This is a genomic window from Alkalibaculum sporogenes (genome assembly GCF_009362815.1).
Lineage (GTDB): Bacteria > Bacillota > Clostridia > Eubacteriales > Alkalibacteraceae > Alkalibaculum_A > Alkalibaculum_A sporogenes.
Genome location: NZ_WHNX01000021.1, coordinates 1 through 51,374, shown reverse-complemented (window position 1 = coordinate 51,374; position 51,374 = coordinate 1). Strand labels below are relative to the sequence as shown.

The window sequence follows — 51,374 nt, the reverse complement described above, 5'->3', positions numbered from 1 at the left end:
TTAGTTAATCTTCGAGTTCTTTCATACAGTATGCGACAGCGTGTTTGAGTTTGTTTTAAACATACTCTTGCTCTCATCATGTATATGAGACAAAATCCTATTCAATTTTTTCTTTGTTTTATCATTAGATAGCCCTGGTAATTACTTTACTAACGTGTTAGTTCTTAGTTCCTTCATTAGTAGGTAATAAAAGCATAGAAAAGACCTATAATAATAAGGTCTTTTCTATGCTTCAGTACTATTTAAATAAATTATTAATTCATCGTGGGTTTTAAAACTACTTTTAGCGCATTTCCAGCTTTTACTTCAGCTATTCCTTCTTCAACTTTAGATAAAGGTAACTTATGTGTAATAAAGCCATCTGTATTTATCATCTTATTACAAACAATATCAAAAGCTTTTTGGAAATTATTTGGACCGTATGCAAATGAACCAAGGACTGCAATTTCATTGTAGTGTATAGTATTACTATTAAGGGTTGTATATGGATTTTCGGAGGATACTCCACCAAATATTACAAGTCTTCCTCTTTTCCTTAATATATCAAGACCTTGTGCTTGAGATTCTATGGCAGGAGTAGCAATAATAGCAGCATCAACACCAAAACCATTTGTATAATCCATTATCTCTTTTACAATGTCTACCTTTGCAGAATTTATAAATTTAGTACCACTAAATTTTTTTGATAACTCTAATCTATTGTCGTTAATATCGATCATAATAATATCTTTTGCGCCTCTTAGCTTCGCTATTTCAGCGTGCAAACAACCTATTGGACCCGTTCCAAATATGGCAATAGTCTCTCCTAGTGTGACATTTGCATACTCTTGGGAATTTATTACCGACGATAATAATTCAACAATAACCATATCATCTGTTGACACATCATCTGGTATTTTAATCACTTGTCCACGCTCTAAACCAACACCTGGTACAACCATATATTCAGCAAAACCGCCTTGTATAGTATGTCCATAAGTTAATCTATCCGAACACATGTGTTGCCAACCTTTTTGACAATACCAGCATTTACCACAAGGGAGTACTGGATTAACGATAATCTTTTCTCCTAAATTAAAACCGCTTACTAGATTGCCAATCTCTACGATAGTACCTGCATTTTCATGACCTAAAATACAGGGATATTTAACATCATGATGACCATGAGAATAAGTCCTTACATCTGAACCACATAACCCAACTGAATCTATCTTAATTAATAATCCATCATTTGGACAAACAGGTGTATCAACTTCAATATATTTTATTTTCTCTTTCCCCTCTAAAACTAATGCTTTCACAATTTCACCCCATTGTATTTTATAAGCTTTTAAAAACCAGCTAACACTCTACTATTGCTATGATTCATTATTTTTTACTTTAATCAAATATCTACAATTAATGGTTGACTATTGTAATAATGTCCTAGGCTTTTCCCACTTTATCTAATTCTGATTGTGGTATTGGTTCTGGCAATTTTCCTCCACCTATTACAGTAGCAATAAATGTAATCTCTGCAACGTCTTCTAAGTAATTAGCACTTAGAAATGCTGCTTGAATATCTGCCCCACCACAAATTACTCCATGCTTCTCAAGTAATATAGCAGTGTGTTCTTTTATATAAGGTATTATTGATTGAGCCAACAAATCACCACATGGAGTTGCATAAGGTGCCACTGGCACTCTTCCTCCATACGCAACAGCTTCAAATACAATAGATTCTATTGGTTTATTCTGTACAGCAAAAGCAGTAGCATATTTTGAGTGAGTATGAACTACTCCATTTAGGTCAGGTCTTTCTTTATAGACTGTTAAATGCATAGGTGTTTCACTTGTAGGCTTAACATCTGCATTCTTCTCAATAATATTACCATCTATATCTATTACTAATATGTGTTTTGGAGTTAAAAATTTTCTACCTACTCCTGATGGTGTAACTACTATATATCCTGATTCCACATCTCTTATACTAAAATTTCCTGAACCTGGTTGACACAAACCCGTACTCTCTGCCTCTTTTGCAATTTGGACTAATAATTCTTTTTTTTCTTCTAACATTACCTTCACTCCTTTATATAATTTTTTCTACATTAACAGGTATTAAGATTCCCACCACGATTGGTTCTACTGAATAAAGTTTCACTTTATTTTTATCTTTTATCATTTAAGGGGTCAACGAACCCTTTTTAAAAACATATCAAAGTAGATAACTATATAGAGTATTTTTAAAACATTAGCAAACGATAGCTTCGCTAAATTCAAAAGAAGGAGAAGATTAACGTCAAGAATTTTTGACTGTTTGAGCGTAGCGAGTTTCAAAAATTTAGTTTATCTTCAAGTTCTTTTCGTACAGTTTGCGACAGCGTGTTTGCGTTTGTATTAAAAATACTCTTGCTCTATCATGTATACGAGACAAAACTCTGTTCCATCTTTTCTATGTTTTTTTCATGCGATAGATTAAGTGCAAAGCTGCGACATTCTGTAGGGGAATGAAGAAAACATCTACTGAATAAAGTTTCACTTTATTTAAGCAAATGTTCTTCCTCCGTCAATAGTTATTACTTCTCCAGAAATATAACTACCTAAACTTGAAGATAAAAAAGCTACCATATAAGCTATCTCTTCTGGTTCACATAATCTTTTTAATGGAACATTAGCTATTTTTTCTTTTAAATCTCCTGTGGTTCTATTCCTTAATAGTTCTGTATTTACTAGAGTAACTGCTAATGAATTCGTTCTAATATTATACTTTCCATAATCTTTAGCCAGATTTCTAGTTAGACCCAGTAATGCCGCTTTTGAAGAAGCATAATGGGCACCACCACCTGCACCTGAGTACATACTAGTCGATGAAATATTGATAATGCTTCCGTTATTGTTTTGTTTCATATACGGAATAGCATATTTACAACAATATAAACTACCAAAATAATTAACTCTAATAACTTTTTCTATATCATCTATAGAAAGATCTTCAATATTATTTTCTGTTGTCGTACCTGCGTTATTAACTAATATATCAATATTTCCAAATTTATCATTTGTATACTTCATTAGCTTTTCTACTTCTTCGGGTATAGATACATCTCCTTTAAAAGTTGTAGCTGCACTTCCAATTTTATGTGCTAATTCTTCTGATAATAATGCGTTATTCCTGTAGTTAATCACTACTCTAGCACCACATTTAGCAAGAATCTCTGCACATGAGTAACCAATACCTCTCGATGAGCCTGTTATTACTGCTACTTTTCCACTTAAATCAATATTAATCATATTTACCTCCTCGAGATTGCACCTTATATAAACTGTAACATAAGTTCAATATCGTGACAAGTGTAACTTTGAATTGAAAGTAATTACTGCCCCTGATGCTAATAAATTGCTCATAGGTTAGATGCTTCGCAAGATACAATAAACGCTATGAACAATTGTTCGTAGCGTTGTAGATTTGTTTAAATATCCATAGGTGTTTTATTTTCACTTACTATCATATCTATTCTGTGTATTTTTGCAAATGGAATTGCTTTAATCCCTTTATTCTGAGAAGTTATATAGTCTATTAGCATTTGGGGATTAAGATTTTCATTGCTTCCTATGCTTAAGACCATATCTAATTTTAATATATTTTGTTTTATTTCAGCCACATGTAGTTTCTTTATATGTGGTCTAATATCTTTTAATACAATTTTACCTTTTTTATTTTTCCTTGGTAATTCAATATGTTCTTGGTCTAGTATACCTTGTATAATATCATCTATTTGATTTATTGTTACATTACCATCTAAGGCTATCTCAACATTAAAAATTCCTTGGCTTATTTGTGCCGATATTGATTTAACAGGTTGTTCATAAACCTTTACATCGATAATATCGAGCCCTGGGGGCGAGTGTTTTACAAGTTCTCTCTTTATTACTTGAGCAGGTAATGAATTGTTAAATTCTACATCTAGATAATCTCCTTCACTAGTCATACCAACTGGCATTGCCATAGCAAATGATACTTTTGGATGTGGATTGAATCCTTGAGAATGTGCAACTTCCATCCCTGCTCTATTTAACATCCTATGAATGGCTCTCATAAAATCCAAGTGAGAAATGTATTTCAATTCATTACCTTTGCCGTACTTAATCCTGGCTACAGTCATTACATACCCACCTTTCTGAAAACTCAGTTATACCACAATTAGCACAACCACTTCTACAGTGTTTAGTGATATCTTGTGTGTAAGCTCTATTTTTTTCTTTTATTAGAAATTCTTTGCTAACACCAGGATTTATAATATCCCAAGGTAGAATTTCATTTTCTGATTTACTCTGGCAATAGTCTTTTGTATCTAAGTTACATTCATTAAAAGCATCTATCCATTCAGCATAATTAAACTGCTTATGCCATCCATCGAACTTACAACCTTTCTTCCATGCACTATAGAGAACCTCTGATAATCTTCTATCTCCTCTAGCAAATGCTCCTTCTAACATACTTAGACTAGATTCGCTCCAGTTGTATGTAATTTTTTTGCTTTTTATTCTAGTTTTTAAATACCTTATTTTTTCGTCAGATCGTTCCATACTATCTTGGCTTTCCCATTGAAATGGAGTGAAAGCTTTCGGAACGAAAGTGGATGTACTAATTACAATTTTAATGTTTTTATTTCTTTCTGGACTTTTTGTTTCATAATATTTTTGCAATACTTTTTCTGTAAGCACTGCAATTCCTTCAATATCTTCCATTGTTTCAGTTGGTAGGCCGATCATAAAGTACAACTTTATATGCCCCCATCCAGCTTCAAACGCTTTTGAAACAGCTTCTAACAAGTCTTCTTCACATACACCCTTATTAATGACGTCTCTTAGCCTTTGAGTCCCAGCTTCTGGAGCAAAAGTTAACCCTGTTTTTCTAACTTTTTGTATTTTTTCAGCTAGTCCAATGGAAAAAGTGTCAATTCGAAGTGACGGTAAACTAACTGATACCCGCTTTCCTTCGTATTTATCTATTAAATGATCTACTAAGTTTTGCAACTGAGAATAATCAGTTGTACTTAAAGACGACAAAGATATCTCATCATAACCTGTACTGTCAATAAGTTTTTGTGCATCTTCTTGTAATTTTTCTGGACTTTTTTCTCTTACAGGTCTGTAAATCATCCCAGCTTGACAAAACCTACATCCCCTTGTACATCCTCTGAAAACCTCTAATATCACCCTATCATGGACTGGTTGAACATAAGGAAGAATGACTTTACTAGGAAAATATGACTTGTCCATATCTTGTACATATCTCTTTTTAATATGAGTCGGAACATTTAATTCTTTAGTTAATATTTCTTCAATTTTTCCATTTTCTAAGTATTTCACATCATAAAACGAAGGTATATACACACCTTTTATGGTCATAATTTTTTTTAGAATATCATTTTTCATGAGACTTCTATTTTCTTTGTATACTTTTAAAATCTCTAACAGTACCTCTTCGCCTTCACCTATTACAACAATATCAACAAAATCAGCTAAAGGTTCACTATTAAACGCGCATGGACCTCCAACCATAATTATAGGATGATCTTCATTTCGATCTTTACTATAGATAGGAATTTTTGCTAAGTCTAGCATATTCAAAATATTTGTATAACTCATTTCGTATTGAAGTGTGAATCCAATAAAATCAAAATTATGAATTGTATCTTTTGTTTCTAATGTGTACAAAGGTATATCATTATCTCTCATTTGACTTTCCATATCAACCCACGGTGCAAATACTCTTTCACAATAGATATCATCCTGTTCATTTAATAGATGATATAAAATTTTTGTCCCTAAATGTGACATGCCTACTTCATAAATATCTGGAAACGCAAATGCATATCTTATTGTCTCCTCTGTAATTTCTTTCATTACAGAATTTACTTCATTGCCAATATATCGCCCTGGACTTTCCACTAAAGGCAATATTTCATCAAGTTTATCTATAAAATTACTTTTCATCGGTACCTCCGTATTTTAAACTCATGCTTTTGCTTAACATTTAATTTTAACTTATAACCTTATTATCATACCAAGATATCCAATATGGTGCAATCATAACCTAAATTTATTATACCTTCTATTATATCTTCTTCTGTAATTGTAGTAATATAATTATGTTCAGAATCGATTACTTCAATTATATAATATCTATTTGCATTAAAATAGCTCATTATTTTTTTTAGACTTGCATTCACATTTACACATATTCTCTCACTTTTTAAATATCGATTGGTAGCCAGAATTTTTCTTCTCTTAATAATTTCATTTTGCATGGCTCTCATTAAAATATTACGTCTTTCCTTTATACTATGAATTAATAAAAACACTCCTATAATTCCATAGTTTACATTGTAGACCTTATGTATTAAAGAATATATAGTAATAACAATTAGAAAACTAGCAGTAATTTGAGTCATCATAACAATCACCTTGGAAGCTTTAATAGTTCCTACTACTTTCGATAAAAAGACTCTAAATAAAATACTTCCATCTAGGGGATGTAGTGGTAGTAAATTAAAAAAACCTATACATAGGTTTGCAAATAAAATTTCATTATACAGTGGAGAATAATATATATCGAAATATTTTAAGATTAATAATATCAACGCTATGGAGATATTTGTTAAAGGTCCTGCCATATATATATATAATTTTTGAATATCATCTATATCACCATCATCAATTTTCATCTCACAGCCAAAAGGCATAATTTCTAATGATGCAATGTGAACTTCATAATATCTAGCTACTAAGAAGTGAGAAAAATCATGAATAAAAAGTATCGAAAAAAACAAGAGTATTGTTTGCACTTCACCTAAAACATAAGCCAATAATACGACAATAATAAATATAGGATTAATTTTTATTTTCATTAAGGCTCCGTTTTAATTATTCTTCTCCCACATTAAACATAATTCGTGGATCAACAGCAGCATTATCCCTCCAAACTTCAAAGAAAAACAACTTTGATATTTTTTCATTAGCTTCGACAAATCCAATTTTTTCTCCTTTTTTTACCGACTGCCCTTCTTCAACTTCACACGTTTCTACCCCATCATATACAGTTTTGTATTGATCGTAATGTTGCATCACTACACGTTTCCCTTGATATGTACTAACCATTATATTTATTATTACTCCATCACTAGCAGCTGTAATAGATTGGTCTTCAAATAGTAAGTATTCAATACCTCTAGGTTCTATCTTAGTATTAAATACGGGATGTGTTTTCTCTTGAAACTCACTTACTAAATGTCCACTAACCGGTTCTACAAATGTCTTTACAGAAGAATCACTAAATACTTCAGCATCTTTACCACCTAACAAAGAAACTACTCTAGCTTCGAAGTTCGTTATAATATCACTTTTAAAAATCGTGTTCCACTGAACCTGATAAGAAATAGCCTTATCTATTTCTTCAGTTATTCCCTTTGAAAAATTAGTATTCATGTTATTTATTAAAAATACACCGACAATAATTACGGCACTAATAATTGTTTTAATAATAAACTTGTCACTTTTACTTATCTCCTTATTATCATATTTCTTATTATTAAAGTCTCTAGTGTACTTACTAGTACTGTAACTTCTAGGTTTCGCTTCTAAGTTTACTCGATTACTATTTGGATATTTTCTCTTGTTCATAAATAATCTTCTCCCCCATTTATCACTTTCTATAAATATATTCCTATAACGTAGATTTAGAATTATTTTTTGATGATATGTAACTATTTAATTATTAAAAACTCTTTATTACGTCAAAAAGCTTCTAGTATTTTTTTATACTAGAAGCTTTCTTATTATCACGAAGTAATGAGTCAAGTGGCGGCTTGCAGACATTTGGCGACTACCACGTAACCACGAGAAACTCGCGAAGCGTGTTTCTTGTGGTTGTATTTGTATAAATATAATTATTATTCAAAGCTAATATAATGCCTTCGAATGTACACATTTAATACCAATCCTACAGCCATCAAATTAGTCATCAATGAGCTTCCTCCGTAGCTTAAAAAAGGCAGTGTAATACCTGTGATTGGCATTATTCCCATTGTCATTCCAATATTCTCGAAAATTTGAAACAAGAACATAAAGAATACACCTACAATAATAAGAGTTCCATATTCATCTTTTGCTTCTCTAGCGTCCTTAATCAATCTGAATAAAAATAATCCTAAAATTATTACTACAATAGATGCGCCTACAAAACCCGTTGTCTCAGCAATAACTGAAAATATAAAATCCGTCCACTGTGCTGGGAGATAATTTAGATTAGTCATAGTATTCTCAGCACTAAAACCTTTTCCAAGAACGCCACCAGAACCTATAGTCGTAATAGATTGAATAGTATGGTATCCTTCTCCTAGTGGATCAAGTGTTGGATTTAAATATGTTATAATCCTATGTTTTTGGTAATCAAGCATATAAAAATTCCAAAGTAACGGAACTCCCACTGCGACCCCCACTATTGCTCCGTATATATACTTCATGCTAAGCCCTGCTGTAAAGATCATACCAGCAGATATAACTATAAATATTAGCGATTGCCCTAAGTCTGGTTGAGCTGCAATTAGTATAAGAAAAGGTACGATAAAAGCTATTAATATCAATATATCTGTTATCTTATTTAATTTTTCTTTTCTCTTATCTAAAAGTTTAGCAAAAACTACTATAAATCCTATCTTTACTATTTCTGAGGGTTGCAACTCCACAAAGCCTAGATTAATCCATCTTAGTGCATTTTTATTAGCTACTCCAAGTCCTGGTATCCATACTGTCATGAGTAATAGTAAACAAAGTACATATATATGAATCCAGTATTGTCCCAGCATTTGATAGTCAATACTCATCAATATTATCATCCCTACAGTTCCTATAGCAAAAGCAAGCATCTGCTTAATCATATAGTCAGAAGAATCTCCAGCAACAAAATTATCTATATTAGTAGCTGTTCGAATAGCTACTAATCCTATAGTAAACAAAGTTAATACTACAAATAATAGAGTAAAATCTATCTTTTTTATATATTTAAACGCATCCATTATAAACCTCCAAATGTTCGAAAACTCAGTCCTAAATTTTGTCTATATAGACGCATGAAAATTACTCTGTGATTTACGCAATACTACAAAATTAAGAATAAGAGCCATCAATTACTCTCGACATTATATCACAATAAAAAACGTTTTTCTATACGTTATCTTTGGCAATTGGGAGGATTATTACAATTGCTGCTTCTTTATTTTCTTCTGCTATATACACTTCACTAGATTGACGGTCAACTGTAAAGTAATCTTCAACAGAATGTAAAATTTCAGATTTGATTATATCTAGTTTTTCAGTAGTCATATTGTTTTTTTCATTTGCTATAATATTCTTAAGCCTTTGTTTGGCTACGTCTTTACTATTTTGCTTACTTTTAAAGAAAACCATATTATCATCTCCTTAACTTGTACTAAAAAGCCTTTGAATGAAATTTTTTCTAATATCTAACTCTAAAAATGGTATATCTTCGCCCATTATACGCTTAGCAATATTCTTATATGCTTGCCCTGTTATAGATTTTTCATTAGTTACTATAGGTTCTCCTCTATTAGTAGTGATTACAATATCCTTATTATCAGGTATAATCCCTAGTAAATTGATAGCAAGTATATCTAACATGTCATCTACACTAAGCATTTCTCCTTTTTTAACTAAATCTAATCGAACTCTATTTATAATTAGATGAATCTCATTTAACCCAGCATCTCTTAACAGACCTATAATTCTATCTGCATCTCTCACTGCTGATACTTCTGGAACTGTAACAACAATAGATTTTTCTGCTCCTGCAATAGCATTTTCGAATCCTCTTTCAATACCAGCTGGACAATCAATAAGTATGTAATCAAATTCTTCCTTTAACTCATTACAAAGTAATACCATATCATCAGGTTTAACATCCATCTTAGTATTTGTTTGCGCTGCAGGTAATAAATACAATTCTTCAAAGCGTTTATCTTTGATTAACGCCTGGTTTATTCGACATCTTTTCTCAACTATATCAACTATATTGTATACTATTTTATTTTCTAACCCCATAACAACATCAAGATTTCTTAATCCAATATCTGCATCGATAACTACAACACGTTTTTCCATCATAGCTAATGCTGATCCTAAATTAGCAGTTGTTGTGGTTTTTCCGACCCCACCTTTACCTGAAGTAATTACGTAAACTTCACCCATTTAGGAATCCCCCCGTTTCATAAGTTACATACCATTTTATCAATTAGAGTGTGCATATTTTGTCTTCTAATGTAACTTACTGATTTCTTTTACCATAGAGTGTAACGGCTCGTTATATATTCTGTCATAGTCTTTCAATATATCTCCTCTATTTACTAAAATTTTATTAATATTCATCAGATTAAAAGTTTTAGGTGTTATTCCTTCTTCTAACTCATTCCAATATAAAGGCATAGAAATAGGAGCTTCTTCTCTAGCTCTTGGTGAATATGGAGCTATAATAGATTTACCGGTCCACATCTGTAGATAATCAAAATATATTTTTTTGCCTCTATTTTTAACCGTTCTTTCAATAGTAAAGATTTTTGGATATTTCTTAGAAAAATATTCAGCAAAAAATCTATTAATTTTCCTTCCTTGTAAGTAATCTAATTTGTTGCCATGAGGTATTAATATTTGTATTCCTGTGGCTCCTGAAGTTTTAACTACTGCCTCTATCGATAGCTTTTTTAATTCTTCATATATTCTAAGCCCACCTTCCCTTACAATTTCAAAACTTACACCTTCTGATGGATCAAGGTCTAATACAATATAATCGGGCTTTTGTGGAGTCTTAATTGAATTAAACGAAATATGAAATTCTATTGTCGCTAAATTACATAACCACATCAAGGTTCTTTCATCTTTTAAATTAATATAATTGATATCTGACATTATTTTAGAATCTATCCAAGGAGGAGCATAACTTGGAATATTCTTTTGATAAAAAAATTTACCTAATACTCCATCTGGATACCTTATGCAAGTCAGGTACTTGTTTTTACAATGCCTTATTAAAAAAGGTGATAATTCATGTATCTCTCTTACATAATCTAATTTTGAAATACTTGGTTTATTCCATAGTTTTTTCTGTGGATTAGACAGAGAAATTTTATCATTTAATATACTCTGTACCATCTGCTTTATCCATCCTCTCATTAGAAAAACCTAATATTTTTGGGTGCCTCATGACTCCTTCGTCAGTCCACTCCATAAATGAAATCCAACATGTAAGTGATGGATTAAACCAAATGATATCTGGACTTTTTATAGACCGCACTTTACTAAATGGATTGAAATCTATACTAAGCTTTTCTTTATACTCATTTAATAATTCAATATCTCTTTGAGTTAATCCAGAAGAGGCAGCTCCGACTTGAATCAGTCTTCCATCATTGTAAATACCTAAAATAATTGATTTAGGTTTTTTATCACTATTTATGTTAATACCACAGATTACACACAACATCTTTCTCTCTAGTTTATATTTATACCATTTTTTATGTGTTTTCCCTGATATATAAGTACTATTTAAATCTTTACTGATAATGCCTTCTAATTCGTTTTCTTTGACAATACTATATATTTCTTGAGGGTTATCATTATTTTCAGCTGTTTTAATTCTACTTGATGATGTAATAATTTTATTTAATATTAAATGTCTTTCATGGAATGGATTTTTTGTTAAATCCATTCCATTTAAATGCAGGATATCAAAAACTATATAATATACAGGATATCTTTCCATTAATTCATTAATAACGAGTTCTTTAGATGATCTATTTCTAATTAGTATTTCTCTAAAAGAAGGCTTACCATCTTTTAAACAAATTACCTCTCCGTCAAAAATAGCATTGCTAACATGGTCAATATCTAAAAGTTGTTTTATTTCTGGATATTGATTTGTTTGATTATTGCCTCTTTTAGTATATAGTTGTAGTTGTCCGTTGTCTAAGCAAGACATAATTCTTATACCATCCCATTTTATCTGATGTATAAAATCTCTTTCTTTTATAATATCTTCTACTAATATGGGTTCCATCGGCTTTATTAATTCCATTATATCTCCTAACTTGTTTTTGATTTGTTTTCCACTTTTTTTGTCCTTTTTGTAGTTTTTTTGTTAGATTGTTTTAAGCTAGCTTGCAACGCTTCCATTAGATCTATAATATTATTATCTTTTTCTTTAGCAGTAACAGTAATCTCTTTGCCCTGTATTTTTTTCTGTATTAATTCCTTAATCTCTTCTCGGTAATTATCTTTGTACTTTTCCGCATCGAATTTAGCTGAGAGACTTTCAATTAATTGAGTTGCTATTTTTAATTCCTTTTCCTCAACTTTTATATCCTCACTGATATTTGGTACTTCCTTTACATTTCTAACCTCATCTGGATAAAAAATAGTTTCGACTAGCAAAACATCATTTAAGACTCTTAGAGCTGCTAAAGATTCTTTGTTACGTAGTTTCATTTTTGCTATTGCAATTTTTTCTGTGTCTTTCATCGCTTGTCTTAACAGTGAATAAGCCTTTTCACCAGTTTCTTGAGGTGATAAGTAATAGGATTTATCAAAATAAATAGGATCTATCTCTTTTAAATCTACAAAATCTAGTATCTCTACAGATTTATGAGATTCTCCCTTTTCTAAAGACTTAAAATCATCGTCAGATAATATTACAAAATGACCTGCTTCGTATTCATATCCTTTTATAATGTCATCCTGAGCTATCTCTTTATTACATGCTGGGCAGATTTTTTTATAGTTCACCGGAGTATTGCACTCTTTATGCAAATATCTAAACTTTATATCCTTATCTTCTGTAGCAGCGTACATTTTTATAGGTATATTAACTAAACCAAAACTAATCGAACCTTTCCACATAGTATGCATTTGAAAACCTCCTTTATTTAAAGTAAGTATCCCACTGTTTTTATGTTGATATTCACGCACAAATTTTAATTCTTATATTATCCTGTAAGTTAAAATGATGACTTTTTTATGTTTTTGAGCCCAAATATATGCTTTGGATAATAATCAGTCTAAATATTACCTTGACAAATTTTAATTTGGACATTAAAATTGAACTTATACTATAAATACGGATAATACAATGATGAGGAATAGTAGAGTTTTAGAGCATTCAGAGAACTGTTGGTTGGTGTGAAACAGGTGCAATAAAATTTGAACTCGCCTCTAAGTATCTACGCTGAATTAACAGTAAGCGTGACGGGTTCTAACCGATATATTAGGAAGATATTATAAGGTGATAAAACCTATATATCTATTAAAGTGCATACTCAAGATGAGTATGAATCAGAGTGGTACCACGTAAGCTATGTCTTTCGTCTCTTTATAATAAAGAGACGAAAGACTTTTTTAGTTGAAAGCGTATTTCTTAGTGTTTAAAGATATAATCTAGAAAATATAATCTATGGAGATATTCTACAAACTCATATGAACTATATTCACAGGTTTCAGTGGTCTTAGTGATCCCTACATCAAATTGAAAGGAGAAATAATATGAAAAATTATGAGAAATATAAAAAGGGGTATTTCATGCCTCCTGTAACTAGTATGAATTGGGCAAGTAAAGATAGTATTGACGAATCTCCTATATGGTGCAGCGTGGATCTTCGTGATGGTAACCAATCTTTAATTATCCCAATGGACTTAGAAAAAAAAATCGAGTTCTTTACATTTTTAGTATCTTTAGGTTTCAAAGAAATTGAAGTTGGTTTTCCCGCTGCCTCAGAAACTGAATTTAATCTTCTAAGAAGATTAATAGAAGAAGATTTAATCCCTGATGACGTAACTATACAAGTTTTAACACAGTCTAGGGAGCATATAATCAAGAGAACATTTGAAGCTTTAAAAGGAGCAAAAAATGCAGTCGTACATTTATATAATTCCACTTCTGTAGCTCAAAGAGAACAAGTATTTAAAAAATCTAAAAGTGAAATTATTGCACTTGGAGTAACAGGTGCTAAATTATTAAATGAATATGCAAATAATACAGAAGGTAATTTTAGATTTGAATATTCGCCAGAAAGTTTTACAGGTACAGAGATGGAATTTGCTCTTGAAATATGCAATGAAGTACTCGAGGTATGGAAACCTACAAGTGAAAAGAAGGTAATCATCAACCTTCCTTCAACTGTTCAAGTTTCAATGCCACATGTTTATGCTAGCCAAATTGAATATATCTCTAGTAATTTAAAGTTTCGAGATAATGTGATCATTTCAATACACCCTCATAATGACAGAGGAACTGCAGTAGCAGAAGCTGAATTAGGACTTTTAGCTGGTGCTCAGAGAGTTGAAGGCACTTTGTTTGGTAATGGCGAGAGAACAGGAAACGTCGATATAATAACACTAGCTTTAAATATGTTTTCACAAGGTATTAATCCAAATCTCAACTTAGAAAACATACCTCATATAGTAAGTTTTTACGAGAAAATGACATGTATGGAAGTATCACAAAGACATCCATATAGCGGCGAGTTAGTATTTGCAGCTTTCTCAGGATCTCATCAAGATGCAATTGCTAAAGGTATGGAATATCATGATAATAATAACTTAAATGATTGGAGAGTGCCTTATTTACCTTTAGATCCCAAAGATATTGGTAGAGAGTATGCAAGTGATGTAATACGCATCAATAGCCAATCTGGAAAAGGTGGTATTGGGTTTTTACTTAAAGAAAACTATGGGTATGATCTACCTCCAAAAATGCGCGAAGACCTTGGATATACTATTAAGAATATATCAGATAAGTTAAACAAAGAACTAAAATCTGATGAAATTTACGAATTATTCAAAAAAGATTATATAAATAATGAAACTACTATTAAATTAATAGATTATCATTTTGTACGTAATGGTAATTTTCATGTAACTATGGAATGTGAAATTGATGGTATTGTAAAAACCTACACAGGTATTGGTAATGGAAGATTAGATGCAGTTGCTAATGCATTAAAATCCAACCTCAATGTAGATTATTCAATACAAACCTATTCAGAGCATTCACTAGAGATAGGATCTGATTCACTAGCAGCCGCATATGTGGGAATTACAGTAGATAATAAGATCGTTTGGGGTGTAGGTGTAAACCACGATATTATTAATGCATCTATAAAAGCATTAATTAGCGCTATAAATAGAAAATAATTAACAGAGGTCTCTTCAAAAGACCTCTGTTTTTTTATATAAGACTTTATTCTTTCCAGAATAATTTTAGTTCGTTATTTAATTTATCTTTTGAATCTAGGTATTTTGCATTTTTCCAGTGTCCTGGAAAAAGTTTTTTATAATTACTTTGTGCATATCTGTTGTCTATAAGTAGTACTACCCCCCTATCCTCTTCACTTCGAATAACTCGTCCTACTCCTTGCATTACTTTATTAAATCCTGGATACATATAAGCATATTGGAATCCTCTTCCATTAATATCGTTATAGTAGTCTTTTAAAATATCTCTTTCTACTCCTATTTTAGGAAGGCCTACGCTTACAATAATAGTTCCTATTAGCTTATCTCCAAAAAGATCTATACTTTCTGAAAAAATTCCGCCTAGTACTGCAAATGCAATTATATTTTTCTCTTGATCAAAGACATTTAAAAATTCTGATCTTTGAACTTCATCCATTGATCTTAATTGTTCTATGATTTTGATATCTGGATAAATTACGCTAAACATGTTATAAACAGTCTCCATATACTCATAAGAAGGAAAAAAAACCATATAATTTCCTTTTTTTCCTCCATACAACTCATATATTAATTCACAGATTTGCTCATAGCTACTTTCTCTACTTTTATAGGTAGTGTTAATATGATTACAGATCATTAAACACATATTTTCTTCTGTAAACGGCGAATCTAAAACCATATGATAATCATCGTTGATCTTACCCCCGAAAAGTTCAATGAAGTATGGTAGAGGAAGTAATGTTGCAGAAAAAAATACTGAAGCAACGCCTTGTTCAACACTTCCTCTTATATATTTTGAGCTATCAAGACAGACTAACTTTATAATAACTTCATCGCTATACTTCGTAATTATAACCCTATAATTATCTCCAAAATACTCTGCTATACGAATAAAGTTATTAACTTCAAAGTAAAATTGTAGAATATCATCGTAATAATTAACATCACTATTGTGTTCAGAAAGCCACTTATCTGCTTTATAAATATAGTCTTGCAAAGCATAGATAAACTCCTCCGGCTTTTCCTTAATATCAATATCACCTTGCTTCTTTATCTTAAGAAACTCGCTATTTATTTTTCCTAGTATTTTAAACATAGGATGATCTTTGCCAATATTTTTCCTTATATTCAACACTTTTTTTTTGCCTATTTCACAAGAGTACATATCTCTAGACCTATCCACTAAATTATGTGCCTCATCGATTAAAAAAACGTATTTCCCCTTTTCTTCAGTAAATCTCTTCAACGATACTCTAGGATCAAATATGTAATTATAGTCACATATTACGATATCACTCCATAGTGATAAATCTAAAGAATATTCAAAAGGGCATACACGATGTTTTTCAGCATATTGAGTTATAACATCTTTAGTAAATGCATATTCGCTACAAAAAATATCTTCTACAGCATCATTTATTCGATCAAAATGACCTTTTGCAAGCTCACAATAATCTGGATTACAGTTAGGTTGATCTTTGATACATATCTTTTCCTTTGCAGTTAATGATAGATACTTTATTTTTAAGTTGTTATTACAGAGATTTTCAATTGTAGCCTCTACAATATCTTTTTGGGTATTCTTTGAAGTAAGATAAAATATTTTTTCCACATATCCTTCACTAAAAGAAATGATCGCAGGATATATAGTAGATATTGTCTTCCCAATACCTGTAGGTGCATTAAAAAATATTTTTTTATTATCCTTAATCGTCTTATATATAGATATAACTAATTTTCTCTGACCACTTCTATAATTTTTATGAGGAAAGTCTTGTTTTTTAATGCTATTATCTCGTTCTTCCTTCCATTTATTAATTACAAAAGCCCATTTTATAAAATTCTGTAGCAATTCATTTTCTACATACTCCTTAAGACCGTAGTATGAAAAAGTCTTTTTAATCTTTTTAATCTCCTTAGTGTCTAGATTATAATAAGTTAATTGTACTTCTATATTTTCAACATGATTTTGGTTGCAATATAAAAATGCATAGACTTTCCCCTGAGCCCAATGCATTTCATTAAATTCTTCTTCTATTTCATCAAGTGAAACCCGTGTACTCTTAATTTCATCAATGATTATTCCATGTTCTTCTTCTAATACCCCGTCTATTCTTCCCTGTAATGTTATCTGAAAATCATTATAATCTATAGTGTCACAAATAGTAACCTCTGCTTTATAGTTTTTATTTTTTTTATAGCTATTCTGAATCTTTTGATGAGCCTTTGTTCCTTGTTTTCCCCTCTGTCGACCAGTATACTTGAAGTCAATGTCACCTTTTCTCAGAGCAAATTCCACCAAATCTCCAACTGAGATTGTTATTTTATACATAGTCTCACCCTTGTTCTAAGTGTTCTTTTTTCTTTTTCTAGGTAATTATAAAATTCAGTATTAATATATAATTTTCTCTATTTCATGAAAAATTTTATTTATAACCACATCATCTATTTTTATATCATTCCAAATTTCTTCGGATTTTATGGCTTGTGCCACTAGCATATATAAACCATTAATACTTTGTAATCCAAGTTCTCTCGCGTGTTTTAGAAATATAGTCTCTCTTGGATTGTATATTAAATCTATAGCACTATGAAAATTGGACAATGTGTCTTTGCAAAGAGGCGATTGATCCGATAGATTATCCATACCTAAAGGTGTGGCGTTAATTACCAAATCACCACTTTCGTTTTTACATTCTTCATAAGTTATTATTCTACAATCTTTAGCCCAGTGGGTTTCTGGTTTTCGATTTACAAAGACGATATCACCAATATTATTATTTTTCAAATAATAGTATACTGCTTTAGATGCTCCACCAGTTCCAAGAATGTATGCTTTTTTATTTATAATCGAAACATTGTATTTATCTAGTGTAGCTCCAAATCCAAAGTAATCTGTATTGTATCCTTCTAATTTACCATTAACAACTTTTATAGTGTTTACAGCACCTATTTCACTAGATATATTATCTAGTACATCAAGTAATTCTATTACATCTTTTTTATATGGAATTGTAACATTAAGTCCATGGTATTTATGTATTATTTCAGGAAATTTAGCATTTAAAGACCCTAAAGAAATCTCTACAAGATCATATAAATATTCTTCCCCTATAAAATTAAATATTATCTCATGTATCTGAGGAGAAAAACTATAGGACAGCTTCTCTCCCAAAAGTCCAAATTGTTTCATAATTCCTCCCTATAAAATCTACATTCTTTCACTCTGATTAATCCATGATAGCTAATTGTAACCTTAACTTTTTTTATCGACTATTTTATCTAGTACCATTTTATAACCTCTGCCGTGTTTTAAGCATCTGCTAACTCTACTTATTGTGGTAGAACTTGCTCCAGTTTGAGCTTGAACATCATAAAATGTTTTTCCTTGATTTAATAAATACGCTATCTCCATTCTATGAGACATATCTTCGATTTCATTTATCGTACATAAATCCTCCAGTAAACCTAAACATTCTTCTTCACTTTCAAGAGAAAGAATGCTTTTTAAGAGTAACTTTAGTTTTGATTGTTCCATTTTTACCTCCACTATATCATAAATGAGAAGTTAGAAACTTCTAGATTTTCACAAACTAAAATCTTTTTTTAGCTTTATCTCTAATCTCTCTTCTCCATCTCATATCTCGCTTCTCCATTTATTATATCATATATTGAAGTAGCAATATTTATTGACTACTTTATCCTTCGCAGATTATCCTCAACCCCTTTGGGGTGACCGTCGTTGCACTTGCTCATAGAAATCCTCTCATATTTTCATGCAAGCATGAAATATATTATGATTTCTGCGAGACAATCTGCTGGTGCGTATATTATATCATATATTGAAGTAGCAATATTTATTGACTACTTTATCCTTCGCAGATTATCCTCAACCCCTCTGGGGTGACCGTCGTTGGCACTTACTCATAGAAATCCTCTCATGTTTTCATGCAAGCATGAAATATGTTATGATTTCTGCGAGTCAATCTGCTGGTGCGTATATTATATCATATATTGAAGTAGCAATATTTATTGACTACTTTATCCTTTGCAGATTATCCTCAACCCCTCTGGGGTGACCGTCGTTGGCACTTGCTCATAGAAATCCTCTCATATTTTCATGCAAGCATGAAATATGTTATGATTTCTGCGAGACAATCTGCTGGTGCGTATATTTGACTATAATTCTATTGTATCCAGTTCTTTTAACCATAATGCATTTGATGCATCACTAGGCATTCTCCAATCTCCTCTTGGTGATAAACTAATAGAACCTACTTTAGGTCCATCTGGCATACATGATCTTTTGAATTGTTGACTAAAGAATCTTTTATAGAAATTTTTTAACCATTTTAAAATAGTATTTTTGTCGTATATCATTTCAAATGCAATAGTAGCTAAATAAAATACCTTTATAGGCGAGTATCCATATCTTATTACATTAAACAAGAAAAAATCATGTAATTCATATGGCCCTACAACTTCTTCTGTCTTTTGTGCAATATTCCCTTCCTTATCAGGAGGCAACAATTCTGGAGAAACTGGAGTATTTAGAATATCGTATAATACTTCTTGCACACCACTTTCAATGTCATTATCAGCTATCCATTGAACTAAGTATCTCACTAAGGTCTTAGGTACTCCTGAATTCACTGCATACATAGACATATGATCGCCGTTATAGGTAGCCCATCCTAAAGCTAATTCCGATAAATCGCCTGTACCAATGACTATACCATTTAGTTGATTTCCTATATCCATTAATATCTGAGTTCTTTCACGAGCTTGTGTGTTTTCATAAGTCGTATTGTGATTAGTTATATCGTGTTCAATATCTTTAAAGTGTTGTATAGATGCCTCTTTAATAGAGATTTCTCTAATATTTACGTGCAATTTTTTCATTAATGATATGGCATTGTTATACGTCCTATCGGTTGTTCCAAACCCCGGCATCGTTACAGCTGTAATATTTGACCTGTCAATATTTAATACATCACATGTCTTAGCACAGACGAGTAATGCTAAAGTAGAGTCTAAGCCTCCTGAAATTCCTATTATCATAGAGTATGAACCTATATGAGTTATTCTTTTTGCTAGTGCCATAGTTTGGATATTGAAAATTTCTTTGCAAGACTTATTCCTACCTCTTATATCATCTGGTATGAAAGGATGAGATTTTACTTCTCTAATAAGTTGATGTTCTTTATCAATTGTTGTAAATTCTAAAAACTCATATTTATATTCCTTATTTTGCAAGTGCTCTCTAAGGGGTGTAGATTTTATTCTATCATGGGTTATTCTTTGTATATCTATATCACTAATAGTTACTGTATTCGTATATTTAAACCTTTCACTCTCTTTCAAGAGATAACCATTTTCATAGATTAATCCATGCCCACCATATACTAAGTCAGTACTAGACTCTCCGAAACCACTTGATACATATGCATACGCTACAATACATCTAGCAGATTGTTGTTCTACAAGTGTTTTTCTATATTCACTTTTTCCGACCAAATCATCACTAGCAGAAGGATTTAATATAAGTGTTGCACCTCCTTGACAAAAAAAACTACTAGGTGGAATAGGTGCCCATAAATCTTCACATATTTCAATTCCTACTATTAGTTCATGATAAGTTTCGTGTTTAAATAATATTTCAAAGCCAAACAACACTTCTTGTCCACAATATGAAATAATTTGATTTCCATTTAAATTAAATCCACTAGCAAACCATCTCTTCTCATAGAATTCATTAGCATTTGGCAGATACCTTTTAGGCACTATTCCGATTATTTTTCCTTTGTTAATAGATATAGCACAGTTGTAAACCTGTCCTCTTAACCGAATAGGTGCACCTATAACCACTAACATATCATATGGTACAAGATACTCGCAGATTTCTTTAACAGACTTTTCAACTTCTATCAATAAAGCATCTTGAAAGAACAAATCACCACATGTATATCCTGAGATACACAGTTCTGGATATACGACAATTTCAACTTCACTTTCAACAACTTCTTCAATTGTTTTAATTATTTGCATTTTATTGTACTCACAATCTGCAACCTTTATAATTGGGGTTACAGTAGCTACTCTTACGAATCCTTTGCTATGCATTATTAGTTCACCTCATCTTTATCAATAATGATATACTACCATATTGAACAAACCTTTAACAGCTTTTAATGGTAGTTGAAGCAATTCTTAAATGCAACAACTACCACCTAATGCCTAATTTATCCTCTAAGATATACTATTGATATATTTTCTAATCATAAAAGCAGCTATTGCTCCATCAGATGTTGCTGTGGTCAGTTGTTTTAGAGCTTTACTTCTTACGTCTCCTATAGCATAAATACCTCTATGAGATGTTTCCATTAAATCATTTGTAACAATTGCACCTTGATTATCTAATTCTAAAATTTCTTTACATATATGGCTATTGGGGCTAAAACCGATAAATTCAAAACAATATTCACATGTTATTTCATTTAACACATTAGTATTTACATCTTTAACTATCACTTTTGATAAGTGAACATCACCTTGAAAAGAATATATTTCTTTGTTCCACAAAATCTCAATTTTATCTGATTTAATAAACCTAAGTTTTTCCTTATCAGAACAATCGAATTCTCCAATAGGGTTTAAGCTTATAATTAATACTCTGTTACAAAATTGAGATAAATATATGCTCTGATCGATAGCTGTATCACCAGTACCTACAACTATCACATTTTTATTTTTAGTCTCGGTGGCATCACATGTTGTGCAAAATGAAATGCCCTTACCAATGAACATATCTTCATTTATAGCTCCAATTTGTTTAGGTTTTCCACCTAATGCTATAATAATTCCATAGGTTTCATATACAGAGTTATTGGTTTCCACAATTTTAATATCACTTTTATCATAGATTTTGTTGACTGTTTCAAATTTCACCTTTACTTGAGCTTCACAAGCTTGTTGGTAAAATCGTTCCATTAGTTCTATACCACTTACTCCTTGTGGAAACCCAGGATAATTACCAATATGATAACTACTATTTGCTACTCCACCTACAAAATTTTCCTCTAAAATTAGTGTACTTAATCCACTCCTTCCACAGTATATTCCAGCAGATAAGCCAGCGGCACCACCGCCAATAATTATCACTTCGTAAGCTACTGAATCGCTCATTTTTATACTCTAATGGTATATCTCATATCATTTATACCTAATTTTTCTATCTCAACATGGTATCCTCTTTCTTCACAGAGATTACGAACTTTCTTTAAAGCACAATGATTATCTGTGTTTAAGACTAAAACATCGTTTGTGTTCATATAACTCAATTCCTTTATAGTTTTTGTTAATATAGGGGTACATCTTTCATCGTATAAATTTAATGTTTTTATATTCGCCATTTTATACATCCTTTCATGGAATCATTTATACAATTTAATATATTCTAAAATAATGTCTTTGTTTACTATCAATTTTGTTCATTACCGCCACTTAGCTCATTACTTCGCGATAAAAAAAAGAAAAGTGCCTTGACAACCACTTTTCTATATTTCGTATTTAAATTTCTAGACTAAACTAACTACTCGCAAATGTAGCAATTGCATTTGCAATTGCATAATCTTTGCTATGTGAGATTGATAAATATATATGGTTTATTTTATTTTCTATAATAATTTTTTTTGCATTATGGTGTAATACTACCTCTGGTTTATTTAATCTATTTTTTACTATTTCAATATCTATGAGGCGATACTCACGAAAACCAGTCCCTAGCGCCTTTGATACTGCTTCTTTTGCAGCAAAATAACCTGCTATATTTTGATAATTATTTTTTTTGGAAGCAAAATACTCTAATTCTATAGAAGTAAAATACTTATCTAAAAACTTAGGATGTTTAGATACAACCTTTTCTATTCTATATATTTCAATAATATCAATTCCTGTTCCAAAAATATTCATGTAAAGTCTCCTTCTAAAATAATATAATTATAACACTATAATATCTCAATTAAAATAAATCCCTCTTTTTAATTTAAAATTTAATAAGTTTTTAAAAATAAGGGAAAATAATATTATTAATATTTATTTGAAAGGACAGAATTAATATGGGCAAGCTCATTGCAATAGATTTTGGCACATCTAACACTTTGATATATACAAAAGGAAAAGGTATTATTTTTGAAGAACCTTCTGTAGTAGCATTAGATGTAAATACTAAAAAAGTATTGACTGTAGGCAAGGAAGCTGAACAAATGATTGGCAAAACTCCTACAAATATTAAAGTAATTAAACCATTAAAATACGGTAGTATTGACAAATTTGATATAGCAATTAAAATGTTAAAAATGATGATTGACCGAACTAAAGAGGGTAATAAATTTTCTAAAGCCTTTTCGAAAGCCAGTGTTTTAGTTGGCGTTCCAAGTAGTATTACTCAAGTTGAAACTAGAGGAATAGAAGAAGTTATCTACGAATCTGGCGCTAAGAAGGTCGTTCTTGTAAAAGATGTTATAGCTGATGCTGTTAGTTTAGGAGATAATGTTTATAAACCAAGCATCTCATTTATTGTAGATATTGGTGGTGGTACAACCGATGTAGCAGCAATAGCTCTAGGCGGTATACTTTCTGAAGAGTCTATTAAAATTGGAGGATATGATATAGATTTAGATATTATCCAATTTATTAAAAAAAATTACAATGTGGAGATTGGTGAATTAACAGCCCAATCACTGAAGATTGACCTTGCAGATGTAATGTTAAGTGAAGATTATTCTATGGATATAGTAGGCCAAGATCTAGCAAGTGGTCTCCCTGTTCACATAGAAATAACTAATAATGAGATTTTCAACGCTATTCGCGTAACTGTAGAAAAAATGATAAGTACTATTAAAAAGGTAATAGAAAACTGTCCTCCTGAAAGTGCATCAGATATTTTATCTAATGGCATTACTCTAGTAGGTGGAGGTTCTCGTTTAAAAAACATCGATAAATTGCTAGAATCAGAACTAGGTATTTCTGCCAATATAGTAGCTGAACCAGAATACGCAACGATAAACGGATTAGGTATTATGCTTGATCATATCGATTTAGTAAGTAGTATGGTATTAGAATACAGTACTAGAGAAATTATAAATACTAAAACACGTAGTAGCACAAGCGATTAAAAGCTTGTGCTCTACACTAAAAATTAACCGATATTAGTATTTACAATTTGCTAATTATACAACCGTTTTTTAGAACAACTAGGGCTTGTTAATTAGCAAATACAATATTCATTATCTGAGAGAAATCACGTAGTGGATACGTGGTTTTTGGATAACTCATTACCCCACCGATTCCTGCGGTATCAAAGCCACCTGCTGTTCCTGCCTCAATCCCTGATATTGCATCTTCAACCACAAGGCATTGTGAAGGTTGAAGTCCAATCATCTGGGCAGCTTTTAGAAACACTTCCGGATTAGGTTTACTTTTAGTTATACTGTTACCATCTACAACTACATCAAAAAAGTTGCCAAGCCCAAGTCTCTCTAGAATAAGACCTGCATTTTTGCTGGATGACCCAATAGCAAGCTTAATTCCCGCTTTTCTAAGGGTATTCAGAGCTACTCTTACCTCATCAGATAAATCAAATGAGTTGATATTATTAAGAAGTTCTTTGTATCTTTGGTTTTTCTTGTCTGCCAGAATAAGTTTTTCCTTATCAGTAAATTTTCTTTCACTTTTTTCAAGAAGGATTTCCAAACTTTCCATTCTAGAAACACCCCTTTGTCTGTTATTATCTTTTGGGGTGAAATTATTTATATCAATTTCTTCGGCAATTGCTTTCCAGGCTTCATAATGATATTCATCAGTACTGCATAATACTCCATCTAGGTCAAATATAATTCCAAGATATTTATTTGCACTCATTTCTATTTTCCTCCAGCCAGAGAAGTGACAGTCTTACCCATTCGCTTAAATGGAATTGGGATAGCATAGATTTATCAACTACAACTGCATCACTTGTTCCCTGTCCATGAGGACCTCTTCCAAAAATATGCATTTCATATGGCACACTGAATTCGCGAAGTTTTGACGCAAATCCCCATATATCAGATGGGTGAATTAAAGTATCCTGATTACTTCCCCAAATGAATGATTTTGGAGTTTTTTCACTAACATAATTAAGAAGATTGAAATAATCTTTTTCATCTTCAGTTACATCCATTTTACCAGCAAGAATCTGAGTTATATCCGCTCCACGCAAATCTGGCATAAGACCTTCATCCATCATTTTTATAATTTCAGGAGAAACTGGATCCCTGTTCCAAGGCTTAAGTGTGATTGCCGGGTATCCAAGTATTAAAGAGTTAGGTTTAATTTCTTCTTCTGTTGCATTTATGTCATCCAGTAGAAATTGATGATTATAAAAAACACCTATGCTAGCTGCAAGATGACCGCCAGCTGAAAAACCCGCAACTGTAATATCATCAGGATCAATATTCCATTCTCTTGCATGTTCTCTAATCAGCTTAATTGCAGTAGCAACTTCTGTAAGAGCTTTTGGAAAAGGATTCTCTATCCTTACAGAATAATTGAGTACAAAAGTACAATATCCTTCCCTTGCAAATGCCAGTGCAACCGGTTCACCTTCATTTTCTGATACAAACTGATATCCTCCTCCCGGGCAAACTAATATCGCTGGTCTTTTAATTCTTCTAAAATCAAACTTATCCTGCTGAAGTACGTATGAAGTCAATGTAGCCTCACTGTTTTCCAAAAGTTTATATGTATTATTTATCATTCTATGTTCTCTCCTATAATTTCAATTACTGTGATTTTTTATAATCTTGTATCCCACTTCCCACAAAATGGATCAATAGGTGATTTTCCTGTAAATTCACTTCTTCCAAAAAGTTTATCGACGAGCAGTTCAAGAGTATAATCATTTCTGCTATAACAGTTAATAAATGTCCTGATTCTAGGGACATCCAGAAGGTGATATGGATTTTCAACTGATACAAATACTGTAGGAATAGAATTTATATAAATCGGGCAGTTAATTCCCATGGGATTCATCCATTCGATACGAACAGTTGTCTGATTTGACTTAGTTGCTATATTTGCTATATATAGCATGAGATCATATTCTTCAACCATTTCCATGTAACTTGTTTGTTTACCTTCCAGTCTCTCACCAGGAACAAATTTAACTGTATTAATTCCTTCTTTCTTAAGAAGTTCAATCAGTCTGTCTGCTATTCTAACTTCTCTGCCATATCCAAGGGCATTTTCACCGCTTTCTAGTTCATAGACGAGAATGTTTTTTATTGTTTTATTATCTAGGGGAAGGATATTATCAAGATTTTTAACAAGTGTTATGCTTCTATCACTTACTTCTCTTGCAATTTTTTTTGCATGATCGGATGACAAAACTTTTTCTGCTTCTTCAATTTTTGGTATATTATCAGAAGCGTGCAGTTTTATTGATGCTTTTAACGCCAGTATTCTCATAACTGCTTCTTCAAGTCTTTCCTGTGAAATCACTCCTGACTTAACACCTTCCATCATAAACTGGTAGTCTTCATCGAGATTTTTTGCAAAGAGAAACATATCACATCCAGCTGCAATTGAATAAGGCACCAGAAGATCTCTTTTCATTGGAATGTTCATTCCTGCCATTGTTGTTGCATCAGTTATTATCAGTCCGTTGAAACCAAGTTTATCTCTAAGAAGTCCTCCTAAAAGTTCTTTTGACAGGGACGCTGGTAGAATATCTTCATCTCTTAACTCAGGATTGAAGAATTTTGAATATTCAGGTTGCATAATATGACCTACCATTACAGTTTTCGCACCTTGATCAATCAGCGTTTTATATATTTCTCCATAACTCCTATCCCACTCTAAACATTTCATATCATTAATTGATGTTAGGAGATGTTGATCTCTTTCATCGACTCCATCACCAGGGAAATGTTTTATGGACACACATACATTTTCGCTCTGGCATCCTTTGATATATTCAGACGCCATGGCTAGAACCGTTTTGAAATTACTTCCATATGTCCTTGTATTTGTTATTGGGTTTCTGAAATTATAATCAATATCAACTACCGGTGCAAAAGCATAATTTGCACCTACACTTTTTGCTTCAACTGCGCAGATATACCCAAGTTCATAGGCATATTTTGTATCATTAGTTGCTGCAACTGCCATCTGCGAACCTATTTTTGTACCCTGAGTAACAATCCCATTTCCACCGGCTTCAAGATTTGCTGCAATAAGCATAGGAATATTGCTGTTCCTCTGTAAATAAGCAACAGATTCAACGACATGGTCCTTATCCATTACCCTACACATTAGTCCACCTACTTTAAGATCATTAGTAGCATGATTTAGATAATTCTTATCTGTCGCAGGACCAGTGAGAAAAAACAGCTGACCAACCTTCTCATCTAAAGTCATATTTTCATATGTTTTTTTTACCCATTGAATGTCACTATCAGATAGATAAAATGGTTTTTCTGACAGAATATTATAATTAGTCATATAGTCTCCTTACTTTTTGGTTTTTGAAAGAATTCAATTATTTTATTCTGGTTAGTTGTATACGCCATAATCAAAACAATAATTACACCTGTGATTATTGTTACAATGGCTCCATCTATTCCAAAACTTACAAGACCGTAAGTCATTACATTCATTCCTAAAGAACCTATGAATATTCCCCACGGCAGGCAAGAATATCCAGCTAAAAACAACCCAATTAAAACTGGTCCCATTGAAGAGAACATAAGCGTAGTTGAACTAAGATTGCTTGCTGCTGTTACTTGGGATATATTTGCATTTAATAATGCAGCCACGCCTAATAGCACACCTACCAGAACGTATGTCTGGACAATATTCTTTTTTTCGTTTACGCCAGCATTTATAGCTAGTCTTGCATTACTTCCTAGAGATTTAATATTGCTTCCGAATCTTGTTTTATATAAGAGAATATATACCATTACCATTATTACTGCTAACAGAATATAACACCATGGTGAACGTGATAACATAAGTAAATTATTCATGTATTCAGGTGATGCATTAAATACATTTGCTCCATTTCCACCATATACAATACCTGTAAGTGCTTCATAAACCATAACAATACCAAGTGAAACAATCATGTTTGGTACTCGTAAGGTTAAATATACTGCAGCCTCAATTAACGCAAGGATGACACACAAAATAATGCAAAGGCCTAATATACCGAACACATTAAGTTGTATACTCATTCCAAGGTTTATTCCTATGATTCCACCAAGAGTTGCTATTGTTCCAGGTGCGAAATCCCATCTTCCTCCAGATAGCGGTATTGCTATAGCCATACCGATTGAGCATGAAAGCACACTGGTTCTAAAAATATTTGAGGTAATATATGTACTAAAGAAATAGTCTTGATTTGTAATTAAAGCCACTATTGCAAATGCTGCCCACATAACAGCAGGAAAAATTAGTGTTTTTAGATACCCTATAATTTTTTTACTATGTTGTTTCATAAACCTGACTCCTTTATATGCTGCGGGAACATAGTTCCCGCAGATGTGGATAAAAACTTATCTTGCTGCTTTTACTTGTTCAACTGTACGTGAACTTAATTCATTAAGATCTTTTAGTGTTGCGCTTGAATTTTCACTGAGTAACACTTTTTTGATTTCATCTGCTGTTACAGCACCCTTGCTCATTCCATCACTACCTCTACCAAATGCATAAGTTACAAAGTCATCAATAGAGTCTTTATCATAAATAGGATAACCTGCAACACCGTTTACTACCGTTACGTCGCCTTCAGTTATATTAAAGCTTCCATCTGCCGAATCTGAATATTCCTTTCCTTCAAATGCATTCATAATTCTTACAAATGATGATGCAAAACTTTGGATATAGCTATTTGTACCACCTGCAATAAGCGTTCCTGCTTCTAGAAGTGCTTTTGCCGAATCATTATAACCTAATGCGATAAGTTTTACGTTTGGATGATTGTTCTTCAGTTCTGGATATACATAGTCAAGACCTGATGACATACCAAATATTACCTGAGTATCAGCTGAAATTGCATTTGCAGTTGCTGTCTGAACATCAGCAGGTGTAAATCCAGTTGAAAATACAATATCTGATACTGTAAAATCTCCAGCTGCTTCTATTTCTGATTTAAATGCCCCATATATTCCAGGAGCTTCAACAAAAGCGAATTCAGGGAATGATACACCACTTACATTTGTATATTCGCTGTTAATGAATTTTTCTGCGTATGCTTTTCCAAGTGCTGCCTCATCTCCTCCAAACTGCATAGTTCCACCTATAAAATAATCGCTGCTTACATTATTTGCATCTGATGGCGAAGCGAAATCAAGAGCAAGTACATAGTAAACTTCTGCTGATTCACATGTCTGAATTGATGATTCAAGACTTGTATCGTATCCACTGATAATTGCTGTGCAACCAGCAGAAATTAGATTTTCAACGCTATTAATGTGGGCGTCATCATTATAATCAGTAGCTTCATAAACAAATTCTACATTAAAATTTTCTTCAAGATATGTACAGTATTCTTTTGTATTCTGTCCCTGGTCATCATTATAGCCATACATAATTACACCAATTTTAACTTTTTCACCACTTTCTGCCCCTTCGCTATTATTGCAGCCAGTAAATGCAAAACTTCCAATTACCAATACTAAAGTAAGTACTACTAAAACAACTCTCTTTTTCATTAAATAAACTCCCCTTTTCTTTTATCTAGGCATTTCTTTTACGTTTTTGCTCTGTCTGAGTGTAGCAAATACAATAACAAGGAAAATAATGCCTCGAATCAACGATACATATCTTGTTGGTACACCCGACATTGTCATTCCATTTGAAAGCAGCCTGAATGTGATTGTTCCTATCACAGCAGCACTAAACTTAGACTTTGATCCTCCAGCTAATGACATTCCTCCAAGAATTATTGCTACCATTATGTCCATTTCTATTCCACTTCCGATGTTCTTTGTAACTGACCCTGCCCTTGCAAGTGAAAAAATCGAAGCAATACCTACGCATGTACCTGCTATTGCTGCACAAATACATTTTGTTTTTTCAATCTTAATACCACTCTGTCTGGCAGATACCGGATTATCACCTATTGCTATTGCACCTTTACCAATTTTAGTAAAAGAAAAGATAATCCAGGTTATTACTACAATACTTACGGTAATCACTATCTGCAGAACAGGGTCAGTTTTAAATTTCTGCAAGATGCTGTAATTATTTAATGATATTACTGTACTTGGCATCAAAGAACATACATATGTAATAACGCCTCTGGCCATAAACATTATTGCAAGTGAAGCAATTGTTGATACAAGGCCAAATTTTATAGAAACAAATGTACTGAACAAATACAGCACAATTGAAACAATAACTGAAACTATAAGTGCTAGAGGTAGCGAATCTGTACTGTTTAATATTAGCGCAGACAACATTGCACATAATCCTATAACTGCTCCTGAAGCAATATCTATTGAGCCATTTGCAAACATGAAAACAACTCCAGAGCTTACTATCATAAGAGGTGATATCTGACCTATTAATGTTTTCACATTATATGATGAAAAAATATTTCCTCCAGTAATAATTCCAAATAGCAGAATTACGAATAAAAGGCTTGCATACTGAATTATTGTTCCACGATTTTCCTTAATAAATTGAAACATACTTTCCTCCTTATATCATGAACTCAATAATTTTGCTATCCGAGATATTATCTTTATGTTCAAACGTCTTTGTAATTTCGCCATTTTTCATGATGCATATCCTGTCACTCATTCCAATGAGTTCGCTTAACTCCTCTGAAATAATCATAATGGCATAGCCCTGCTGTCTCAAGTCATATAGTAGTTGGTACATTGTTGTTTTTACACCAATATCAACACCACGTGTCGGACTATCAAATATCAATATTTTTGAGTCATTTCCAATCCATTTACCGAAAGAAATCTTTTGTTTGTTCCCCCCGGAAAGCTCTTTTACAAGCTGCTTTTTTGAAGAACACTTTATATTTAGCGTTCCAATCTGTCCCTCAGCGAATTTTCTTTCTGCAATGGGCGATATAAATCCAAACACTTGTAATTGGTCCAAAGCTGAAAGTGTAAGGTTATCCGCCACACTGCTCTCAAGAATTAATGTTTCTCTGTCTCTATCTTTTGATATGTATCCAATTCTCGACTCAAGTGCATCATTTACTGACTTAATTTCATATATTTTGGTTTCATTTGGAGTTTCAAAAGTTTTTTTCTTTACTTTAGATATGTTTTTTCTCAACTTCTCACCAATTGTCAGTTTTCTTGTAGCCCTGGCTGTAACCAGCCCTTTTGTTAGTGCATCCATTCCAAAACATATTCTTCCCAATTCATGAATACCACTTCCTGAGAGTCCGCCAATTCCAAGTATTTCACCTGCGTGAAGATTAAGATTGATGTTCTTAAGTCTATCTGTTGAAGCATCATCTATTTTCAGTAATACCTCTTCTTTACAAGGTGTAGAAAAGTCGTTTCTGTAAAAATTTCCTTTAATCTCACGTCCAACCATTGTCTGCTTGATTCTGTCTTCATCAAATTCTTCTTTTTTCATGGTTGCAATCAAATTCCCATCCCGTAGTACTGTAAGCGTATCACATACCATCATTAATTCAGGAAGATCATGAGAAATAAAGAGCACTGCTTTTCCATTGTTCTTAAGGGTATTCATTATTTCGTAAATCTTTATTCTTCCATCCTGTGATAATGCTGTTGTTGTTTCATCGACGATAAATAGCTGTGGATCATAATAGAGTGCTTTTGCAATTTCTATTATTTTTCTCTGCTCGAAATTATACATATCGATGTTATCAGCTGCACAGATATCCGAAACACCTATCTTGTCCAATGCTTTTTGTGCTTCATTTACCATTTTCTCATTGTCAATAAAACCCATCTTACTGAAACCCTTTTCACTTCCTAGAAAAATGTTTTCTGCAACAGTCAGATGATCTATTGTACCTGCTTCCTGTACAATCATCGATATACGCATATCATGTGCATCTGCCGGTGATGAGGGCTTATATCTTGTCCCACCAATATAGATCTCTCCCGATGTAATAGTATATATGCCACTTATCATAGATGATATTGTTGATTTTCCCGAACCATTCTCACCAATTAAGCCTCTTATTTCTCCCAGGTAAATATCCATATTAACTTCGTTGACAGCCGTTACATCCCCAAATTTTTTTGTAATCTTACTTGTTTGTATAAATAGTTTTTTGTCCATAATTAACCTTTCAACAAACTGTTTTTTTTGATAATATAATTATATACACATCAGTTTATTTAAACAACGGCATTACTTGTCAACGTATATTAAAATTTTAATATAGTTTTTTATTTCTGTGTGTTTTTTTTAAATTTGATTGCAAAATATATAATAATAGTATATAAAAATGTATATATATATTAAATTTTTGATCCTTGGAGGAAATATGGCTACTTCACATGAAATAATTAATTACCCTGAAAATATTCCAATGACACTTTTTATTAATTCAATTGGAAGCGTGGGAAAACATTGGCATAAGTCAATAGAGCTATTAATAGTAATAGAAGGGATTGTGTCACTAGTTGTAGGCGGAGAACAAATTAAACTTGGTGTAGATGATATTTTTCTTGTTAATTCAAATGAAATACACGATCTTAATTCAGAAAACGCAACACTTATTGCTATTCAAATCAAACTAGAAATGTCAAGAAATGTACCTGCAGAATTTGAGAATACACATTATCGTTGCGACAGTTCACAGGATACCAACACTGCACGTTATAAAAATATTAAACAAATCGTTGCAAGGTTTCTTAAGCTTAACCTTGACGGTGGCAAGTATATAGAATTAATGAACGAATCGCTTTTTTATAATCTTATATACGAGCTATATGCTAATTTTTCTGATGGAAAACTTATTCACCAGGATGGTGCCTTTAAACAGCTTAACCGACTCAATGAAATACTTGCAATAATCAATAGTGAATATCATACAAAACTCTCACTACAGAGTATTGCAGCTAGAGTGCATGTTACGCCCCCATACCTTTCTAAATTTTTTAAGGAAAGCATGGGTATTTCCTTATCAGAACATATCAAGGCAATAAGACTTCGTTATGCACTTAATGATCTTTTGTACCTTGACTATTCTATTGATACCATAGGGCAAAATAACGGTTTCCCAAATTCACGTGCTTTTGTTAGTGCATTTAAAGAAAAATATAATATGCTTCCAAGCACCTGGAGAACGCAGAATTCCAAAAGAGGAATAGTTTTTACTCCTACCAACAAAGATAAATCAATCAACTATTATGAAACAGATTCAGTCACAATGCACCGTGCGCTTCTTAAATTTATTAATACACATATAACTTCAACAAATTCTGTAACTCCTGTTGACCAGACTGCAGAATATACATATCAGATTCAAACTGATGATGTAATTATCAACACTATTACTGAGAAACGTTTTATGGGTGTAAGTCGCGCAAAAGAGCTACTATATCAGCCTGTCCGTGAACAATTGGTTGAAGTCCAGCAAAAAATGCATTTTGACTATATCAAGATGCACAGTATTTTCGAAGATGGTCTGTATGTTTATTCAGAAACAAAAGATGGCAAACCTATATATAATTTTAATCTTGTCGATCAAATACTGGATTTTCTTGTTTCAATACACCTAAAACCTCTACTGCAGCTATCCTTTATGCCATACGCACTTGCTTCCGTAAAGAACAGACGAATGTTCAGTGATAATATTATTGTAAGTGAACCTGAAGATATCAACAAATGGAATTCACTGGTATGGAATTTTACCACCCACATAATTGAAAGGTACTCTCTTACTGTTGTAAGAACATGGCTTTTTTCTGTATGGAATGAGCCAGGAACCGCAAATCAGATGTTTGGATTTAATACAGACGAGATATACTACAATCTGTATAAATCATCTTATGATACAGTCAAAAGTATTTCAGAAGATCTGTGTTTTGGTGGTCCTGCTGCCTTTTCTGCTTATGGAAAAAATGACGACTGGCTTATTAATTTTCTGAAATATGCTACTGAAAATGAATGTAAGCCTGACTTTGTAAGCATTCATTATTATGATATTGATTTATCAGACAATTTTTTCATGAATAAAATATATGACAATGAATTGTGGTTATCATCTAATAATCATTCATTTTCATTATATTTAGATCAACTTCATCCACAGCTTGATTCAACAGGATACAGTGACGTTCCTTTATACATTACCGAATGGAATTCCACAACATCACATAAGGACCCTTTGTCAGATACATGTTTTAAATCTTCATATGTAGTAAAAAACATTCTTGATGTTATTGGTAAAACTAATGGAATCTGTTATTGGCTGTTAACTGATCTACATGAAGAAAATCTTCTGAGTCCGAATACATTCCATGGTGGGCTTGGCATGTATACATTCAATAATATAAAAAAGCCTGTATACTATGCTCTTGACTTTCTATACAGGCTAGAAACTGAAATAATATACAGTAATGATGGAATAGTCGTATCTTCTACAAATGATGGTTATAAAATTCTACTTTATAATTATCATCATTTTAGTTCAACGTATGCAAAGGATTTTGGAATAAACACATCATATACTGACAGGTACTCAGTTTTCCCAAATAAGGGAAAGTCAACTGTAAGTATTCAGTTCCCAGAATTAAAAGGAACATATTGTGTAGTTCAGGAATATGTAAACTGCCAAAATGGCAGTTCCTTTGATAATTTTGTGAAGATGGGTGCTATTGAACCCCTTTCCTTAGTAGAAACTGAGTATTTGCGTAATATCAGTGTTCCAGGCATAAGTAAAAGCATCGCTGAGTTTCCAGATAACCAGCTAAGTATCACGATGATGCCTTTCGAAATAAGATTGATAACATTAAAGAAAAAATACAATTTAACATCGTAAGCTGAAACAGTTCATACTAATAGAGTAACTGAATATCAGACATAAAATTAATTACACTCTCGGCTTGGCGTAATATATTTTATGTCTTGTCTTTTTTAACTTTTTCTAAAAGTGGCAATAATATTTTAAATTCACTTCCCACATTTAATTTACTCCTTACTATAATTTTTCCTTTATGTTGAAGCACTATTATTCTAGCAATACTAAGCCCTAATCCGTATCCACCTGTATTTTTTGCTCTAGATTTATCTGCTCTATAGAATCTATCGAAAATGTTAGCTAAGTCTTCACTTGATATCCCTGATCCTGTATCCGTCACACTAACAATCACATTATTACTTTCAGTGTAAGCTTTAATAAATATTCTCTCACCTTCTGGGGTGTACTTCATTGCATTATCAGCAAAAATTCTAATTACTTGTTTTATTCGATTATAATCTCCTAAAATATAAAGACAAGTACCTATATCTCGAATAATACAATGTTTTTTATCAATCATTGTTGTTTCGTGAACTATTTCATCCACAATCTCACTTAAATTAATAACATTCATCTCGTATTTAATGTTATCACCATCGTATCTTGCTAAAAATAATAGCTTTTCTACTAAATCTCCCATATTGCATGCTTCATTTTTCAATGCGTCAATAGATTCTTGCAAAACATCTGGATTTTCTTTTCCCCATCTGTCTAACATATTGGCATATCCATTGATTACTGCTATTGGCGTCCTTAATTCATGTGAAACATCCGATACAAATTGTTGTTGTTTCACGTAGCTTTCTTCTATTCTATCCATCATGCCATTAATAGTTGTAGCTAAGTCTTTTAATTCGTATTTTGCTTCACCTACATCAATTCTAATATCTAAGTTTTTAGCATTTATACCTTGAGCTGCTTTTGTAAAATGTTTTATAGGCTTCAAAACTTTTTTCGTCTTAGTACTCCCTATGGTCCAAATAAAACAAATACCAACTATATAAGATACCGTTGTAAATAATAGCATAATGAATATATTGTATAAATACTCCTGAACATCGTAAAAAAATATAATATTATACTGTGTATATAATATCTCTCTAGGTAAAATTGAATATCTAAGTAAGCTCAAACGGGGAAATGTTTTGTATATACCATGGTTTTTTAGTTCTTCATAATTGTTTATTACACTACTCTCAGTTGTACTCACTATTACTTTACTTGTAGGTTCCTGCACAACTAAATCTACATTGAGCTCGAGACTATCAATTAAGCCTTTAATTTTTTCAGTGTCATCACGATTTTCATCAACAATATCGATAATTTGTTGCAGATTTGCATCTTCATTAGCTGAAACTTTCTGTACATTAAAATAGAAGTAGCCACCTAACACTAATATTGCAGAAAAAATAGTAACCCAAGTATACAATATTAAATAAGTAAAAGTAATTTTTGTTCGAATTGAAAATCTAAGAATTCTAACTATATTATTTACCAGAGATAGTGGATATATCATAACACTCTTTATTATTCTCATACCAACATTTAAAATCTCTTTGATTATCTTCTGGATATCAATCATCTCTCAATTGATACCCCACTCCTCTTATTGTTTTTATTAAGTCTACTTTATACTTTTGATCAATTTTACTTCTTAAATAGCGTATATATACATCTGTAATGTTCGTTTCTCCCATATAATCGTATCCCCATACTTTTTCAATTATTTTATCTCTTGAAAGCACAATATTTTTATTTACCATTAAATATTCCAATAACTCGAACTCTTTTTTGGTTAATTCAATCAATTGGTCTTTGTAAGTGACTATATATTGATCTTTATCTAATATAAGGTTTCCTACTATAATCTTGGTACTTAAATTTACCTTTGAAGCCTTTCTTTTAAGCACTACTCGTATACGTGCCAATAACTCTTCAATGGCAAATGGCTTTGTCATATAATCATCTGCTCCGATATCTAATCCCATAACTTTATCTGTAATATCATCTTTAGCCGTTAACATAATAATAGGTGTATTAACATTTATCTGCCTTAATCGCCTGCACACTTCCATACCGCTTAAGAAAGGTATCATGATATCAAGAATAATCACATCATAAACATTTTCTTTCGCCTTTTCGAATCCATCTCTTCCATCATTAGATAACTCTACACAGTATCCTTCATGTTCTAATTCTAATTGAATAAAACGTGATATTTTTTGTTCATCCTCTACTACCAATACCTTTATCAACCGAAACTCTCCTTTTTATCTATAACTACTATTCAATAATGATTTCATTATATCCATCATCATCTGTAAATAATGGTGGTTCTTTTTGTTGTGGAATAGGTAAGACTTCGTCATTAATAACATTAACATTTACTTTTTCAACATCATCGCTTTGGCTAATAATTGCATTGTTTTCATCACTTTTCTTATCAGTCATTTGATCACTACTGTTTTGACTTTTACTGTTTTGACTTTTACTTTTCTTATCTTCACTCTTTGTGAAAGACTCTTCATATTTATAAGAATTTCTATCGATAATTTCAAAACTAAATTCCGATAATGCGGCTAATACACCAATTGATAGAATTATAGGTAATGGTATATTTAGAGACCAAACAACAATAATTACTAGTACAATGGGAAAACTAAAAATATTTTTATCATTCTTAACAATAAGCAGACTATATGAAAATATTCGATTTATTATCTGCTCTAAAACTACAAATGCTTTTTTAAATTTTCTGTTTTCCATCTTCTTTAAGTATAATACTGCACCATCTATATTCCCTTTTGATTTTCTCAATGCTTTCTCTGCAGTTTGATAGTCACAACTTACTCTCTTTCTTAATGTTTCAACCTGATCTAGTGTTACTCGCATAATAAACCTCCATTTTTATAGGTTAATTATATTTTAATAAATAATTATTAATTAAATACATTTATTGCATTAGAAAATCATTAAAATCACTTTGAAAAAGATTTAACTCTCCACTACAAGTAAAATTTTCTCCTTCTTTAATTAAAAAAAGGCAATGTTTGAATGTCAGAAATTTAGTCGAAAAAAGCTTGCTTAAATGGCAAGCTTTTTTAATATTTAGTTTATCCCGCATTAACAGGCACTAATACTCACACACTTTCAAGATTTCAAGTTAGTAAAGAAAGATAAGTGGGGGATTAAGTGCCTGTAAAAGTCGCCACACTCGCCAAGAGTTCTTGTGCACTTAGTATGCTATAATTATCCCACCATCGTCAGAATATACTGCGCTTAATCCATTTGCTTCTGTAATAATTATTTCTTTAAAATTATATTTATCTTCAATTAGCTTTTTTACGAATAATGCTTTATCTAAATCATTACAATGAACAATACCCAATTTTTTATTCTCAGATACAACGCCTTGAGTGGCTATATGATCTACAAGTTTTTTCAAAGCGCTCTTTGTACCTCTGCTCTTATCGATCATTTTTATTTCACCTGACCCATCTTCAGAAAGAATAGGTTTTATGTGAAGGAATTGAGCAAATTTTCCAGTTAGCTTACTCATTCTACCATTTTTTATTAAATTATCTAATTTTTCAAGTACAAATAGTGTCCTCAGCTCTTTAATGTACATGTCCACTTTTTGAACTATTTCATTTAAAGAATTTTCTTCGTCGATTAATTCCTTGATTTTTATTACTATCATAGTTTCAGCTATTGCTGCACTTAAGGAATCAAATATGTGGATAAATTTATTTTCAAATTGTTCTAGGTACATATTTTTAGCAGTGATAGCACTATTATATGTACCACTTAATTTTGAAGAAATTGTTACAACAAAAACGTTTTCACCTTTCTTGTAGCTCTCTAAAAACTCATTTGGAGAAGGACATGCAGTCTTTATTGCAAGAGCTGAGTTCTTCATCTTTTCAACTATTTTTTTCCCAGTAAAACTCTCATCATCTCTATAGTTTTCGTCATCTATGGTTATTGTGAATGGAACTGTAGAATAGTTTATCTTATCTCCGTACTCATCATTAAAATCACAGCTACTACCAACAACAATGTTATAATCCATTAAATCACCCTCCTATTTACTAAATATTATCATATATTTATTCTAATATAAAGTAAAAACAGTTATAATGTTTATATGCTTAATTATATGATACTATATTATCAGTAATCATAGACTAAAAAAACTAAGTTAATCTTCATAGTAAAAAGGAGGCATTTTATGTTTGATTACAGCAACTCTTTCATCAGTAAACACGAAATAGATAATATTATTCCCAACATATTATTAGCCGATAATATGTTAAATTGTAAAGAAGGCCCTGGTAGTGACTTTTTAGGTTGGTTAGACTATCCCAATAGACTTGAACAAAAGGAAATTCAAAAAGTTAAAGATGCTGCTTTAAAAATCCAAGGTGACTCTGAAATTCTTATAATAATAGGAATAGGAGGTTCATATCTTGGTTCAAAAGCTGTTATATCAGCACTTACTCATTCTTTCTATAATGAAATTACTACAGAGCAAAGGAAAGCTCCTAAAATATATTTTGCTGGTCAAAATATTAGTCCTACCTATTTAAAGCATTTACTCGATATTTCAGAAAATAAAGATATAAGTATTAATGTTATTTCAAAATCAGGTACAACTACAGAACCAGCAATAGCATTTCGATTCTTTAGAGAGCTTTTATTAAAAAAATACGGAAAAGAAGAGGCTTCTAAACGTATTTACGTAACTACAGATGCTAAACAAGGAGCTTTAAAGAAAATGGCTGAGAATGAAGGCTATACTTCTTTTGTAATACCTGATGATGTAGGAGGACGATATTCAGTTCATACTCCAGTCGGGTTACTGCCGATTGCTGCAGCTGGTATTGATATAGATTCCTTTTTACAAGGAGCTAAGGATGCAATAGTAGAGTTTAATAAGAAAGACATAACTAACCCTTGTTATCAGTATGCTGCTGTCAGAAACATATTATACAATAAAGGAAATCTCATAGAAATACTAGTTAGCTATGAACCAGGCTTATACTACATTTCCGAATGGTGGAAACAATTATTTGGAGAAAGCGAAGGTAAGGATAACAAAGGTATTTTCCCTGCATCAGTAAATTTCTCTACTGATTTGCACTCTTTAGGTCAAATTATTCAGGAAGGAAAGAGAAATCTATTTGAAACTATTCTTAATATCGAAAACCTTGAAATTGATCTTTCAATCCCTAGTGATGAATATGACTTAGATGGATTAAACTATTTACAAGGCAAAGGAATGAACTACGTAAATGAACAAGCTTGTAAAGGTACATTATTTGCTCATTTAGATGGTAAAGTTCCAAATTTAATGATAAATTTACCTGATTTAAGCCCTTACTCAATAGGCAAGATGATATACTTCTTTGAAAAAGCTTGTGCTTTAAGTGGTTATCTCCTTGGAGTAAATCCTTTTGATCAACCAGGGGTAGAATCATATAAGAAGAATATGTTTGGATTACTACAAAAACCAGGATTTGAAGAAATAGGAGAAGCACTACTGAAAAGATAAAAATAAAATAATTTAGAATTTTAAAGAAGATTTTAAGATAACCTTAAAATCTTCTTTTTCGATTCAAACTTTATTTTTTTAAAAAGAATAGAGAGAACATTTCAGGTCCTGTATGTGCCCCTATCACTGCGCCTACAGGCCGAATAATAAAATCCTTAGTATTGTATCTTTCCTGAAAAACACTCTTAAGTTCCTCTGCTAATTCAATATTGTCTCCATGAACTATACCAACAGTCTGATTATCTAAATCTTTACCTCTTTCGTCAACTAACTCCATTACTCTTTTCATATGTTTTTTACGCCCTCTTACAGTCTCTAGAAGCTGTAAATTACCATCCACAACGTGAAGAATAGGGAATATATTTAGTAAGTTTCCAAGCACAGCAGTACTTTTTTTCAGCCGCCCACCTTTGTGTAAATAATCTAAGTCAAATACTGTAAAAATATGCTCTATATTATTAGAATAATAATCTATAATCTCTAATACTTCTTGGGTTGTTTTTCCCTGTTTAGCTTTTTTAGCAGCTTCTAACACTACTAAACCAAATCCTAATGACGCACACTTAGTATCGTAAATATGTAAGTTTAATTTATCAGCTCCATACTTTTCTGATAATTGATCTCTTGCTAATATTGACGATTGATAGCAACCAGATAAATTTGATGAGAATCCAATATATATACAATCTTTTCCCTTCAAAATATATTCTTCGAATTTTTGGTAGTAGTCATTAGTAGTTACTTGGGAAGTTTTTAAACTAATGCCTTTTCTCATTTTTTCAAAAACTTCTTCTGGTGTAATAGTTGCACCGTCCTTATATTCTGTATCACCTTCTATCACGCTTAAAGGCAACACATCGATGTCGTATTGTCTAATTATTTCAATAGGTAAATCACTAGCACTATCAGTAATTATTTTTATATCACTCATTTTTTTCTATACCTCCTGCTTTAAAATAAGTAAATTTTATTGTCAGTGTAAGTTCTTAAATTTCATCTAAGAACTACACTAACAATACCTGATTATAATCAGATTACTTCCTTATATTTTGTCAGGCTCTGGGTATGATACACCATATGTTTCAACTGTCATATCTTCAATAACTATATCTTTAGAAGGTTTATCATTAAAACTAGTTTTGCAGTTTGCTATATTGTCGACTATTTCTATACCCTCTATAACTTTACCAAATCCTGCATACTGGCTATCTAAGTGGGGAGAATCTTTATGCATAATAAAGAACTGCGATCCTGCGCTATCAGGGTCTCCTGCTCTAGCCATTGATATTACTCCCCTATCGTGTTTTAAATCATTTGTAAAGCTATTTCCACTAAACTCTCCTTTAATTGCATAACCTGGTCCCCCTACTCCTGTTCCTTGTGGGCACCCTCCTTGTATCATAAAGTTTTTTATAACCCTATGAAACTTTAGACCATTATAATATTTTGAATTAATTAGTGACACAAAATTATTCACAGTATTTGGAGCAATCTCAGGGTATAACTCAAGTTTAATTTGATCTCCATTATTCAATTTCATCGTTACTATTGGTTTTTTATCCATAAAAATCATCTCCTTATATTTTGACGAGGGTCTTGTAATACAACTTTACCTTTACCTCGTAAATAACTTAGTAATCTATCTACCTTTGTATTTAACACTAATTCTTCTGGAAATTCAATACTTTTTAACATTTTAAGAGCTTCAGTATAATCTCCCACATCTGTAGCAAAGTGCGCATCACTACCTAATGAAATTGAAACATTGTTTTTTTTGCATTTTTCAGCAATTGATAAACAATTATTAAAGCTTCCTTTTCGAGTATGAACAAAAGAACTATTATTTATTTCTATAAATGTATTGGTGTCACTAGCTGCTTTTATAATATCATCGTAATTCAATTCATATACTGGATTTCCAAGGTGAGTTATAATATCTACTACTTCTCTATTCATAGTATTTATAACAGCTTTTGTATTTTCCTTTATCGATCCAGGCGGAAGTAGCATCTCATGTAGACCAGCTAGTACAATTTCCATACGATCTTCATATTCGTCAGGTAAATCTATAGTACCTTCAACATTCATGATATTAGCTTCAATCCCTTTTAATATTTTAACACCATCTATTTGATTTGGAACCACTCTGATATTTGCAAAAAAATATTTATGCGGTCCTCCTGGCATTTGAGGTCCATGTTCTGTAATACATACAAGTTTTAGGTCTTTCTTCTTTGCTTCTTTAGCAATCTCTGTTATAGTACTATAGGCGTGATTACAGGCTATAGTATGAGTATGTGTATCTAATTCTATCTTCATGTTTTCACTCCATTCTACTTATTTGTCGATTTATAGACCTTATCGACAAACTCTTTTGCTGAATTTATCCCCATGACTTTTTGGCGATTATTTCTTGCAGCTGTTTCTATAATAATTGCTAAATTTCTTCCTGGTGTTACTGGTATAGTTATTTTTGTTAGATCTATATTTAAAACATCAAAATATTCGTTATCTAATCCTAATCTATCGTAATAAGTCCCAACTTCATAATGTTCTAAATGTATGCACATATCTATATCAATAGATTCCTTTACGGCACCTATCCCATATAGCGTACGAACATCTATAATCCCGATTCCTCTTATTTCCATATATTGTTTTAACAACTCTGGTGCTGTACCAGTTAGTCGATTATCCCCTGTTCTTTTTATCTGTACTACATCATCGGATATAAGTCTATGTCCTCTTTTTACTAACTCAAGAGCTGTTTCACTCTTTCCAACTCCGCTAGAACCAGTAATTAAAACTCCAATTCCAAAAACATCTACTAGGACACCATGTATTGAAACTGTAGGCGCTAAATAATCGTCTAAAAAATGTATAGTTTTGTACATTATCTTTGTAGTTTCGATATTTGACCTCAGTAAAATTCTATCATGTTTTTTTGCTGCTTCAATCATATACTCTGCATCAATATTCCAAGCTATAATAGCACAAGGAAAAGAATAAGAAAAAAACTTATCTACTTTATCACGCCTTTTTACATCTGGAAAATGCATTAGATAACTGTGTTCCACCTTTCCTATTATTTGAACTCTATCGTAATCGAAGTATTCGTAAAATCCATAAAGCTGTAAGCCAGGCCGATTTATACTACTATTTGTAATAGCAATTTCCTCATGTCCTCCATCGTATAAAATTTCTAATGAGAGATTTTCACAAAATTCTTTAAGACTAATACTCATTAACTTACCTCCAGAATAAATTTTGATATAACATTAGCCACACCGTCTTCATCACATGATGTAGTAATAAATTTTGCAGCATTTTTTATTTCCTCAGGTGCATTTTCCATTGCTACACCTAATCCTGCTGTACTAATCATTGATAAATCGTTATATCCATCTCCAATAGCTATAGTCTCTGATATATCTATATTATAATACTTACATAATTTTTGTATTGCAATAGCTTTAGTAGCATGTACATCTACAAACTCCAAAAAATACGGTCTAGATAAGTGAAAATTTACCTTGTCTCTAAAATTAGGTGATATATTTTTTTGATATTCAAGTAATTTAGCATTATCATCATACCATAATATTTTAGTAATTTCATGTGGTATGTCTTCTAACATTTTAACGACAGTATATGGAGTATTAGTCAATTCACTATATTCTTTAGCCTTTTCATCCGCTCTATTTACGTATAGTTTGTTGTTTGACCAAATAATAATAGTTGTATCATATTTTTTTCCTAGTTCATAAATACTAAGTGCACTATTAAATTGTAATGAACGCTCATACAATATTTCTTTACTTTTACCTTTAACAACCATCGCTCCATTGTAGGTTATATATGGCAAATCAATTCCTAACTCATCATTTAAACTTGTAACCCCTTGTATCGGCCTACCAGTACAAATAACGAATATTACACCTTTATCAATAGCCTTATAAATGCTGTCTTTAGTTTTTTTTGTTAGTATTCCTTTGCTATTTAATAAAGTTCCATCTATGTCGACTGCTAATAATTTGTATTTCATTTAGTGTTCATCTCCTAGCAAATTACTATAGCTATTTAAGTAAAATATTCCATAATATTTATTGCTATTTTATCACTAATTCCTTTAACCTGCAAAAGTTCTTCTTTTGTAGCCTTTTTAATATTATCTATACCCTTAAACTTTTTTAATAATTCTTTTTTCTTAGCATCACCAATACCTTGTATATTACTTAGTTCAGAACTTAATAAATTATCTGAACGAATTTTTTTATGATATGATATTGCAAACCTATGGACTTCTTCAGAAATATTGTTTAAAAGATAATAAACTGGGGTTGAAGGAGGTATTTCAATGCACTTTCCTTCATAAACTATTTCTCTAAGTCTATGACGATCATCTTTTACTAAACCACATATAGGTATATTTAACTGTGGGTAATGAGACATAATCTCTTTTATTGCATTAATATGACCAATTCCACCGTCTAATAATATCAATTGAGGGAAAGGCAAAAATTTAGAATTTTTACCTTCATGTAATTCCTTTACGCCTCTTTCTATACGTCTAAATACAATTTCTTGCATACTACCATAATCATTTTGTCCAACAATACTTTTAATTTTAAACCTTCGGTAGGCTTTTTTATTTGCTTTTAAATCTTCGAATACTACCATAGTGCCAACATTATCAGTTCCTTTTATATTAGATATATCATACGCTTCTATACGAGTAGGCATATAAGTTAATTTTAAGCTATCCATTAACCATTTATAAGCTTTTCTTTGTTTTTCATCATGTACAGCAATTTTATTTTTATGCTCCTCTAATGCAATTTTAGCATTATCTTTAACCATATCTAACAATTTCTTTTTAATACCTTTCTGAGGTACTCTAATATTTACTTTACTTCCTTTTCTATCTGATAACCAATCTTCAATCACTTCACAATCTTCTATTTGGGCTTGTATGAGTATTTCTTTTGGAATAAATTTTTCATTATTATAAAACTGTTTAATAAATTGAGTATGAAAATCTCTTTCATTATCAATTTCAGAAAAACAAAAATGTTCTCGTCCTAATAGTTTCCCTTTTCTAATAAGAAACACCTGAATACAATATTCTTTATCTTCTCCAAAAAAAGCAACAACATCTTGATCCTCCATAGCGCTAGAAATCATCTTCTGTTTTTCAGTAATATGAGTAATGCCATTAATTTGATCTCTTAGTTGCGCAGCTCTTTCATATTCTTGATCTTTAGATGCTGTTTCCATTTCCTCTTTAAGCCTTAAAATAACCTTATCGTGCTTGCCATTTAATATGTTTATAATCTCTTGAATGTATTCGTTATACTTTGTAATTGATACATCTCCCAAGCACACGCCTAGACATCTATTGATATGATAATTTAAGCAAGGTCTTTCTCTCTTGTTTCCATTGAAATTTTTATTACATCTCTTAATTGAATACAATTTATTAATCAGATCTAGTGTTTGTTTTACAGAATTCACATTAGTAAATGGACCAAAGTATTTTGCACCATCTTTTTTTATCTGCCTAGTCATTATCACTCTAGGATATTTTTCATTTGTAGTAACTTTAATATAGGGGTAACTTTTATCATCTTTCAGCATAATATTATAGCGTGGCATATTTTTTTTAATTAAATTACATTCTAGAATTAAAGCTTCTACTTCTGTATGAGTTACAATTACCTCAAAATCCGAAATATGTTCCACCATAGTTGCTACTTTAATTGTTTTATCAGAAATTTGAAAATATTGTTTTACCCTGTTTTTAAGATTTCTTGCTTTGCCAACATAAATTATGTTATCTTGATTATCTTTCATAAGATAAACTCCTGGTTTTTCAGGAATATCTTTTAATTTATTTTTGTCTATCATAATATTTTACTCCTATTTATATAATAATAATAAATTAGTGTAATTTTCAGGTTTATTTAAGTATAATAAGGTATATATATAATAACATACTGAGTGTTCCAAGAATAGCTTCTCGGACGCATATTCAAATAAGATAGTAAAGTTTAGTGATCTAGCTAAAAAATAGCAACAGTCCTAACTACTTTATTACAGCCAAGTAACTTATAAGGTTGAACTATACTATCACATAAAAATATATGATAGCGAGGTAACTCTTATGAAATTAAATAAAATAAACGAAATAATTACACTTACAAATGATAAGTTTGAAGTTCATATCCAAAAAAAGATATTTGGTGGATACATTTTTAAGAAATATGTACTAAACTCACCATTTGATTTGTTAGAGACAAGAGAAGTACGCTTAGATATTTCTGAAGACGAAGCAATCGACCTAGGCAAAGAAATACTAAACAAAATCTATAAAACCAATAATTTATTTAGTAATTTCAACGTTCTAACTAATTAAATATTACTATGTAACCATCAATATCAAGTATTTATATTTATAACGATATGAAACATAATCTTCGCGTTTCATATCGTTATATGATTAGTCTCCAAATTCAACTATTCTTACAATCAGTAAATCAAGTAAAATATCCTTTCTTGTGCATCTAAAACTACGCATATCACAAATTTTTATTAATATACTGTAGTATGTTATAAGTAATATCTACATATATGGAGGTTATAGTATGTCCAAGAAAATTTTAGTGTTAATTGGAGCCTTATTATTTATGTTAATAAGTGGATGCGCGATTATTACAAATTCTACACCTAGTTCCTTAACAATTGAAGGAAAAGTACTTATTAATGACAAGTTTAACAATCAAGAATTTACTGTTCAAGTATTTAAAGAAGATACTACAGAAGTTTACGAAGAATCTGAATTAGATGATAATGGTAACTTTATAATTAACATTACTGAAGATGGGAACTACACAATGACCGTAAATAATACAGGTAACAATGAATATACAAGTAAAGATATTTCATTCACTATTGAAAATAATGAATTAGTTTCAGATATAGACTTCTCTTTTATTATAGAGGATTTTGGCGAAATCACTAGTAGTATCAGTATCGATTCAACTATTAGTATACAAGGCATAGTAGAATTTCCAGATACTATGAACTTCGTAGATATAAAAGTAATATTATCAAATGAGGAAGAAGGAAAACCCCTAAAAATGTTTATGATAGATGAATCAGGTGAATTTAGTATTAGTGAGATTCAAGATGGTATATACTATATATGTGCTCAAGGTACTAATAACACAACCTCACCATGGTTAAAAGTTAATATAGTTAATAGTAAAATAGAATCAGAAGAAAAAATCATTCTAGAAATAAAGTGAAACTTTATTCAGTAGGGGTTTTTTTCATCCCCTACTGAATATTAGTAGAACCAATGGGACTTTTACACCCCACTTATTTTTTTTCGTTATAAATTAGAATAGTCATTCTATTTTATAATATAAACATTGTAATTTACTATGAATTTTAGTATCTTTATTATATCGAAAAACTTTTAGGATAAACTATGTAATGTCTCACTCTTAAAAGATGAGTTTATATTATATAAGGTGGTAATAAAATGGAAGATACATTTTATAAAACAATAATAAATGAATTACCAACTGCATATTCTTATCAAAGAGTTATCCTAGATGATAATGGAGTTCCCTATGATTTTGAACTTATAGAGGTGAATCCCGAGTTCGAGAAATATTTTAAACTAAAATCATCTGATGTCATTGGTAAAAATGGTAGTGAACTATTCTTTGGAACTCCATTTAACGACAGTGATAATATGAAAATATACGGCGATGTAGCACTTAATGGCAAAAGTATAAATGTAAGAGCCTACTCTCAAACTTTTGAAGTTTGGATGAATTTAAAGGTATTTTCTCCTAAAAAATATTACTTCGTCGTCCTATATAACGATATATCAAAAGAAATAGTTGAAACTATTGAAACAAATGAAATCTTTAGAATTAACCTGGACTTGGTATGTATATGGGATCTAAAAGGTAATATTATCGATTCAAATAGTAAATGGGAAGCTTTATTAGGTGAAGCTTCTTTAGATCTTGTTCATCCTGATGATGTGGCTGATACTCTTGAAGTAGCAAAAAAATTACGCGACCAAAAAACAGTTACTAACTTTGTTAATCGTTGCTTATGTAAAGATGGCAAATATCATTATATTGAGTGGCACTCCCAGTATCGCAAAAATCTTATATATACAACTGGACGTGATATTACTGAAATTACTGAAAAAAATATATGCCTAGAAAAAATGGTAAAGTCATCTGAGGAATTTCTACAAACATCTTATGAAGATATAGATTATCAAAAAATTTCAGATATGGTATTATCACTTTCTAATGCTAAATATGTAGCCTTTAATCTTTATGAAGAAGATAATATTACTGAAAGCACTACAATATCTATATCTGGAGCTCAAGAAGATATTATAAAAGTAGAGAATGTATTTGGCTATGGCCTTATAGGTAAAAGATGGATCAACAATATTATTCCAAACGCTATGACCCTTTCTAGTAATACTACAATATTTAATAGTATATATGAGTTTATTGGCAATCATCTTCCAGAAATACTTGCAAATAAACTAAAAATAGGTCAAGTTATAGTACAAAAAATAATGAAAGATAGTCAAATACTTGGCGAATTTATCATCTTTATGCCACTTGAATACGACTTTAATAACAATGACTTTATTAGTATCTATTCTCATCAAATAGGTCTAGTCTTAGAGCGTTTATCTGGTGAAAAAAAGATACAAAAACTTATTCTTGAAAATGAAATTATCTTTCATGGTACACAGGATGCCTTGTTTTTAATTGCTGTTGAAAATAATACTTCATTTTTTTATATTAAAAACAATCTCTCTCATCAAGAGAAAACTGGGCTTAAACCTGAAAATTTCGACGGTAAAACACCACAAGAAATTTTTGGATCAGACATTGGAACCTATCTTTATAATAACTACACTCGATGTATTGAAGCACGTGATATAATATCTTATGAAGAAACTCTTGACCTGCCTGCTGGTATTCGAACTTGGAAAACAACACTTACACCTATTTTTCAAAATAATTTACCAGTATATATAGTTGGATCTAGTCAAGATATTACAATGGATAAACAAAAAATTAAAGCTATTGAGTATTTAAGTTTTCACGATCAATTAACTGGTTTATACAACAGAGCTTTTTATGAAGAGGAATTACATCGTCTAGATACAATACGAAATTTACCCCTAAGTATAATAATGGCAGATGTTAATAATTTAAAGTTAATTAACGATGCCTTTGGCCATGCTATGGGAGATAAACTATTAAAAAAAGCAGCAGAAGTAATCCAATCATGTTGTCGAGAAGATGACATTATCGCACGAGTAGGAGGAGATGAATTTATCATACTACTACCAAATATGGAGGACAAAGATGCCAAAAATCTCATATCAAGAATGACAGCAATCTGTTCTCATATCACCCTAGCTTCTATCCCTTTATCAATATCATTTGGTTGGGAAACAAAAACAGAAATGAAACAAAGTATAAATGAAGTACAAAAAAAATCTGATGATTGGATGTATCGACGTAAACTCTATGAAAGTAAAAAGCAAAGAAAAAAACCAATAGACTATATACTCCAAAATTTATTTGAACTCTATAATTATCAGGAAAAACATTCTAAACGTGTTAGTAAGCTTAGTGAATATCTAGGTAAGTTGATAAATTTAAATAGAAATCAAATGTCAGAATTAATAAAATCAGCTCTATTACATGATATCGGAAAAGTTGGTATAGATAGCTCAATCTTAAATACCGCTGTTTCTTTAACTGCTAAAGAGCGACGAGAGGTTGAACGACATCCTGAAATAGGATATAGGATTTTAAACTCTTTAAATGAACAAAATAGTATTGCTGATTATGTACTTGCACATCATGAACGTTTCGATGGCACTGGTTATCCAAAAGGTTTAAAAGGAGATGAAATTCCCCTTCAATCAAGGATTATTGCAATCACAGATTCATATGATGCTATGACTAATGATAGACCTTATCAAAAAGCCTTATCTAAAGAAGATGCATTAAATGAAATCCTTAAAAACTCAGGTACGCAATTTGATCCAATGTTAGTCGATTTATTTTTAGATAATATTCAGAACATAGACATTTAATACAGTTATATCGCGCCAAAGAAAGCTACCTCACTTACTTAAGGTAGCTTTCTTTGGCGCGCCCTGAGGCTGGCGCCAGCACCAGTCTGCTCTGTCGCATAGTCTCCTTCGCAGGTCGTCTCTTCAAATTATACATTTAGTATATTTTGATGTCTTCGACAACTTTCCTCTTCCCTCTCAGGGTTCGAGTCCCTCGGTTACATCAAAGAAAGCCACCTCTTTACATGAGGTAGCTTTCTTTGGCGCGCCCTGAGGCTGGTGCTAGCACCAGTCTGCTCTGTCGCATAGTCTCCTTCGCAGGTCGTCTCTTCAAATTATACATTTAGTATATTTTGATGTCTTCGACAACTTTCCTCTTCCCT

Annotated in this window: 44 protein-coding genes and 1 other annotated feature; of the genes, 7 read left to right on the top strand and 37 right to left on the bottom strand. The window is 31.4% G+C overall.

From position 1 onward, the window contains the following. Positions 1-254: 254 nt before the first annotated feature. The 13 genes from GC105_RS17595 to ku all read right to left on the bottom strand — a co-directional run bounded on the left by GC105_RS17595 (position 255) and on the right by ku (position 12,960). Entirely contained in the window at positions 255-1,301 is a 1,047-nt protein-coding gene (locus GC105_RS17595) for an alcohol dehydrogenase catalytic domain-containing protein (protein WP_343030026.1), read from the bottom strand. A 124-nt stretch (positions 1,302-1,425) separates the two neighbouring features. Beyond that, positions 1,426-2,058, bottom strand: a complete 633-nt coding sequence (locus tag GC105_RS12460) for a class II aldolase/adducin family protein (RefSeq protein WP_152805270.1) — start codon at positions 2,056-2,058, stop codon at positions 1,426-1,428. A 468-nt stretch (positions 2,059-2,526) separates the two neighbouring features. Beyond that, complete coding sequence (locus GC105_RS12455; protein WP_152805268.1) at positions 2,527-3,273, bottom strand: SDR family NAD(P)-dependent oxidoreductase; 747 nt, start codon at positions 3,271-3,273, stop codon at positions 2,527-2,529. Between the two features lie 179 nt (positions 3,274-3,452). Next, the gene (locus tag GC105_RS12450; protein WP_152805266.1) at positions 3,453-4,145 is read right to left on the bottom strand and encodes a TIGR03936 family radical SAM-associated protein; all 693 of its coding nucleotides are present in this window, start codon (positions 4,143-4,145) and stop codon (positions 3,453-3,455) included. Then, the gene (locus GC105_RS12445) at positions 4,126-5,982 is read right to left on the bottom strand and encodes a TIGR03960 family B12-binding radical SAM protein (protein WP_152805264.1); all 1,857 of its coding nucleotides are present in this window, start codon (positions 5,980-5,982) and stop codon (positions 4,126-4,128) included. Before GC105_RS12445 ends, GC105_RS12450 begins: the two co-directional genes overlap by 20 nt. 65 nt (positions 5,983-6,047) lie before the next feature. Further along, positions 6,048-6,896: a site-2 protease family protein gene (locus GC105_RS12440; RefSeq protein WP_152805262.1), complete on the bottom strand. Its 849-nt coding sequence runs from the start codon at positions 6,894-6,896 to the stop codon at positions 6,048-6,050. 16 nt (positions 6,897-6,912) lie between these two features. Then, a complete protein-coding gene (locus GC105_RS12435) occupies positions 6,913-7,668 on the bottom strand; it encodes a M23 family metallopeptidase (protein WP_152805261.1) in 756 nt (251 codons plus the stop codon). A 269-nt stretch (positions 7,669-7,937) separates the two neighbouring features. After that, positions 7,938-9,062: a rod shape-determining protein RodA gene (rodA, locus tag GC105_RS12430; RefSeq protein WP_152805259.1), complete on the bottom strand. Its 1,125-nt coding sequence runs from the start codon at positions 9,060-9,062 to the stop codon at positions 7,938-7,940. A 148-nt stretch (positions 9,063-9,210) separates the two neighbouring features. Then, complete coding sequence (locus GC105_RS12425) at positions 9,211-9,453, bottom strand: cell division topological specificity factor MinE (RefSeq protein ID WP_152805257.1); 243 nt, start codon at positions 9,451-9,453, stop codon at positions 9,211-9,213. Between the two features lie 12 nt (positions 9,454-9,465). Then, a complete protein-coding gene (gene minD / locus GC105_RS12420) occupies positions 9,466-10,251 on the bottom strand; it encodes a septum site-determining protein MinD (protein WP_152805255.1) in 786 nt (261 codons plus the stop codon). 66 nt (positions 10,252-10,317) lie between these two features. After that, positions 10,318-11,208, bottom strand: a complete 891-nt coding sequence (gene ligD / locus GC105_RS12415; RefSeq protein ID WP_193708413.1) for a non-homologous end-joining DNA ligase — start codon at positions 11,206-11,208, stop codon at positions 10,318-10,320. Beyond that, positions 11,186-12,130: an ATP-dependent DNA ligase gene (locus GC105_RS12410; RefSeq protein ID WP_152805251.1), complete on the bottom strand. Its 945-nt coding sequence runs from the start codon at positions 12,128-12,130 to the stop codon at positions 11,186-11,188. The genes ligD and GC105_RS12410 overlap by 23 nt, the downstream gene beginning before the upstream one ends. 8 nt (positions 12,131-12,138) lie before the next feature. Next, on the bottom strand, positions 12,139-12,960 hold the full coding sequence (ku, locus tag GC105_RS12405) for a non-homologous end joining protein Ku (RefSeq protein WP_152805249.1): 822 nt from the start codon (positions 12,958-12,960) through the stop codon (positions 12,139-12,141). 211 nt (positions 12,961-13,171) lie between these two features. Next, positions 13,172-13,423 (top strand) — a binding site (T-box leader). A gap of 167 nt (positions 13,424-13,590) precedes the next feature. On the opposite strand from ku, the gene GC105_RS12400 reads away from it, so the two are divergent. Continuing rightward, a complete protein-coding gene (locus GC105_RS12400; RefSeq protein WP_152805247.1) occupies positions 13,591-15,240 on the top strand; it encodes a 2-isopropylmalate synthase in 1,650 nt (549 codons plus the stop codon). Positions 15,241-15,286: 46 nt separating this feature from the next. On the opposite strand, the gene GC105_RS12395 is transcribed toward GC105_RS12400, so the two are convergent. From GC105_RS12395 to acpS, 7 genes are all read right to left on the bottom strand, one after another. Next, a complete protein-coding gene (locus tag GC105_RS12395; protein ID WP_152805246.1) occupies positions 15,287-17,614 on the bottom strand; it encodes an ATP-dependent DNA helicase in 2,328 nt (775 codons plus the stop codon). 60 nt (positions 17,615-17,674) lie between these two features. Further along, a complete protein-coding gene (locus GC105_RS12390; protein ID WP_152805244.1) occupies positions 17,675-18,475 on the bottom strand; it encodes a shikimate dehydrogenase family protein in 801 nt (266 codons plus the stop codon). 63 nt (positions 18,476-18,538) lie between these two features. Further along, entirely contained in the window at positions 18,539-18,820 is a 282-nt protein-coding gene (locus GC105_RS12385; RefSeq protein ID WP_152805242.1) for a YerC/YecD family TrpR-related protein, read from the bottom strand. 641 nt (positions 18,821-19,461) lie between these two features. Continuing rightward, positions 19,462-21,405: an NAD(+) synthase gene (locus GC105_RS12380; protein WP_152805240.1), complete on the bottom strand. Its 1,944-nt coding sequence runs from the start codon at positions 21,403-21,405 to the stop codon at positions 19,462-19,464. 126 nt (positions 21,406-21,531) lie between these two features. Continuing rightward, positions 21,532-22,467 (bottom strand): NAD(P)/FAD-dependent oxidoreductase, encoded by a 936-nt coding sequence (locus tag GC105_RS12375; RefSeq protein WP_152805238.1) that lies wholly within the window; start codon positions 22,465-22,467, stop codon positions 21,532-21,534. Positions 22,468-22,469: 2 nt separating this feature from the next. Continuing rightward, positions 22,470-22,694: a sulfurtransferase TusA family protein gene (locus GC105_RS12370; RefSeq protein WP_193708412.1), complete on the bottom strand. Its 225-nt coding sequence runs from the start codon at positions 22,692-22,694 to the stop codon at positions 22,470-22,472. Positions 22,695-22,869: 175 nt separating this feature from the next. Further along, on the bottom strand, positions 22,870-23,253 hold the full coding sequence (gene acpS / locus GC105_RS12365; protein WP_152805234.1) for a holo-ACP synthase: 384 nt from the start codon (positions 23,251-23,253) through the stop codon (positions 22,870-22,872). A 146-nt stretch (positions 23,254-23,399) separates the two neighbouring features. Here acpS and mreB point away from each other — a divergent pair, with 146 nt between their 5' ends. Continuing rightward, the gene (gene mreB / locus GC105_RS12360) at positions 23,400-24,458 is read left to right on the top strand and encodes a rod shape-determining protein (protein ID WP_152805232.1); all 1,059 of its coding nucleotides are present in this window, start codon (positions 23,400-23,402) and stop codon (positions 24,456-24,458) included. Between the two features lie 88 nt (positions 24,459-24,546). Here the strand turns inward: mreB and pgmB are convergent, their stop codons facing one another. From pgmB to GC105_RS12325, 7 genes are read right to left on the bottom strand one after another with little or no spacing between them, the layout of a single operon-like run. Beyond that, positions 24,547-25,203 (bottom strand): beta-phosphoglucomutase, encoded by a 657-nt coding sequence (gene pgmB / locus GC105_RS12355; protein ID WP_152805230.1) that lies wholly within the window; start codon positions 25,201-25,203, stop codon positions 24,547-24,549. Beyond that, positions 25,190-26,077: an alpha/beta hydrolase gene (locus GC105_RS12350; RefSeq protein ID WP_152805228.1), complete on the bottom strand. Its 888-nt coding sequence runs from the start codon at positions 26,075-26,077 to the stop codon at positions 25,190-25,192. Before GC105_RS12350 ends, pgmB begins: the two co-directional genes overlap by 14 nt. 38 nt (positions 26,078-26,115) lie before the next feature. Beyond that, a complete protein-coding gene (locus tag GC105_RS12345; RefSeq protein ID WP_152805226.1) occupies positions 26,116-27,822 on the bottom strand; it encodes a glycoside hydrolase family 3 protein in 1,707 nt (568 codons plus the stop codon). Then, on the bottom strand, positions 27,819-28,817 hold the full coding sequence (locus GC105_RS12340) for an ABC transporter permease (protein ID WP_152805224.1): 999 nt from the start codon (positions 28,815-28,817) through the stop codon (positions 27,819-27,821). Before GC105_RS12340 ends, GC105_RS12345 begins: the two co-directional genes overlap by 4 nt. 57 nt (positions 28,818-28,874) lie before the next feature. Continuing rightward, on the bottom strand, positions 28,875-30,032 hold the full coding sequence (locus GC105_RS12335) for a sugar ABC transporter substrate-binding protein (RefSeq protein WP_152805222.1): 1,158 nt from the start codon (positions 30,030-30,032) through the stop codon (positions 28,875-28,877). 21 nt (positions 30,033-30,053) lie between these two features. Continuing rightward, positions 30,054-31,013: an ABC transporter permease gene (locus GC105_RS12330; RefSeq protein ID WP_152805220.1), complete on the bottom strand. Its 960-nt coding sequence runs from the start codon at positions 31,011-31,013 to the stop codon at positions 30,054-30,056. Positions 31,014-31,023: 10 nt separating this feature from the next. Beyond that, on the bottom strand, positions 31,024-32,607 hold the full coding sequence (locus tag GC105_RS12325; RefSeq protein WP_152805218.1) for a sugar ABC transporter ATP-binding protein: 1,584 nt from the start codon (positions 32,605-32,607) through the stop codon (positions 31,024-31,026). A 208-nt stretch (positions 32,608-32,815) separates the two neighbouring features. On the opposite strand from GC105_RS12325, the gene GC105_RS12320 reads away from it, so the two are divergent. Next, positions 32,816-35,317, top strand: a complete 2,502-nt coding sequence (locus tag GC105_RS12320; protein ID WP_193708410.1) for a GH39 family glycosyl hydrolase — start codon at positions 32,816-32,818, stop codon at positions 35,315-35,317. Positions 35,318-35,396: 79 nt separating this feature from the next. Here GC105_RS12320 and GC105_RS12315 read toward each other — a convergent pair whose 3' ends face one another. The 4 genes from GC105_RS12315 to GC105_RS12300 form a co-directional block, all read right to left on the bottom strand. Next, complete coding sequence (locus tag GC105_RS12315; protein WP_207706980.1) at positions 35,397-36,833, bottom strand: sensor histidine kinase; 1,437 nt, start codon at positions 36,831-36,833, stop codon at positions 35,397-35,399. 37 nt (positions 36,834-36,870) lie between these two features. After that, positions 36,871-37,551 (bottom strand): response regulator transcription factor, encoded by a 681-nt coding sequence (locus GC105_RS12310; protein WP_152805212.1) that lies wholly within the window; start codon positions 37,549-37,551, stop codon positions 36,871-36,873. A gap of 28 nt (positions 37,552-37,579) precedes the next feature. Beyond that, positions 37,580-38,188, bottom strand: coding sequence for a UBA domain-containing protein (locus GC105_RS12305; protein ID WP_152805210.1), 609 nt, complete (start codon positions 38,186-38,188; stop codon positions 37,580-37,582). A 343-nt stretch (positions 38,189-38,531) separates the two neighbouring features. Then, positions 38,532-39,368 carry a DegV family protein gene (locus GC105_RS12300; RefSeq protein WP_152805208.1) on the bottom strand — a complete coding sequence of 279 codons (837 nt, stop codon included), beginning with the start codon at positions 39,366-39,368 and terminating at the stop codon, positions 38,532-38,534. A 159-nt stretch (positions 39,369-39,527) separates the two neighbouring features. Between GC105_RS12300 and GC105_RS12295 the strand changes: the two genes are divergently transcribed. After that, positions 39,528-40,850, top strand: a complete 1,323-nt coding sequence (locus tag GC105_RS12295; protein WP_152805206.1) for a glucose-6-phosphate isomerase — start codon at positions 39,528-39,530, stop codon at positions 40,848-40,850. Positions 40,851-40,920: 70 nt separating this feature from the next. Here GC105_RS12295 and GC105_RS12290 read toward each other — a convergent pair whose 3' ends face one another. The 6 genes from GC105_RS12290 to uvrC form a co-directional block, all read right to left on the bottom strand. Continuing rightward, a complete protein-coding gene (locus GC105_RS12290) occupies positions 40,921-41,781 on the bottom strand; it encodes a DegV family protein (protein ID WP_152805204.1) in 861 nt (286 codons plus the stop codon). 111 nt (positions 41,782-41,892) lie between these two features. Then, positions 41,893-42,414, bottom strand: a complete 522-nt coding sequence (locus tag GC105_RS12285; RefSeq protein ID WP_152805202.1) for a peptidylprolyl isomerase — start codon at positions 42,412-42,414, stop codon at positions 41,893-41,895. 5 nt (positions 42,415-42,419) lie between these two features. Then, positions 42,420-43,169, bottom strand: a complete 750-nt coding sequence (locus tag GC105_RS12280; protein ID WP_152805201.1) for a phosphatase — start codon at positions 43,167-43,169, stop codon at positions 42,420-42,422. A 14-nt stretch (positions 43,170-43,183) separates the two neighbouring features. Further along, positions 43,184-44,095, bottom strand: coding sequence for an HPr(Ser) kinase/phosphatase (hprK, locus tag GC105_RS12275; RefSeq protein ID WP_152805199.1), 912 nt, complete (start codon positions 44,093-44,095; stop codon positions 43,184-43,186). After that, on the bottom strand, positions 44,095-44,895 hold the full coding sequence (locus tag GC105_RS12270) for a Cof-type HAD-IIB family hydrolase (RefSeq protein WP_152805197.1): 801 nt from the start codon (positions 44,893-44,895) through the stop codon (positions 44,095-44,097). Before GC105_RS12270 ends, hprK begins: the two co-directional genes overlap by 1 nt. A gap of 35 nt (positions 44,896-44,930) precedes the next feature. Then, on the bottom strand, positions 44,931-46,757 hold the full coding sequence (gene uvrC / locus GC105_RS12265; RefSeq protein ID WP_152805195.1) for an excinuclease ABC subunit UvrC: 1,827 nt from the start codon (positions 46,755-46,757) through the stop codon (positions 44,931-44,933). Positions 46,758-47,013: 256 nt separating this feature from the next. Between uvrC and GC105_RS12260 the strand changes: the two genes are divergently transcribed. The 3 genes from GC105_RS12260 (at position 47,014) to GC105_RS12250 (ending at position 51,012) form a co-directional block, all read left to right on the top strand. Next, entirely contained in the window at positions 47,014-47,265 is a 252-nt protein-coding gene (locus tag GC105_RS12260) for a hypothetical protein (protein ID WP_152805192.1), read from the top strand. Positions 47,266-47,494: 229 nt separating this feature from the next. Further along, positions 47,495-48,157: a hypothetical protein gene (locus GC105_RS12255; protein WP_152805190.1), complete on the top strand. Its 663-nt coding sequence runs from the start codon at positions 47,495-47,497 to the stop codon at positions 48,155-48,157. A gap of 239 nt (positions 48,158-48,396) precedes the next feature. Then, entirely contained in the window at positions 48,397-51,012 is a 2,616-nt protein-coding gene (locus tag GC105_RS12250; protein WP_152805188.1) for a sensor domain-containing diguanylate cyclase/phosphohydrolase, read from the top strand. The last annotated feature ends 362 nt before the right edge of the window (positions 51,013-51,374 follow it).

Coding starts and splice junctions, on each gene's coding strand:
- GC105_RS12380 (WP_152805240.1), bottom strand. CDS start 21,405: ATGCATAGCAAAGGATTCGTAAGAGTAGCTACTGTAACCCCAATTATA.
- GC105_RS12440 (WP_152805262.1), bottom strand. CDS start 6,896: ATGAAAATAAAAATTAATCCTATATTTATTATTGTCGTATTATTGGCT.
- GC105_RS12345 (WP_152805226.1), bottom strand. CDS start 27,822: ATGACTAATTATAATATTCTGTCAGAAAAACCATTTTATCTATCTGAT.
- GC105_RS12410 (WP_152805251.1), bottom strand. CDS start 12,130: ATGGAATTAATAAAGCCGATGGAACCCATATTAGTAGAAGATATTATA.
- minD (WP_152805255.1), bottom strand. CDS start 10,251: ATGGGTGAAGTTTACGTAATTACTTCAGGTAAAGGTGGGGTCGGAAAA.
- hprK (WP_152805199.1), bottom strand. CDS start 44,095: ATGAGTATTAGTCTTAAAGAATTTTGTGAAAATCTCTCATTAGAAATT.
- GC105_RS12325 (WP_152805218.1), bottom strand. CDS start 32,607: ATGGACAAAAAACTATTTATACAAACAAGTAAGATTACAAAAAAATTT.
- GC105_RS12445 (WP_152805264.1), bottom strand. CDS start 5,982: ATGAAAAGTAATTTTATAGATAAACTTGATGAAATATTGCCTTTAGTG.
- pgmB (WP_152805230.1), bottom strand. CDS start 25,203: ATGAGTGCAAATAAATATCTTGGAATTATATTTGACCTAGATGGAGTA.
- ku (WP_152805249.1), bottom strand. CDS start 12,960: ATGCATACTATGTGGAAAGGTTCGATTAGTTTTGGTTTAGTTAATATA.
- GC105_RS12260 (WP_152805192.1), top strand. CDS start 47,014: ATGAAATTAAATAAAATAAACGAAATAATTACACTTACAAATGATAAG.
- GC105_RS12280 (WP_152805201.1), bottom strand. CDS start 43,169: ATGAAGATAGAATTAGATACACATACTCATACTATAGCCTGTAATCAC.
- GC105_RS12385 (WP_152805242.1), bottom strand. CDS start 18,820: ATGGAACAATCAAAACTAAAGTTACTCTTAAAAAGCATTCTTTCTCTT.
- GC105_RS12290 (WP_152805204.1), bottom strand. CDS start 41,781: ATGAGTGATATAAAAATAATTACTGATAGTGCTAGTGATTTACCTATT.
- GC105_RS12300 (WP_152805208.1), bottom strand. CDS start 39,368: ATGGATTATAACATTGTTGTTGGTAGTAGCTGTGATTTTAATGATGAG.
- GC105_RS12330 (WP_152805220.1), bottom strand. CDS start 31,013: ATGTTTCAATTTATTAAGGAAAATCGTGGAACAATAATTCAGTATGCA.
- GC105_RS12315 (WP_207706980.1), bottom strand. CDS start 36,833: ATGAGAATAATAAAGAGTGTTATGATATATCCACTATCTCTGGTAAAT.
- ligD (WP_193708413.1), bottom strand. CDS start 11,208: ATGGTACAGAGTATATTAAATGATAAAATTTCTCTGTCTAATCCACAG.
- GC105_RS12340 (WP_152805224.1), bottom strand. CDS start 28,817: ATGAAACAACATAGTAAAAAAATTATAGGGTATCTAAAAACACTAATT.
- GC105_RS12390 (WP_152805244.1), bottom strand. CDS start 18,475: ATGAAACAATTTGGACTTTTGGGAGAGAAGCTGTCCTATAGTTTTTCT.
- GC105_RS12425 (WP_152805257.1), bottom strand. CDS start 9,453: ATGGTTTTCTTTAAAAGTAAGCAAAATAGTAAAGACGTAGCCAAACAA.
- GC105_RS12255 (WP_152805190.1), top strand. CDS start 47,495: ATGTCCAAGAAAATTTTAGTGTTAATTGGAGCCTTATTATTTATGTTA.
- GC105_RS12460 (WP_152805270.1), bottom strand. CDS start 2,058: ATGTTAGAAGAAAAAAAAGAATTATTAGTCCAAATTGCAAAAGAGGCA.
- GC105_RS12250 (WP_152805188.1), top strand. CDS start 48,397: ATGGAAGATACATTTTATAAAACAATAATAAATGAATTACCAACTGCA.
- uvrC (WP_152805195.1), bottom strand. CDS start 46,757: ATGATAGACAAAAATAAATTAAAAGATATTCCTGAAAAACCAGGAGTT.
- GC105_RS12350 (WP_152805228.1), bottom strand. CDS start 26,077: ATGATAAATAATACATATAAACTTTTGGAAAACAGTGAGGCTACATTG.
- GC105_RS12450 (WP_152805266.1), bottom strand. CDS start 4,145: ATGACTGTAGCCAGGATTAAGTACGGCAAAGGTAATGAATTGAAATAC.
- GC105_RS12320 (WP_193708410.1), top strand. CDS start 32,816: ATGGCTACTTCACATGAAATAATTAATTACCCTGAAAATATTCCAATG.
- GC105_RS12395 (WP_152805246.1), bottom strand. CDS start 17,614: ATGTATAAAATAACAATCTCAGTTGGAGATTTGGTGGAATTTGCTCTG.
- GC105_RS12370 (WP_193708412.1), bottom strand. CDS start 22,694: ATGGCGAATATAAAAACATTAAATTTATACGATGAAAGATGTACCCCT.
- acpS (WP_152805234.1), bottom strand. CDS start 23,253: ATGAATATTTTTGGAACAGGAATTGATATTATTGAAATATATAGAATA.
- rodA (WP_152805259.1), bottom strand. CDS start 9,062: ATGGATGCGTTTAAATATATAAAAAAGATAGATTTTACTCTATTATTT.
- GC105_RS12435 (WP_152805261.1), bottom strand. CDS start 7,668: ATGAACAAGAGAAAATATCCAAATAGTAATCGAGTAAACTTAGAAGCG.
- GC105_RS12375 (WP_152805238.1), bottom strand. CDS start 22,467: ATGAGCGATTCAGTAGCTTACGAAGTGATAATTATTGGCGGTGGTGCC.
- GC105_RS12270 (WP_152805197.1), bottom strand. CDS start 44,895: ATGAAATACAAATTATTAGCAGTCGACATAGATGGAACTTTATTAAAT.
- GC105_RS12295 (WP_152805206.1), top strand. CDS start 39,528: ATGTTTGATTACAGCAACTCTTTCATCAGTAAACACGAAATAGATAAT.
- GC105_RS12400 (WP_152805247.1), top strand. CDS start 13,591: ATGAAAAATTATGAGAAATATAAAAAGGGGTATTTCATGCCTCCTGTA.
- GC105_RS12305 (WP_152805210.1), bottom strand. CDS start 38,188: ATGCGAGTAACACTAGATCAGGTTGAAACATTAAGAAAGAGAGTAAGT.
- GC105_RS12455 (WP_152805268.1), bottom strand. CDS start 3,273: ATGATTAATATTGATTTAAGTGGAAAAGTAGCAGTAATAACAGGCTCA.
- GC105_RS12285 (WP_152805202.1), bottom strand. CDS start 42,414: ATGGATAAAAAACCAATAGTAACGATGAAATTGAATAATGGAGATCAA.
- GC105_RS12335 (WP_152805222.1), bottom strand. CDS start 30,032: ATGAAAAAGAGAGTTGTTTTAGTAGTACTTACTTTAGTATTGGTAATT.
- mreB (WP_152805232.1), top strand. CDS start 23,400: ATGGGCAAGCTCATTGCAATAGATTTTGGCACATCTAACACTTTGATA.